This window comes from Kitasatospora sp. NPDC048407, from assembly GCF_043200475.1.
GTDB lineage: Bacteria > Actinomycetota > Actinomycetes > Streptomycetales > Streptomycetaceae > Kitasatospora.
This window is the reverse complement of sequence record NZ_JBICXW010000011.1, coordinates 170299-225911: the sequence shown is the minus strand read 5'-3', so window position 1 is coordinate 225911 and position 55613 is coordinate 170299. Positions and strand designations below refer to the sequence as shown.

The 55613-nt window shown below is 73.2% G+C and carries 55 protein-coding genes and 1 riboswitch (2 of these 56 only partly in view); of the genes, 23 read left to right on the top strand and 32 right to left on the bottom strand.

Annotated features, from left to right (window positions below; translation table 11 throughout):
* From ACGFWJ_RS21760 to ACGFWJ_RS21725, 8 genes are all read left to right on the top strand, one after another.
* Positions 1-524, top strand: partial view of a TetR family transcriptional regulator gene (locus ACGFWJ_RS21760; RefSeq protein ID WP_392951975.1) — the 3' portion only. It extends 388 nt beyond the left edge of the window; 524 of the gene's 912 nt are visible here — the last part of the coding sequence; its start codon lies beyond the left edge, outside the window; it ends in the stop codon at positions 522-524.
* A gap of 371 nt (positions 525-895) precedes the next feature.
* On the top strand, positions 896-2233 hold the full coding sequence (gene ccrA / locus ACGFWJ_RS21755; RefSeq protein ID WP_387862927.1) for a crotonyl-CoA carboxylase/reductase: 1338 nt from the start codon (positions 896-898) through the stop codon (positions 2231-2233).
* Positions 2233-4257 (top strand): protein meaA, encoded by a 2025-nt coding sequence (locus ACGFWJ_RS21750; RefSeq protein WP_392951972.1) that lies wholly within the window; start codon positions 2233-2235, stop codon positions 4255-4257. Before ccrA ends, ACGFWJ_RS21750 begins: the two co-directional genes overlap by 1 nt.
* A gap of 23 nt (positions 4258-4280) precedes the next feature.
* Positions 4281-5240 (top strand): HpcH/HpaI aldolase/citrate lyase family protein, encoded by a 960-nt coding sequence (locus ACGFWJ_RS21745; RefSeq protein WP_387646182.1) that lies wholly within the window; start codon positions 4281-4283, stop codon positions 5238-5240.
* A gap of 2 nt (positions 5241-5242) precedes the next feature.
* On the top strand, positions 5243-5740 hold the full coding sequence (locus ACGFWJ_RS21740; RefSeq protein WP_392952022.1) for a MaoC family dehydratase: 498 nt from the start codon (positions 5243-5245) through the stop codon (positions 5738-5740).
* A gap of 136 nt (positions 5741-5876) precedes the next feature.
* Positions 5877-7079, top strand: coding sequence for an acyl-CoA dehydrogenase family protein (locus ACGFWJ_RS21735; RefSeq protein WP_380486031.1), 1203 nt, complete (start codon positions 5877-5879; stop codon positions 7077-7079).
* A gap of 434 nt (positions 7080-7513) precedes the next feature.
* On the top strand, positions 7514-8191 hold the full coding sequence (locus ACGFWJ_RS21730) for a phosphatidylserine decarboxylase (protein ID WP_387646187.1): 678 nt from the start codon (positions 7514-7516) through the stop codon (positions 8189-8191).
* A complete protein-coding gene (locus tag ACGFWJ_RS21725) occupies positions 8178-9056 on the top strand; it encodes a CDP-alcohol phosphatidyltransferase family protein (RefSeq protein ID WP_387646189.1) in 879 nt (292 codons plus the stop codon). The genes ACGFWJ_RS21730 and ACGFWJ_RS21725 overlap by 14 nt, the downstream gene beginning before the upstream one ends.
* A 60-nt stretch (positions 9057-9116) precedes the next feature.
* On the opposite strand, the gene ACGFWJ_RS21720 is transcribed toward ACGFWJ_RS21725, so the two are convergent.
* The 5 genes from ACGFWJ_RS21720 to ACGFWJ_RS21700 all read right to left on the bottom strand — a co-directional run bounded on the left by ACGFWJ_RS21720 (position 9117) and on the right by ACGFWJ_RS21700 (position 14518).
* Positions 9117-10613 carry a hypothetical protein gene (locus tag ACGFWJ_RS21720; protein ID WP_392951968.1) on the bottom strand — a complete coding sequence of 499 codons (1497 nt, stop codon included), beginning with the start codon at positions 10611-10613 and terminating at the stop codon, positions 9117-9119.
* 206 nt (positions 10614-10819) lie between these two features.
* Positions 10820-11929 (bottom strand): alpha/beta hydrolase, encoded by a 1110-nt coding sequence (locus ACGFWJ_RS21715; protein WP_392951966.1) that lies wholly within the window; start codon positions 11927-11929, stop codon positions 10820-10822.
* 294 nt (positions 11930-12223) lie between these two features.
* Entirely contained in the window at positions 12224-13279 is a 1056-nt protein-coding gene (locus ACGFWJ_RS21710) for a CU044_5270 family protein (RefSeq protein ID WP_392951964.1), read from the bottom strand.
* Positions 13276-13926: an RNA polymerase sigma factor gene (locus tag ACGFWJ_RS21705; protein ID WP_392951963.1), complete on the bottom strand. Its 651-nt coding sequence runs from the start codon at positions 13924-13926 to the stop codon at positions 13276-13278. The genes ACGFWJ_RS21710 and ACGFWJ_RS21705 overlap by 4 nt, the downstream gene beginning before the upstream one ends.
* Positions 13927-14008: 82 nt before the next feature.
* Positions 14009-14518: a hypothetical protein gene (locus ACGFWJ_RS21700; protein WP_392951961.1), complete on the bottom strand. Its 510-nt coding sequence runs from the start codon at positions 14516-14518 to the stop codon at positions 14009-14011.
* Positions 14519-14693: 175 nt separating this feature from the next.
* A riboswitch (cobalamin riboswitch) is annotated at positions 14694-14776 on the top strand.
* Positions 14777-14829: 53 nt separating this feature from the next.
* Between ACGFWJ_RS21700 and ACGFWJ_RS21695 the strand changes: the two genes are divergently transcribed.
* The 5 genes from ACGFWJ_RS21695 to ACGFWJ_RS21675 all read left to right on the top strand — a co-directional run bounded on the left by ACGFWJ_RS21695 (position 14830) and on the right by ACGFWJ_RS21675 (position 21483).
* Positions 14830-15771, top strand: coding sequence for a cobalamin biosynthesis protein (locus ACGFWJ_RS21695; RefSeq protein ID WP_392951958.1), 942 nt, complete (start codon positions 14830-14832; stop codon positions 15769-15771).
* Positions 15772-15868: 97 nt separating this feature from the next.
* Positions 15869-17416 (top strand): cobyric acid synthase, encoded by a 1548-nt coding sequence (locus ACGFWJ_RS21690; RefSeq protein WP_392951956.1) that lies wholly within the window; start codon positions 15869-15871, stop codon positions 17414-17416.
* Between the two features lie 44 nt (positions 17417-17460).
* Entirely contained in the window at positions 17461-19491 is a 2031-nt protein-coding gene (locus ACGFWJ_RS21685; RefSeq protein ID WP_392952020.1) for a putative cobaltochelatase, read from the top strand.
* A gap of 5 nt (positions 19492-19496) precedes the next feature.
* On the top strand, positions 19497-20093 hold the full coding sequence (gene cobO, locus ACGFWJ_RS21680) for a cob(I)yrinic acid a,c-diamide adenosyltransferase (protein ID WP_387646657.1): 597 nt from the start codon (positions 19497-19499) through the stop codon (positions 20091-20093).
* Positions 20094-20097: 4 nt separating this feature from the next.
* Complete coding sequence (locus ACGFWJ_RS21675) at positions 20098-21483, top strand: cobyrinate a,c-diamide synthase (protein WP_387646209.1); 1386 nt, start codon at positions 20098-20100, stop codon at positions 21481-21483.
* Positions 21484-21602: 119 nt separating this feature from the next.
* On the opposite strand, the gene ACGFWJ_RS21670 is transcribed toward ACGFWJ_RS21675, so the two are convergent.
* Entirely contained in the window at positions 21603-23390 is a 1788-nt protein-coding gene (locus ACGFWJ_RS21670) for a DUF4190 domain-containing protein (RefSeq protein WP_392951953.1), read from the bottom strand.
* A gap of 149 nt (positions 23391-23539) precedes the next feature.
* Here ACGFWJ_RS21670 and ACGFWJ_RS21665 point away from each other — a divergent pair, with 149 nt between their 5' ends.
* The 3 genes from ACGFWJ_RS21665 (at position 23540) to ACGFWJ_RS21655 (ending at position 26296) form a co-directional block, all read left to right on the top strand.
* A complete protein-coding gene (locus ACGFWJ_RS21665; protein ID WP_387646213.1) occupies positions 23540-24181 on the top strand; it encodes a GntR family transcriptional regulator in 642 nt (213 codons plus the stop codon).
* A 4-nt stretch (positions 24182-24185) separates the two neighbouring features.
* Entirely contained in the window at positions 24186-24662 is a 477-nt protein-coding gene (locus tag ACGFWJ_RS21660; RefSeq protein WP_392951948.1) for an OsmC family protein, read from the top strand.
* Between the two features lie 131 nt (positions 24663-24793).
* On the top strand, positions 24794-26296 hold the full coding sequence (locus ACGFWJ_RS21655; protein ID WP_392951946.1) for an alpha/beta hydrolase: 1503 nt from the start codon (positions 24794-24796) through the stop codon (positions 26294-26296).
* An 80-nt stretch (positions 26297-26376) separates the two neighbouring features.
* Here ACGFWJ_RS21655 and ACGFWJ_RS21650 read toward each other — a convergent pair whose 3' ends face one another.
* Both ACGFWJ_RS21650 and ACGFWJ_RS21645 read right to left on the bottom strand, forming a co-directional pair.
* Entirely contained in the window at positions 26377-27993 is a 1617-nt protein-coding gene (locus ACGFWJ_RS21650) for an ABC transporter permease (RefSeq protein WP_392951943.1), read from the bottom strand.
* Positions 27990-28904 (bottom strand): ATP-binding cassette domain-containing protein, encoded by a 915-nt coding sequence (locus ACGFWJ_RS21645; protein ID WP_392951940.1) that lies wholly within the window; start codon positions 28902-28904, stop codon positions 27990-27992. The genes ACGFWJ_RS21650 and ACGFWJ_RS21645 overlap by 4 nt, the downstream gene beginning before the upstream one ends.
* Positions 28905-29030: 126 nt before the next feature.
* Between ACGFWJ_RS21645 and ACGFWJ_RS21640 the strand changes: the two genes are divergently transcribed.
* Entirely contained in the window at positions 29031-29534 is a 504-nt protein-coding gene (locus tag ACGFWJ_RS21640) for a GbsR/MarR family transcriptional regulator (protein WP_392951937.1), read from the top strand.
* Positions 29535-29541: 7 nt separating this feature from the next.
* Here ACGFWJ_RS21640 and ACGFWJ_RS21635 read toward each other — a convergent pair whose 3' ends face one another.
* The 8 genes from ACGFWJ_RS21635 to ACGFWJ_RS21600 form a co-directional block, all read right to left on the bottom strand.
* Complete coding sequence (locus ACGFWJ_RS21635; protein ID WP_392951934.1) at positions 29542-30135, bottom strand: hypothetical protein; 594 nt, start codon at positions 30133-30135, stop codon at positions 29542-29544.
* Between the two features lie 67 nt (positions 30136-30202).
* Positions 30203-30802 (bottom strand): hypothetical protein, encoded by a 600-nt coding sequence (locus tag ACGFWJ_RS21630; protein ID WP_392951931.1) that lies wholly within the window; start codon positions 30800-30802, stop codon positions 30203-30205.
* A 49-nt stretch (positions 30803-30851) separates the two neighbouring features.
* Positions 30852-31481, bottom strand: a complete 630-nt coding sequence (locus ACGFWJ_RS21625; RefSeq protein ID WP_392951928.1) for a DUF3592 domain-containing protein — start codon at positions 31479-31481, stop codon at positions 30852-30854.
* 40 nt (positions 31482-31521) lie between these two features.
* Positions 31522-31725, bottom strand: coding sequence for a hypothetical protein (locus ACGFWJ_RS21620; protein ID WP_392951925.1), 204 nt, complete (start codon positions 31723-31725; stop codon positions 31522-31524).
* A 50-nt stretch (positions 31726-31775) separates the two neighbouring features.
* Positions 31776-32408, bottom strand: coding sequence for a hypothetical protein (locus ACGFWJ_RS21615; protein ID WP_392951923.1), 633 nt, complete (start codon positions 32406-32408; stop codon positions 31776-31778).
* Between the two features lie 56 nt (positions 32409-32464).
* Positions 32465-33547 (bottom strand): TolB family protein, encoded by a 1083-nt coding sequence (locus ACGFWJ_RS21610; protein ID WP_392951920.1) that lies wholly within the window; start codon positions 33545-33547, stop codon positions 32465-32467.
* Positions 33544-34836 carry an MFS transporter gene (locus tag ACGFWJ_RS21605; protein ID WP_392951917.1) on the bottom strand — a complete coding sequence of 431 codons (1293 nt, stop codon included), beginning with the start codon at positions 34834-34836 and terminating at the stop codon, positions 33544-33546. Before ACGFWJ_RS21605 ends, ACGFWJ_RS21610 begins: the two co-directional genes overlap by 4 nt.
* A 6-nt stretch (positions 34837-34842) precedes the next feature.
* A complete protein-coding gene (locus ACGFWJ_RS21600) occupies positions 34843-35733 on the bottom strand; it encodes an alkaline phosphatase family protein (RefSeq protein ID WP_392951914.1) in 891 nt (296 codons plus the stop codon).
* 357 nt (positions 35734-36090) lie between these two features.
* Here ACGFWJ_RS21600 and ACGFWJ_RS21595 point away from each other — a divergent pair, with 357 nt between their 5' ends.
* Together ACGFWJ_RS21595 and cobC are read left to right on the top strand one after the other, a co-directional pair.
* On the top strand, positions 36091-36489 hold the full coding sequence (locus ACGFWJ_RS21595; protein WP_392951911.1) for a cobalamin biosynthesis protein: 399 nt from the start codon (positions 36091-36093) through the stop codon (positions 36487-36489).
* Complete coding sequence (cobC, locus tag ACGFWJ_RS21590; protein WP_392951908.1) at positions 36486-37526, top strand: Rv2231c family pyridoxal phosphate-dependent protein CobC; 1041 nt, start codon at positions 36486-36488, stop codon at positions 37524-37526. The genes ACGFWJ_RS21595 and cobC overlap by 4 nt, the downstream gene beginning before the upstream one ends.
* 3 nt (positions 37527-37529) lie before the next feature.
* On the opposite strand, the gene ACGFWJ_RS21585 is transcribed toward cobC, so the two are convergent.
* From ACGFWJ_RS21585 to ACGFWJ_RS21570, 4 genes are all read right to left on the bottom strand, one after another.
* On the bottom strand, positions 37530-38306 hold the full coding sequence (locus ACGFWJ_RS21585) for an MOSC domain-containing protein (RefSeq protein WP_392951905.1): 777 nt from the start codon (positions 38304-38306) through the stop codon (positions 37530-37532).
* On the bottom strand, positions 38303-38842 hold the full coding sequence (locus ACGFWJ_RS21580) for a hypothetical protein (RefSeq protein WP_392951902.1): 540 nt from the start codon (positions 38840-38842) through the stop codon (positions 38303-38305). The genes ACGFWJ_RS21585 and ACGFWJ_RS21580 overlap by 4 nt, the downstream gene beginning before the upstream one ends.
* Before the next feature lie 94 nt (positions 38843-38936).
* Complete coding sequence (locus ACGFWJ_RS21575; protein ID WP_392951899.1) at positions 38937-39470, bottom strand: hypothetical protein; 534 nt, start codon at positions 39468-39470, stop codon at positions 38937-38939.
* A gap of 99 nt (positions 39471-39569) precedes the next feature.
* Positions 39570-40733, bottom strand: coding sequence for a M48 family metallopeptidase (locus ACGFWJ_RS21570; protein ID WP_392951897.1), 1164 nt, complete (start codon positions 40731-40733; stop codon positions 39570-39572).
* 280 nt (positions 40734-41013) lie between these two features.
* Between ACGFWJ_RS21570 and ACGFWJ_RS21565 the strand changes: the two genes are divergently transcribed.
* Complete coding sequence (locus ACGFWJ_RS21565) at positions 41014-41778, top strand: GNAT family N-acetyltransferase (RefSeq protein ID WP_392951894.1); 765 nt, start codon at positions 41014-41016, stop codon at positions 41776-41778.
* 74 nt (positions 41779-41852) lie between these two features.
* Here the strand turns inward: ACGFWJ_RS21565 and glnII are convergent, their stop codons facing one another.
* The gene (gene glnII / locus ACGFWJ_RS21560) at positions 41853-42875 is read right to left on the bottom strand and encodes a glutamine synthetase GlnII (RefSeq protein ID WP_387646263.1); all 1023 of its coding nucleotides are present in this window, start codon (positions 42873-42875) and stop codon (positions 41853-41855) included.
* A gap of 158 nt (positions 42876-43033) precedes the next feature.
* Complete coding sequence (locus ACGFWJ_RS21555; RefSeq protein WP_392951892.1) at positions 43034-43966, bottom strand: SCO1860 family LAETG-anchored protein; 933 nt, start codon at positions 43964-43966, stop codon at positions 43034-43036.
* Between the two features lie 249 nt (positions 43967-44215).
* Here ACGFWJ_RS21555 and ACGFWJ_RS21550 point away from each other — a divergent pair, with 249 nt between their 5' ends.
* Positions 44216-44896 (top strand): hypothetical protein, encoded by a 681-nt coding sequence (locus ACGFWJ_RS21550; RefSeq protein ID WP_392951889.1) that lies wholly within the window; start codon positions 44216-44218, stop codon positions 44894-44896.
* 11 nt (positions 44897-44907) lie between these two features.
* Here ACGFWJ_RS21550 and ACGFWJ_RS21545 read toward each other — a convergent pair whose 3' ends face one another.
* The 6 genes from ACGFWJ_RS21545 to ACGFWJ_RS21520 all read right to left on the bottom strand — a co-directional run bounded on the left by ACGFWJ_RS21545 (position 44908) and on the right by ACGFWJ_RS21520 (position 51694).
* Positions 44908-45102, bottom strand: coding sequence for a histidine kinase (locus tag ACGFWJ_RS21545; RefSeq protein ID WP_392951887.1), 195 nt, complete (start codon positions 45100-45102; stop codon positions 44908-44910).
* A gap of 31 nt (positions 45103-45133) precedes the next feature.
* On the bottom strand, positions 45134-45886 hold the full coding sequence (locus tag ACGFWJ_RS21540) for an ABC transporter permease (protein ID WP_387646272.1): 753 nt from the start codon (positions 45884-45886) through the stop codon (positions 45134-45136).
* Entirely contained in the window at positions 45879-46778 is a 900-nt protein-coding gene (locus tag ACGFWJ_RS21535) for an ABC transporter ATP-binding protein (RefSeq protein WP_392951885.1), read from the bottom strand. Before ACGFWJ_RS21535 ends, ACGFWJ_RS21540 begins: the two co-directional genes overlap by 8 nt.
* 103 nt (positions 46779-46881) lie before the next feature.
* Positions 46882-48045, bottom strand: coding sequence for a sensor histidine kinase (locus tag ACGFWJ_RS21530; protein WP_392951883.1), 1164 nt, complete (start codon positions 48043-48045; stop codon positions 46882-46884).
* Between the two features lie 288 nt (positions 48046-48333).
* Positions 48334-49011, bottom strand: coding sequence for a response regulator (locus tag ACGFWJ_RS21525; protein WP_392951881.1), 678 nt, complete (start codon positions 49009-49011; stop codon positions 48334-48336).
* Positions 49012-49093: 82 nt separating this feature from the next.
* Entirely contained in the window at positions 49094-51694 is a 2601-nt protein-coding gene (locus ACGFWJ_RS21520) for a SpoIIE family protein phosphatase (protein WP_392952017.1), read from the bottom strand.
* Positions 51695-52105: 411 nt separating this feature from the next.
* Between ACGFWJ_RS21520 and ACGFWJ_RS21515 the strand changes: the two genes are divergently transcribed.
* Complete coding sequence (locus ACGFWJ_RS21515; protein ID WP_380485970.1) at positions 52106-52402, top strand: hypothetical protein; 297 nt, start codon at positions 52106-52108, stop codon at positions 52400-52402.
* 50 nt (positions 52403-52452) lie between these two features.
* On the opposite strand, the gene ACGFWJ_RS21510 is transcribed toward ACGFWJ_RS21515, so the two are convergent.
* The 4 genes from ACGFWJ_RS21510 to ACGFWJ_RS21495 form a co-directional block, all read right to left on the bottom strand.
* The gene (locus ACGFWJ_RS21510; RefSeq protein ID WP_387646283.1) at positions 52453-53130 is read right to left on the bottom strand and encodes a uracil-DNA glycosylase; all 678 of its coding nucleotides are present in this window, start codon (positions 53128-53130) and stop codon (positions 52453-52455) included.
* Between the two features lie 35 nt (positions 53131-53165).
* On the bottom strand, positions 53166-53699 hold the full coding sequence (locus tag ACGFWJ_RS21505) for a hypothetical protein (protein WP_392951877.1): 534 nt from the start codon (positions 53697-53699) through the stop codon (positions 53166-53168).
* Complete coding sequence (locus ACGFWJ_RS21500) at positions 53699-54022, bottom strand: hypothetical protein (protein WP_392951875.1); 324 nt, start codon at positions 54020-54022, stop codon at positions 53699-53701. The genes ACGFWJ_RS21505 and ACGFWJ_RS21500 overlap by 1 nt, the downstream gene beginning before the upstream one ends.
* A 230-nt stretch (positions 54023-54252) precedes the next feature.
* Positions 54253-55338, bottom strand: coding sequence for an amidohydrolase family protein (locus tag ACGFWJ_RS21495; RefSeq protein WP_392951872.1), 1086 nt, complete (start codon positions 55336-55338; stop codon positions 54253-54255).
* Positions 55339-55453: 115 nt separating this feature from the next.
* On the opposite strand from ACGFWJ_RS21495, the gene ACGFWJ_RS21490 reads away from it, so the two are divergent.
* Positions 55454-55613: the beginning of a pyridoxal-phosphate-dependent aminotransferase family protein gene (locus ACGFWJ_RS21490; protein ID WP_392951869.1), read on the top strand. Its footprint extends 923 nt past the window's final position; only the first 160 of its 1083 coding nucleotides appear in the window; it begins with the start codon at positions 55454-55456; the stop codon falls past the right edge of the window.

The window sequence follows — 55613 nt, the reverse complement described above, 5'->3', positions numbered from 1 at the left end:
CGGACATGTCGGTGGCCCGCTACCAGCTGATCCGGCAGGTTCCGGCGCTGCGCGAGCGGGAGATCGCGGTGGTCTCCCGGTACGAGCGGCTGTTCACCCGGTACCTGCTGGGCCGGTTCGACGCGGCCGAGCAGACCCCGCCGGGCTGGCAGCGCGGCGGGGACGACGACTCGATGCTGGCCGAGGTGTCGGCGGCGGCGGTGGTCGCGGCGCACAACCACGTGCTGCGGCGCTGGCTGCGGGCCGGCGGGTACGGCGACGTGGAGGCGCAGCTCGACCACTCCTTCGAGGTGATCCGGGGGACGTTCTGGCCGACCCCGCCGAGCGGTGCCCGCCGCCGCGGAACCACCTTGGCACCGGGTGCCAATGGTGACGGAGTGCTGCCGGAGGACCCGGCGGCCGTGAGCGCACTGAGTGCCAGCCCGAGCGGTGAGGTGCTGATCACAGTGGCCCGCACGGATGCCCCGCTGGAGACCGTGGTGGATTCGATCCGGGCCGCGCTGGCCGGGCGAAGTGCCCTGTAATCCAGGCAGTTTCCGCAGGTGACAGACAGAATCGAAGGCCCGTTCCCGGTTTCGGGAACGGGCCTTCGCGTGTTCCCGTCAACCCCCTGAGCCGAGTGTCCTGGCTCACGCCAGAAGTTGGCACCCTGTGTCTTTACGAGTGGCACAGGGTGCCACTACTTTGTTGCCACCGGTCGCGGCGCCGCGGCTCCCCACCTCGGCGCGCCGTCGTCCGGTGTCCCCGTCACCCTGGGGACATGTGCTCGCGACTCCACCCATCCGTCGCACCACCGCAGTACCCCAGACCTCAGACCCTCAGCGAAGCCGGTGTCCGCTCCCGGCTCCCCCAGACGCCCTGTGACCCTCGCACAGGTACGCCTTCGGAGGCAGCCATGCAGGAAATTCTCGACGCGATCCTCAGCGGCAACGCCACGTCCGCCGACTACGCGGGCCTCGCGCTGCCCGAGTCCTACCGGGCCGTGACGCTCCACAAGGACGAGGAGCAGATGTTCGCCGGCCTCGCCAGCCGCGACAAGGACCCGCGCAAGTCGCTCCACCTGGACGACGTCGCGCTGCCCGAGGTCGGCCCGGGCGAGGCCCTGGTCGCCGTGATGGCCAGCGCCGTCAACTACAACACCGTGTGGAGCTCGATCTTCGAGCCGGTCTCCACCTTCTCCTTCCTGGAGCGCTACGGCCGGCTCTCCCCGCTGACGAAGCGCCACGACCTGCCGTACCACGTGGTCGGCTCCGACCTGGCGGGCGTGGTGCTGCGCACCGGCGCCGGCGTCAACGCCTGGCAGCCCGGCGACGAGGTCGTCGCGCACTGCCTGTCCGTCGAGCTGGAGTCCGCCGACGGCCACAACGACACGATGATGGACCCGGAGCAGCGCATCTGGGGCTTCGAGACCAACTTCGGCGGCCTGGCCCACCTCGCGCTGGTGAAGACCAACCAGCTGCTGCCCAAGCCCAAGCACCTCACCTGGGAGGAGGCCGCCTCCCCGGGCCTGGTCAACTCCACCGCCTACCGCCAGCTGGTCTCGCGCAACGGTGCGGGCATGAAGCAGGGCGACAACGTGCTGATCTGGGGCGCCAGCGGCGGCCTCGGCTCGTACGCCACCCAGTACGCGCTGGCCGGCGGCGCCACCCCGATCTGCGTGGTCTCCAACGACGCCAAGGCCGACATCTGCCGGGCCATGGGCGCCGAGGCGATCATCGACCGGTCCGCCGAGGGCTACAAGTTCTGGAAGGACGAGAACAACCAGGACCCGCGCGAGTGGAAGCGCCTCGGCGCGAAGATCCGCGAGTTCACCGGCGGCGAGGACGTCGACATCGTCTTCGAGCACCCGGGCCGGGAGACCTTCGGCGCGTCCGTCTACGTCACCCGCAAGGGCGGCACCATCGTCACCTGTGCCTCCACCTCCGGCTACATGCACCAGTACGACAACCGCTACCTGTGGATGTCGCTGAAGCGCATCGTCGGCTCGCACTTCGCCAACTACCGCGAGGCGTTCGAGGCCAACCGCCTGATCGCCAAGGGCAAGATCCACCCGACCCTGTCCAAGGTGTACACGCTGGAGGAGACCGGCCAGGCCGCCCTCGACGTGCACCACAACAAGCACCAGGGCAAGGTCGGCGTGCTCTGCCTGGCCCCGCAGGAGGGCCTGGGCGTGCGCGACCACGAGTTCCGCGCCAAGCACCTCGACAAGATCAATCTCTTCCGGGACATCTGATGGCTGCTCAGGAACGCGACCGCCCCTGGCTGATGCGCACGTACGCCGGCCACTCCACCGCGAGCGACTCCAACGCGCTGTACCGGCGCAACCTCGCCAAGGGCCAGACCGGCCTGTCGGTGGCCTTCGACCTGCCGACCCAGACCGGCTACGACTCCGACCACGTCCTCGCCCGCGGCGAGGTCGGCCGGGTCGGCGTGCCGGTCGGGCACCTGGGCGACATGCGGACCCTGTTCGACGGGATCCCGCTGGAGCGCACCAACACCTCGATGACCATCAACGCCACCGCCATGTGGCTGCTGGCGCTGTACCAGGTGGTCGCCGAGGAGCAGGGCGCGGACATCGCGGGGCTCACCGGCACCACCCAGAACGACATCGTCAAGGAGTACCTGTCGCGCGGGACGCACGTCTTCCCGCCCGGCCCGTCGGTGCGGCTGATCACCGACATGATCGCCTACACGGTGGCGCACATCCCGAAGTGGAACCCGATCAACATCTGCAGCTACCACCTGCAGGAGGCCGGGGCCACCCCGGTCCAGGAGATCGCCTACTCGATGTGCACGGCGATCGCCGTCCTGGACGCCGTCCGCGACTCCGGGCAGGTCCCGGCCGAGCGGATGGGCGAGGTGGTCGCCCGGATCTCCTTCTTCGTCAACGCGGGCGTCCGCTTCGTCGAGGAGATGTGCAAGATGCGGGCCTTCACCCGGCTCTGGGAGAAGGTCACCCGCGAGCGCTACGGCATCGAGGACGCCAAGCAGCGGCGCTTCCGCTACGGCGTGCAGGTCAACTCGCTGGGCCTGACCGAGGCGCAGCCGGAGAACAACGTCCAGCGCATCGTGCTGGAGATGCTGGCCGTCACGCTGTCCAAGGACGCCCGCGCGCGTGCCGTCCAACTCCCGGCCTGGAACGAGGCGTTGGGCCTGCCGCGGCCGTGGGACCAGCAGTGGTCGCTGCGGATCCAGCAGGTGCTGGCGTACGAGTCGGACCTGCTGGAGTACGGCGACCTGTTCAACGGCTCGCACGTGGTCGAGGAGAAGACCGAGGAGCTGCTGGCCGGTGCCGAGGCGGAGATCGCCAAGGTGCTGGGGATGGGCGGGGTGATCCCGGCCGTCGAGTCCGGCTACCTGAAGTCCAACCTGGTGGCCTCGCACGCCGCCCGGCGGGCCCGGATCGAGGCCGGCGAGGACCGGATCGTCGGCGTCAACTGCTTCGACACCACCGAGGACAGCCCGCTCACCGCCGACCTGGACACCGCCATCATGGTGGTCGACCCGGCGTCCGAGCGGTCCGTGCTGGCCAACCTGGAGGCCTGGCGCGGCAGTCGGGACGAGGCCGCGGTGCAGACCGCGCTGGCCCGCCTCAAGGAGGTGGCCGTCACCGAGGAGAACCTGATGGACGCCACCCTGGCCTGCGCCCGGGCCGGCGCCACCACCGGCGAGTGGTCGTTCGCGCTGCGCGAGGTGTTCGGCGAGTACCGCGCCCCCACCGGGGTCGGCGGCGCGCCGGTCGCGGTCGCCGCCGAGCCGGGCGGCGAACTCGCCGCCGTCCGCGAGGCCGTGGCCGCCACCGCCGCCGAGCTCGGCACCGGCAAGCTCCGCCTGCTGGTCGGCAAGCCCGGCCTGGACGGGCACTCCAACGGCGCCGAGCAGATCGCCGTCCGGGCCCGCGACGCCGGTTTCGAGGTGGTCTACCAGGGCATCCGTCTGACGCCCGAGCAGATCGTCTCCGCCGCTGTCGCAGAGGACGTGCACTGCGTGGGCCTGTCCATCCTCTCCGGCGCGCACCCGGAGCTTGTGCCCGACGTCATACAGCGGTTGAACCGGGCCGGGGTGGAGGATGTGCCGGTGATCGTGGGTGGAATCATCCCCGCAGCGGATGCCGAGGCCCTCAAGGCCGCCGGAGTCGCTGCCGTGTTCACACCCAAGGACTTCGGCATCACCACCATCATCGGCCGGATCGTGGACGAGATCCGGCTGGCCAACAGGCTTCAGCCGTGGGCCGCGACCACCGCCGCGACCAGCTGACCCCGGAAGGAACACCTCTCAAAATGACTGTGAACCGCCTCCGTCCGCGCCGTTCCTGCCTGGCCGTACCGGGCAGCAACCCGCGCTTCCTGGAGAAGGCCCAGGGCCTGCCCGCCGACCAGGTCTTCCTGGACCTGGAGGACGCCTGCGCCCCGCTGGCCAAGGAAGGCGCCCGCCACACCATCGTGGACGCCCTGAACAACGGTGACTGGGGCGGCAAGACCCGGGTCGTCCGGGTCAACGACTGGACCACGCACTGGACCTACCGCGACGTCATCACCGTCGTCGAGGGCGCCGGCCAGAACCTGGACTGCATCATGCTGCCCAAGGTGCAGGACGCCCAGCAGGTGATCGCGCTGGACCTGCTTCTCACCCAGATCGAGAAGACCGTCGGCCTGGAGGTCGGCAAGATCGGCATCGAGGCGCAGATCGAGAACGCCAAGGGCCTGATCAACGTCGACGCGATCGCCGCCGCCTCGCCGCGCCTGGAGACCATCATCTTCGGCCCGGCCGACTTCATGGCCTCCATCAACATGAAGTCCCTGGTGGTCGGCGAGCAGCCGCCCGGCTACGGTGCCGACGCCTACCACTACATCCTGATGCGCATCCTGATGGCCGCCCGCGCCAACGACCTGCAGGCCATCGACGGCCCCTACCTGCAGATCCGCAACCAGGAGGGCTACCGCGAGGTCGCCCGCCGCTCCGCCGCCCTCGGCTTCGACGGCAAGTGGGTGCTGCACCCGGACCAGGTCGCCGCCGCGAACGAGATCTACTCGCCCGGCCAGGACGACTACGACCACGCCGAGCTGATCCTCGACGCCTACGACTGGTGCACCTCCGAGGCGGGCGGCGCCAAGGGCTCGGCGATGCTCGGCGACGAGATGATCGACGAGGCCAGCCGCAAGATGGCCCTGGTCATCGCCGGCAAGGGCCGCGCCGCGGGCATGCAGCGCACCAGCAAGTTCGAGATCCCGGAGGCGTGACGATGCAGTTCGGACGCACCTACGAGGAGTTCGAGGTCGGCGCGGTCTACAAGCACTGGCCCGGGAAGACCGTCACCGAGTACGACGACCATCTCTTCTGCCTGCTGACCATGAACCACCACCCGCTGCACATGGACGCCAACTACGCGACCACCACCGTGCAGGGCAAGAACGTGGTGGTCGGCAACTACATCTACTCGCTGCTGCTGGGCATGTCCGTCCCGGACGTCTCCGGCAAGGCGATCGCCAACCTGGAGATCGAGTCGCTGCGCCACATCGCGCCGACCTTCCACGGCGACACCGTCTACGGCGAGACCACCGTTCTCGACAAGAACCTCACCTCGAAGCCGGACCGCGGCATCGTCTACGTCGAGACCAAGGGCTACAAGCAGGACGGCACGGTCGTCTGCATCTTCCGCCGCAAGGTGATGGTGCCGACCGAGACGTACATCAAGGAGCGCGGCGGCGAGCAGCCCGGTCGCCCCGAGCCGCTGGCCTGACGCCCCTTCCAGACCCCGGACGGGCGGGCCGCCGTCATCGGCCCAGCCCCTACCCGGTTCCCGGGGGCTCCGCGACAGCCACGCGCCGCGGAGCCCCCCAACCCCCAACCCTCTTGAGCAGTCACGGAGCCGCACGATGGGACGCCTCGCACAGACCGACGGCCTCACCGAGATCCAGCGGGACATCCTCGCCACCGTGCGGGAGTTCGTCGACAAGGAGATCATTCCGGTCGCGACCGAGCTGGAGCACAAGGACGAGTACCCGACCGCCATCGTCGAGGGCATGAAGCAGCTCGGCCTGTTCGGGCTGACCATCCCCGAGGAGTTCGGCGGCCTCGGCGAGTCGCTGCTCACCTACGCCCTGGTGGTGGAGGAGATCGCCCGCGGCTGGATGTCGGTCTCCGGCATCGTCAACACCCACTTCATCGTGGCGCACATGATCAACGCGCACGGCACCCAGGAACAGAAGGACTACTTCCTGCCGAAGATGGCCGCCGGCGAGCTGCGCGGCGCCTTCTCGATGTCCGAGCCGGGCCTCGGCTCCGACGTCTCGGCGATCTCCACCAAGGGCGTCAAGGACGGGGACTTCTACGTCCTGAACGGCCAGAAGATGTGGCTGACCAACGGCGGCACGTCCAGCGTCGTCGCCGTGCTGTGCAAGACCGACGAGGGCGGCAACACGCCCTACAAGAACATGACCACCTTCCTGATCGAGAAGACCCCGGGCTTCGGGCCGAACGAGACCGTCCCCGGCCTCACCGTGCCCGGCAAGATCGAGAAGATGGGCTACAAGGGCGTCGACACCACCGAGCTGGTGCTCCAGGACGTCCGCATCCCGGCGGACCGGATCCTCGGCGGCGTCCCCGGCAAGGGCTTCTACCAGATGATGGACGGCGTCGAGGTCGGCCGGGTCAACGTGGCCGCCCGCGGCTGCGGCGTGGCCCGCCGGGCGTTCGAGCTGGGCATCGCGTACGCCCAGCAGCGCACCACCTTCGGCAAGAAGATCGCCGAGCACCAGGCGATCCAGTTCAAGCTCGCCGAGATGGCCACCAAGGTCGAGGCCGCGCACCAGATGATGGTGATGGCCGCCCGTAAGAAGGACAGCGGGCAGCGCAACGACCTCGAGGCCGGCATGGCGAAGTACCTGGCCTCCGAGTACTGCAAGGAGGTCGTCGAGGACTCGTTCCGGATCCACGGCGGCTACGGCTTCTCCAAGGAGTACGAGATCGAGCGGCTGTACCGGGAGGCCCCGATGCTGCTGATCGGTGAAGGTACGGCGGAGATCCAGAAGATGATCGTGGGACGCCGTCTGCTCGAGGAGTACCGGCTCGCCGACTGAGACCGTCCTGATACCGGGCCGGAAAGGCGGGCGTGCGGGCCCGCCGCCGGCCCGTCCGTGCCCGCCCCCGGCCTGGTCAGCCGGACCAGGCGGGCACGGCACTTGATGCGGTCGCCCGGCGCGTTTCCCCAGGTACGCGCCGGGCGGCCGCTTCCCCGCACTGCCTGTGACCGGCGTGTCACTGAGACGTGAATCACCCGTGACCCGGGACCTCTTGGGGAACCGGACCCGGTCCGGTTACGGTCGTACACATAGCAGGTGCACGACTCGGCAGGCAGGCGTAGTTCGACTAGCAGGCGGCTTGCCCAGATACCGGCAGGTCCCGATAGCATCCACCGGGACAGCAGCCGTCCCACACAACTCGATCCCCGCGGTGGCCCTCGTCCAGGGGCCATTCAGTGTTCCCGCGCGGGGCCCGCGACAAAAGGTCCTCGATGCCCATCAGCCCGTCCCCTCACACCTCCGCCCAGGGTTTCGCCCCCGAGGGTCGGCGTCCCCGCGTGACCATTGCGCGCGGTGCCACCCCCTGGTTCGTTCCCACGCTGGCCACCGCCGCCGTGACGACCGCCCTCACCCGGCGCTCCGGCAAGTGGGCCCTGGCGGCCGTGCCGGCCTGCGCGCTCAGCGCAGGCATGCTGTGGTTCTTCCGCGACCCCGAGCGTGAGATCGGCGCCGGCAGAGTGATCTCCCCGGCCGACGGTGTGGTCCAGTCCATCGACGAGTGGCCGGACGGCCGCACCCGCGTCGCGATCTTCATGAGCCCGCTCAACGTCCACGTCAACCGCGCGCCGCTGGCCGGCAGCGTGACGTCCGTCGAGCACATCGCCGGTGGATTCGTCCCGGCGTTCAACAAGGACAGCGACCGCAACGAGCGCGTCGTGTGGCACTTCGACACCGAGCTCGGCGACATCGAGATGGTGCAGATCGCGGGCGCCGTCGCCCGCCGCATCGTCCCGTACATGGACGCCGGCACCAAGGTCGAGCAGGGCGAGCGGGTCGGCCTGATCCGCTTCGGCTCCCGCGTCGACACCTACCTGCCGGCGGGCGTCGAGGTTGGCGTCACGGTCGGCCAGAAGACCACCGCCGGGGTGACTCGCCTTGACCGTGACTGATCCGGAAACCCTAGTGGGCCTCGGTGACGAGGAATCCACCGAACTGCGCCGCCGCCGCTGGGCGCGGGACCGCGAACTCCGCGCGCCCCGCTCCCCCCAGCACCTGTCCACCGCCGACTTCCTGACGCTGGGAAACGCCGTCTGCGGCTTCCTGGCCATCTACTCGACCACCACCGGCATCCTGATGCCGCACCTCACCGGTGAGTCGAACGCGCCCGTCAAGCACAGTGCGGCCACCGTCGTCACGCTGCTGCTGGTCGGCGCCATGTGCGACCTCTTCGACGGCCTGGTGGCGCGCAAGCTGCGCTCCTCCGCGCTCGGCGCCGAGCTCGACAACCTCGCCGACCTGATCAGCTTCGGCATCGCGCCGGCGTACTTCGTCGCGGTCTGGGGACTGGTCTCCACCGGCTCCAACCAGCAACTGTCCGCGTTCATCGCGCTGACCGTGCTGCTGGCGGTGGTGCTGCGGCTTGCCAGGTTCTCCGCCGTGAAGATGCGGCCGGGGATCTTCCAGGGCATGCCCTGCCCGATGGGCGCCATGACCGTCATCGCGATCGTGCTGCTCGACCCGCCGTTCGTCCCCGGCCTGCTGCTGATCTTCGGCGTGGCCTACCTGATGGTCAGCCGGATCGAGTACCCCAAGCCGCAGGGCCTGCTGGCCACCGCGACGGTGGCCTGGATCGTGGTCTCCATCGGCTGCCTGGCGGCCTGGGCCGCGGGCCTGCCCGGCGGCGACACCCTGATGCACATCGGCGCGCTCGCCCAGATCGCGCTGGCCGCGATGGCGCCGCTGCTGGTCATCCGCCGCAAGGTCGGCGAGAAGGTCGGCGTGGTCCGCGCCCGCCGCGCGGAGAACCGCGGCTGACACGCACAGCGGAAAGCCCCCCGTTCGAATCGAGCGGGGGGCTTTCGCGTTGCCTGGAACCTACGCCCCGCCGGTGTGGACCGAGAAGGCGCTGCGGCGGGCGGCGCGGGCGACTGCCGGGTCGGGGTGGACGGAGGCGACGGCCGTCAGGACGCTCGCGGCGCGCGGGTGGCCGGACTGGCGGGCGCGGTTGAACAGGCGGACGGGTTCGCCCGCCGAGGCGCCCTCGACGTGGCCGACCAGCAGGTCGGTCTCGCCGTGGTCGAGCACGGCGGCCGCCGTGTCCACCCACAGCCAGGCGGCGTCCTCCGCGCCCAGCACGTCGGCCGGGGAGGCGCCCCCCTCGTCCAGCTGTTCGGCCAGCCAGAGCAGCGCGTAGGGCCGCAGGACGGCCTCCTCGACGGCGCCCCGGACGCCCTGCTCGGCGGTGGAGCCGGCCACCACCCGCAGTGCCTCGAAGGCCAGGCCGCGGACCAGCGCGTCCTCGCCGCGGGCGGCTTCGAGCAGTTCGGCGACGGCCCGGTCGGCGGGGCGGGCGGCGACCCAGGCCCGGAACTCGGCGCGGGCCGGTCCTGGGCTGTAGTCGGCGCAGGCGCTGAGCAGTTCGAGGGCGCTCTGTTCGATGTGCCCGGCGGCGGTCTGCGCGACGGTGCAGATCTCCTCCAGCTTGGCGCGCACCGCCCAGTGGCCGAGCGGGGAGAGCTCGGCGGCCTCGTCCTGCCGGCCGAGCGCGCCGACGGCGGCCAGGCCGTCGAGCATCCAGTCCAGCACGGCGGCCACGTCGGCCGACGAGTGCGGGGTGTCGATCTGCGGCTCCCGGCAGGTGCCGCGGACCGCGGAGACCGCGGAGGCGGCGTGCGGGACCGGGGAGAGCGGGAAGGTGCCGCTGCTCGGGCCGAGGCGGCGCTCGTCGAGGCCGCGGCGGAGCAGTTCGAGCAGTTCGCTGTCGGCGACCGGCCCGTCCACCAGGTGCAGGAAGGACAGCAGCTGCGGGGCCTGGTCGACGGCCTGGCCGGCCAGCTGGGCGAACACTCCGCGCAGCGCGGCGGGCGGCACCGGGGCGAGCAGCGTCCAGGCGTCGAACAGCGCGGACCAGCCGCGGACCACCGCCTCGTCGTCGCGTTCCCAGGCGTGCAGCCGCCAGCCAGGTCCGGCGCCGCCGTCGCGGAGCTCGACCAGGCCGACCAGCAGCGCCTGACCCCAGGCGTTGGCGGCGGCGCCGACCGTCATGGCGAGGGCGCGGCCGGCGGCGCGGGCGTCCTCGGGGAGGAGTTCGCCGCGCTTGTCGACCTCGGTGAGCTCGCCGGCCCAGCGGGCGACGCGGACCGCGTCGGCGAGCATCCGGCGGGCCAGCGGGGCGAGTTCGGCGGGTGCGGGAAAGCCGTCCGGGACGGGCACTCGGCCTCGTCCGGGCTTGGCGGGTACCCGGCGGCGGTTGGCTGCGGGTACGGTGCCCTCCGCACGCCCGACGGCCGTACCGGGCAGACGGGTCACCGTCGCACCGGTGCGGTGGGGCGGGTGCGGGGCATCACGGTCGCGCGGGTTCCGAGACGTCACGCCGTGCAGTCTTCCCCTTGCACGGGCCTTCTGTCACATCGGCTGCCGGGCTGTCTCGGAGTATTGTCCGAACCCTTCGAACGACGGACGGACAAGCCGGGCCAAAGCGGGACGAACAACTCCGCTTTCCGGCATGGACATGGCGTGAAGCGTGATCACTCCGAGATGAGGACGCGGCGGGCCCGCTTCCGGTTCCCGCCCGGCCCTCACAGCAGCGGGGTGAGGAACCGGCGCAGCGCCTCGGTGTACCCGGCCGGGTCGGCGTTCCAGAGCGCCGCGTGCTGCGCGTGCGGCACCGGGTGCAGGCTCACCAGGTCGTCCCGATCGGACGCGAACCGCCGGGCCGCCGCCCACGGTGTGAGCGGGTCGTCCGGGCTCTGCAGCAGCAGTGCGGGCGAGGCGAGGTCGGCGCCGGACGAGATCCGGGCGAACCCGGCCAGGTCCACGCCGGTGCGGCCCTGCGCGGCGAGGGTGCCGAGCTCGGCGAGCATCGGGGACGCCCCGAACCACCCCGCCGCCCGGCGCACCGACTCCTCCCAGTCCAGCACCGGGGAGTCCAGCACCAGCCCGCCGATCTGCCCCCGGTGGGCGGAGTGCGCGGCGGTGTGCAGCGCGATGGTCGCGCCGATCGACCAGCCGCACAGCACCACCTTGCCCGCGCCGAGGTCGAGCGCGGTGCGGATCGCCGCGTCGATGTCCTGCCACTCGGTCTCGCCGAAGTGCGCCAGCCCGTCCGGCGACGCGGGGGCGCCGGCGTCGCCCCGGTAGGTGACCGTCAGCGTGGGCATCCGCAGCGAGTGCATCAGCCGCAGCACGGGCAGCGCCTGCGAACGGTCGGCGGCCGCGCCGTGGATCAGCACCGCCCAGGTGCCGCGGATCCCGGGGGTGCGCCAGGCCGGGAACGCCCCCAGCTCGCCGACCACGGCGGTCTCCGCGAAGTCCAGGCCGAGCGCGGAGCGCGGGTCGCCGGTCAGCACCCGGGCGGTGATCCGGACCTCGGTGCCGACGGCGAGCGTCCCGTACTCGGCGCGTTCCAGCCGCCGGGTGACCCGCCCGCCGCCCGAGCCGAGCACCTCGCCGACCACGGCGTGGCCGCCCTCGTCCCACTCCAGCGCGTAGTGCCCGCGCCGGACGGTGTCCGGGGTCGCGGTCAGCGTCACCCGGCCCGGCCCGAGCTCCAGCACTTCGACCCGCGGCGGCGCGGCCGTACCCGGCTGCACCACCTGGTCCGACACCTTCCGGCCGAGCAGCAGGAACGCCGCCGCTCCGGTCCCTGCGGCGGCGGCTGCGACAACGGCGGCGGTTCCCCAACGCATGGCGGTCTCCCGGAGGCTGGCGGGTCCTTTGCCTCCAGTGCACCCGCCCACCGGCCGTCCGGCGAGCCGGGGCCCCGCTGGGGGTGACGCACGGTCCCTGCCGGGAGCGTCTCAGCCGTACGGGTTGATCGCCCGGAAACGGACGGTCTCGGTGCGGCGGTCGAACCACAGCTTCGTGGTGTGGCCGCTGCCGGCGTCCGTCACTCCAACGCGATCCCCCCGTGACCGCCCTGGCCGGCACGGGTCTCACCGGCGGCACCGGCCGGGGTGGTGGCCCCGGCCGGTGCGGGGGTGTCAGGCCTTGCCCTGGCCGGCCCCGGGGCGCTGCTTGTTGGCGTCGACGACCGCGCGGGTGACGATGCTGGTGCGCTCCACGACGGTGCCGGGCTTGACGCCGTTGACCTCCCGGATCTGCACGCCGCGGCTGCCGAGGTACTGGTGGCTCTCCCGGTCGAAGATCCACTCCGACCGCTCGCCGGTCCGCGGGTCCAGCCGCGCCAGCGCGATCCCGTCCCGGTCGGAGGCGTCCTGCGCGTGCTCGACCACCACGACGCCCGGGATCTTGCCGGCCGCCTCGTAGAGCGCACCGGCGAGGGCGGACGGCACGAGCTGCTCGCGGATGATGGAGCCGATTTCGTTGAACGCCTCCTGGTCACGGTCGTGGTTGCCGCTCGCCGTCGAGTAGGCGAACTTCAGCAGCGCGTCGGGGTCGGCGGGCTGGGCCGCGAGCCACTTGTAGGTCAGGTCCTTGCGGGGCTCGTCGCTGCCCAGCTCGATGCCGCCCTTGGCCTGGTAGCCCGGCTCGTCCAGCCACCCCTTGGTGCCGTCGAGGGACTTCCACGCCTCGCGGTCGTGCAGCGGCTGGACCCAGGTGGCGGACTCCCCGGTGTCCCCGTTGAAGCTGGAGGCCAGGAAGGAGACCCGGCTCTTGATGTAGATGTACTGGCCCGCTCCGGGCTGGGGCGTGGGGTTCGCCGTCGCGGCGGCGGCGAGCTCGCGCACCGTCGAGGTGACCTTGACCGCGCTCCCCTCGTCGATCTGCACGACGGGCGCCTTGACCAGCTGCGGAGCCGCCACCGTCGTGGTGTCGGGCGAGCCGGCCATCGAGACGACCACGGCGAGGGCAGCGGCCGCGGCGACCGGCACCGCGATCAGTGCGGTGCGGCGCAGCGGGCGCCGGGCCGGGGCGGGCGCGGGGGTGGGGTCGGACTGGTGGATCTCGCTCATCAGGTGCTCCTCGAGCAGGTGCTGGCGGTCGGCCGCCAGGCGGGGGTCGGCCGGTGCGGGCAGGAGGCGGGCCAGTTCCGCGTGGTCGAGCGGTTCGTTGCGCCGCCGCAGGTTGCGGATCATCGGTGCGTCTCCTTGTGCGGCCGGGCCGCGGTGTCGCGGCTGCCCTGTACTTGTCCGGGGATCGGGAGGGGTTCCGGGTTTTTCCTCGCGGCGTTCTTCTTCGCGGCGCGCAGTTCCTCGTCCGCGAGTTTGCGCAGTCGGGTGCGGGCGCGGGACAGGCGCGAGCGCACGGTGCCGACGGGCACGCCGAGGGTGGTCGCCGCTTCGGCGTAGCCGAGCCCGGACCAGACGCACAGCGCGAAGACCTCGCGTTCCGAGCGCCGCAGCCGTGCCAGGGCCTTGCGGGCGGCGGCGAGTTCCTCGGAGTCGGCCATCCGGCCGACGAGTTCGTCCGCGAAGTCGGGGACCACGTCGGCGGCCGGTACCCGGGACATGGCCGCGCTGTGGCGGCGGGCGGCGCGCGTCGTGTTGCGCAGCACGTTCACCGCGATGCCCATCAGCCAGGGGCGCGGGCTGTCGCCCTCGTCGCGGAGCTTCCCGCGCAGGCGCCAGGCCTCGAGGAAGGTCAGCGAGACCACGTCCTCGGCCAGGGCCCAGTTCCCGGTCACGCGCACGGCGTGGCGGTACACCAGCGAGGAGTGGTCCCGGAACAGGTCACGGAACGCTTCGGGATTCCCGGCGCGCAGCCGGGAGTGTGGATGGTTCACGTCATGCCTTGTCCGGGCAGGCGCACCGGTTCCCGTGACGCAGGTCACTGGCCGGGGCCGGTGAGGCTCGGCCCGGGCGCGGTCAGCGCTTCCGGCAGGCCGAGGCCTGGAACTCCGCGACGGGGACGGTGAGCGTGGTGCCGCTGCCGTCGGAGGCGGTGCCGTCGTAGCGGACGGTTCCCGGGGTGAGCTGCTTCAGGTCCTCGGGGGTGAAGGAAGTGGCGGTCGACGACCGGGAGTTGTCCTTGGTCCAGCCGCGGAGGTGGTAGGTGGTGCCGGCGTCGAGCGTGGTGGCGGACTTGCCCGTATCCCAGCCGTCGGCGGGGGCGTCCAGGGTCCAGGTGGTCAGCCCGGGCTCGAGGGCGGTGCGGGCGGTCCAGGTGCCGATCGTCTCCTGGTGGCTGCCCTCGCTGGTGGAGAGCGTCGCTCCGTCGATCCGGTGGCCGCAGACCAGCATGACGCCGAGCGGCCGGCCGTCCTCGTTCACGGAGATCCCGGCGACGGCATCGCTCGCAACCGTGCACCCCGAGAGCGCCACCAGGGCGGCCAGGACCGCGGCCACCGGCACGGTGCGCCGGACCAGTTGTCGCACGATTCCTCCCCCGCCCCGCCCGTCCGGGCGTCGAATGTGGCTGCATCCTAGGGCCCGTCGGATGCGCGCTGACCTCGGCCCCAGCAGTGGGCGGGGTGTGACCAACTCGTCCGGCGCCTCGGTTGACTGGCCCGAAGCGGGCGTGGTGGGATCTTCGGGCCAAACGGAGGCAAGCAGAGGAAGCCGGTTCGAGTCCGGCGCGGTCCCGCCACTGTGACCGTTCACCCCGCGCGGGGGTGACCGGAAGTCAGGAGACTCTGGCCTTCGTTCCGTCGATCCAGGGCGCGGACCCTGAGTGAGGACACAACGCCATGCGGGCTGCCCCGTACCTGGTGGGCGCGGTCGCGGGGTATCTCGCGGACGCCCGGCTCGGAGACCCCCGGCGCGGACACCCCGTCGCCCTGTTCGGCACTGCCGCGGCCCGGCTGGAGCGCCGGCTGTGGCGCGACCACCGCGGGGCGGGCGCCCTGCACACCGCACTCGCCGTCGGCGCCGTCGGGGGCGGGGCGGCGCTCGTCGCGCGGGCCGTCCGTCGCTCGCCGCTCGCCGCGGCGGCGCTGACCGCGGGTGCGACGTTCACTGTCCTGGGCGGGACGTCGCTCACCCGGGAGGCCCGGGCCATCGGACGGTCGCTGGCCGCCGAGGATCTGACGGCGGCTCGGGAGCGGTTGCCGCACCTGTGCGGGCGTGACCCGTCGGGGCTGGACGAGCAGCAGGTGGCCCGGGCGGTGGTCGAGTCCGTCGCGGAGAACACCGCCGACGCGGTCGTCAACGCGCTGGTGTGGGGCGGTCTGGCGGGCGTTCCGGGGCTGCTGGCGTTCCGGGCCGTGAACACGCTGGACGCGATGGTCGGTCACAAGTCGGCGCGCTACCGCCGCTTCGGCTGGGCCTCGGCCCGTCTCGACGACCTCGCGGGCTGGCCGGGCGCCCGGCTCACCGCGCTGCTGACCGTCGCAGCGTCCGACTCCCCCGCCCGGACCTGGCGGGTCTGGCGCCGGGACGGCTCCGCGCACCCGAGCCCGAACGCGGGCCAGGCGGAAGCCGCGTTCGCCGGTGCCCTCGGCGTGCGGTTGGGCGGGACGCTGCGCTACGGCGAGCGGGTCGAGCACCGGCCGGTGCTGGGCGCGGGCCTGCCGCCGGTCGGCCCGGCCGACATCGACCGTGCCTGTAGTCTCTCCCGCCGCGTCGGCGTGCTCGCGCTTGGCGTGACGCTCGCCGCGCGGGCGGCTCTGGCCGGACGGCGGCGCGGGTGAACCCGGCCGCGCTGCCCGCGCGGTGGGTGCAACTGGCCGTGCGGAACGGCGAGTTCGACGATTGTTGGGCTTTCGCCCGATTCGAAGGAGGTCGCCGGTGAACGGCGCGCTGCTGGTGGCCGGGACGACCTCGGACGCCGGAAAGAGTGTGGTGACGGCGGGGATCTGCCGGTGGCTGTGGCGGCAAGGGGTGCGGGTGGCGCCGTTCAAGGCGCAGAACATGTCGCTGAATTCGTTCGTGACGGCCGACGGGGCGGAGATCGGGCGTGCGCAGGCGATGCAGGCGCAGGCGGCGGGGGTGGAGCCGGAGGCGGCGATGAACCCGGTGCTGCTGAAGCCGGGGGCGGACGGCCGGAGTCAGGTGGTGCTGATGGGGCGGGCCGTGGCGGAGGTCGGGGCGCTGGACTACCGGGACCGGAAGCCGGTGCTGCTGGAGCGCTCGCTGGAGTGTCTGGCGGACCTGCGGTCGCGGTTCGACGTGGTGGTCTGCGAGGGTGCGGGCTCGCCGGCGGAGATCAATCTGCGGGACCGGGACATCGCCAACATGGGCCTGGCGTCGGCCGCCCGGCTGCCGGTCGTGGTGGTCGGGGACATCGACCGCGGCGGGGTGTTCGCGTCGATGTTCGGGACGCTGGCGCTACTGTCGGCGGACGACCAGTCGCTCGTCGCGGGCTGGTTGGTGAACAAGTTCCGCGGTGACGCGCGTCTGCTGGCACCGGGGTTGGAGATGCTGCGGCAGTTGACGGGGCGTCCGGTGCTGGGGACGTTCCCGATGCTCCAGGGGCTGTGGCTGGACGCGGAGGATTCGCTGGATCTGGCGTCGGTCGCGCAGCGCCCGGCGGCGGGTGGGCCGGTGGGGGCGGAGGTGCTGCGGGTCGCGGTGGTGCGGTTCCCGCGGTTGTCGAACTTCACGGACGTGGATGCGCTGGCGCAGGAGCCGGGTGTGCTGGTGCGCTGGGCGACCCGTCCGGAGGAGCTCGCGGACGCCGACCTGGTGGTGCTGCCGGGGTCGCGGGCGACGGTCGCGGACCTGGCCTGGCTGCGGGCGCAGGGCCTGGTGGAGCCGCTCGCGCGGCGCGTCGCGGCGGGGCTGCCGGTGCTGGGCGTGTGCGGCGGGTACCAGATGCTGGGCCGGGAGATCGTGGACGCGGTCGAATCCCGGGCCGGCACGGTGGACGGGCTCGGGCTGCTGCCGACCCGGGTGGTGTTCGGCGCGGACAAGGTGCTGGCGCGTCCGACGGGTGTGGCGCTCGGCGAGCGGGTGGCGGGTTACGAGATCCACCACGGGGTGGTGTCGGTGGACGGCGGCGAGTCGTTCGTCACCGACACCGACGGCCGGGCGCTGGACGGCTGCCGGGTCGGGCCGGTGTGGGGGACGACCTGGCACGGGGTGCTGGAGAACGACGCGTTCCGCCGGGCGTTCCTCGCCGAGGTGGCCCGCGCCGCGGGGCGGGCGTTCGTCCCGGCGCCGGACACCTCGTTCGCGGCGGCGCGGGAGCAACGGCTGGACGCGCTGGGCGACTTGGTGGCGGAGCACGCCGACACGGACGCGCTGTGGAAGCTGATCGAGAACGGGGCGCCGGCAGGTCTGCCGTTCGTGCCGCCCGGAGCCCCGGCCCCGGTGGAGATGGAGAGGTCGAAGTGACTGAACTGACCGATGCCCGTTACCCGTTCACGGCTGTCGTGGGGATGGACGACCTGCGGCTGGGCCTGTTGCTGAACGCGGTGTCGCCGGCGGTGGGCGGCGTGCTGGTGCGGGGCGAGAAGGGCACCGCGAAATCGACCATGGTGCGCGCGCTGGCAGGGCTGCTGCCGTCGATCGCCACCGTGGCCGGCTGCCGGTTCGCCTGCGACCCGGCCTCGCCGGACGCACAGTGCCCGGACGGCCCGCACTCCGGTGAAGGCGCGGCAGAACGTCCGGCATTCCTGGTGGAGTTGCCGGTCGGCGTCTCCGAGGACCGGGTGGTCGGCTCGCTGGACCTGGAACGGGCGCTCGCCGAGGGCGTGAAGGCGTACGAGCCGGGGCTGTTGGCTAAGGCGCACCGGGGCGTGCTGTACATCGACGAGGTGAACCTGCTGCAGGACCACCTGGTGGACCTGCTGCTGGACGCGGCGGCGATGGGGCGTTCGTACGTGGAGCGCGAGGGCGTGTCGGTGCGGCATGCGGCGCGGTTCCTGCTGGTCGGGACGATGAACCCGGAGGAGGGCGAGCTGCGGCCGCAGCTGCTGGACCGGTTCGGCCTGACGGTGGAGATCGCGGCCACCCGGGACGCGGACGAGCGCGCCGAGGTGGTGCGCCGCCGGCTCGCGTACGACGCCGATCCGGCCGGTTTCGCGGCGAGTTGGGCCGGGCGCGAGCTCGATCTCGCCGAACGGATCGGCGCGGCACGGGAGTTGCTGCCGTCCGTCGAGCTCTCCGATCTGGCGCTGCGTCAGATCACGGCGGTGTGCGCGGCGTTCGAGGTGGACGGCCTGCGGGCGGACATCGTGATGGCCCGCACCGCGGTGGCGCTGGCGGCCTGGGCGGGTCGCACCGAGGTGCTGGAGGAGGACGTCCGCAAGGCCGCCCAGCTGGCACTGCCGCACCGGCGGCGGCGCAACCCGTTCGACGCGCCGGGCCTGGATCAGGAGCAGCTGGACCGGACGCTGGCCGAGCACCAGGAGCCGGACGGCGAGGGCCCGGACGACGAGGGCCCCGGCGACGGTCCGGGCGACGGCGGCAACGGCCCGGACGGCGGCGGCTCCCCTGCACCGTCCGACCCCACCTCTCCTGCGCAGGAGGCGAGTTCGGAGGCCCCGCCCGCGCCGCCGCAGCAACGGCCGGGCGGCTCCCGGGAGTCGTCCCCGGTGGCGTCCGAACACCCCTACCGGACACGGCTGTTCAAGGTGGACGGCACCGGCCGGGGCGCGCAGGGACGGCGCTCCCCCGCCGAGACGGACGCCGGGCACACCGTGCGGGCGCGCCGGCCGCAGGGCCGGCTGACCCGGCTGCACCTGAGTGCCACGCTGCGCGCGGCGGCGCCGCACCAGGTGGCGCGCGGGCGGGCCGGCCGGGCGCTGGTGCTGCGGCGGGACGATCTGCGCGAACAGGTGCGCCGGGGGCGGGAGTCGAACCTCGTGCTGTTCGTGGTGGACGCGTCCGGGTCGATGGCGGCCCGGCAGCGGATGACGGCGGTCAAGGGCGCGGTGCTGTCGCTGCTGATGGACGCCTACCAGCGGCGCGACAAGATCGGCATGGTGACGTTCCGGGGCTCCGGCGCGGAGCTGGCGCTGCCGCCGACCTCCTCGGTGGAGGTGGGCGCGGCCCGGCTGGAGCAGTTGCCGACCGGCGGGCGGACGCCGCTGGAGGCGGGCCTGCTGCGGGCGCACGAGGTGCTGCGGGTGGAGCGGCTGCGCGACCCGGACCGGCGGGCGCTGCTGGTGGTGGTGACCGACGGCCGGGCGACCGGCACGCGCGACGCGGTGGCGCGGTCGCACCGGGCGGCGGGGCTGCTGGCTGCGCAGGGGGTGGCCGCGGTGGTGCTGGACTGCGAGTCCGGCCCCGTCCGGCTGGGCCTGGCAAGGGAGTTGGCGGCGCACCTGAACGGTGACGCGGTGAGCCTGGACGAGCTGCGGGCCGAGGGCGTGGCCGCGCTGGTGCGCGAGGCCCGGACGGCGATGACCTCCACTGCTACGACCTCTACGACCTCTACGACCTCTACGACACGAAAGGCGGCGTGAGCAGGATGCCCAAGGGAGTTGCGGAGAACGTCCCGGACGACGGACTGACCACCCGGCAGCGGCGGACGCTGCCGATCACGGCGGTGCACACCGGCCCGGGCAAGGGGAAGTCCACGGCAGCGTTCGGGATGGCGCTGCGGGCCTGGAACCAGGGCTGGCCGATCGGGGTGTTCCAGTTCGTCAAGTCGGCGAAGTGGAAGGTCGGCGAGGAGAACGCGCTGCGGGTGCTCGGCGAGTCCGGGCAGGGCGGCACGGTGGCGTGGCACAAGATGGGCTCGGGCTGGTCGTGGGTGCAGCGCGACATCGAGTCGTCCGAGGAGGCGGCCCGGGAGGGCTGGGAGCAGGTCAAGCGGGACTTGGCGGCCGAGACGTACCGGTTCTACGTACTGGACGAGTTCACCTACCCGCTGCACTGGGGGTGGATCGACGTGGCGGAGGTGGTGGAGGTGCTGCGCGACCGACCGGGCAGCCAGCACGTGGTGGTGACCGGCCGCAACGCGCCCGAGCAGTTGCTCGAACTGGCCGATCTGGTCACCGAGATGACCAAGCTGAAGCATCCGATGGACGCGGGCCGCAAGGGCCAGCGCGGTATTGAGTGGTAGACCCTTGAACGACAGCATTCCCCGGCTGGTGGTGGCCGCCCCGTCCTCCGGCGCGGGCAAGACCACGGTGGCGACCGGCCTGATCGCGGCGCTGGCCGCGCGCGGGCTGAAGGTGTCCCCGCACAAGGTCGGCCCGGACTACATCGACCCCGGCTACCACGCGCTGGCCGCCGGGCGTCCGGGCCGCAACCTGGACGCCTGGATGAGCGGCCCGGAGCGCATCGCCCCGCTGTTCGCGCACGGCGCGGCCGGGGCGGACGTGGCGGTGGTCGAGGGCGTGATGGGCCTGTACGACGGGGCGGCGGGGCGCGGCGAGTTGGCGTCCACGGCGCAGGTCGCGAAGCTGCTGCGGGCGCCGGTGGTGCTGGTGGTGGACGCCTCCTCGCAGTCCCGTTCGGTGGCGGCGCTGGTGCACGGCTTCGCGTCCTGGGACCCGCAGGTGCGCCTCGCCGGGGTGATCCTCAACAAGGTCGCCTCGGACCGGCACGAGACGCTGCTGCGGGAGGCCCTGGAGGAGGGCTCCGGGGTGCCGGTGCTCGGCGCGGTACGGCGGGCGAAGGCGGTGGACACCCCGTCCCGGCACCTGGGTCTGGTGCCGGCCGTCGAACGTTCGGCGGAGGCGCTGCGGGCGGTCCGCGAGATGGGCGAACTGGTCGCCGCCTCCGTCGACTTGGACGAAGTGCTGGCGCTGGCCCGGACCGCCCCGCCGCTGGATTGCACGGCGTGGGACCCGGCGGCCGAGGTGGAACCGCTGGTCGGTCCCCGGCCGCGGATCGCGCTGGCCGGCGGCGCGGCGTTCTCCTTCTCGTACGCGGAGAACGCCGAACTGCTGACCGCCGCCGGGGCCGAGGTGGTGCCGTTCGACCCGCTGCACGACGAGCAACTGCCGGAGCGGACCTCGGCGCTGGTGATAGGCGGGGGCTTCCCGGAGGTGTACGTCTCCGAGCTCAGCGCGAACGCCTCCCTGCGGGCGGCGGTCGCCCAACTCGCCGCGAGCGGCGCCCCGGTGGTCGGCGAGTGCGCCGGACTGCTGTACCTCGGGCGGGAGTTGGACGGCCTGCCGATGTGCGGGGTACTGGACACGACGGCCCGGATGACGCCCCGGCTGACCCTCGGCTACCGGGAGGCGGTGGCGCTCGCAGACTCGCCGCTCGCCGCGGCCGGGTCCCGGGTGCGCGGCCACGAGTTCCACCGCACCGTCACCGACCCGGCGGCCGGTCCGTCCCCCGCCTGGGGCTGGCGCACCCCCACCGGCCCGCACACCGAGGGCCACCTGCACGGCTCGGTGCACGCCTCCTACCTGCACCTGCACTGGACGGGCGCCCCCGCCCTGCCGACCCGGCTGGTCCGGCACGCCGCCGCCTGGGCCGCCTCGCACGACGGCAGCTGACGGGAGCCGCCGGGAGCTGACGGGAGCCGACGACGGATCGGCCGCGCGAGCCGGGCTCGCGCGGCCGACCGGGCCGGTCAGGCGGGGGGACACGGCCGGTCAGGCCGGGGGACGGCCGGTCAAACCGGCTGGCTGCCCTTCTTGGACGGCTCTTCCTGCGCGGTCGCCAGACCCAGCGCGCGGCGCAGCGAGATGATCTCCTCGTCGCCCAAGTTGTCCTCGGCGACGCCCAGTTCACGGCGGAGGGTGGCGTTGTCGGTGGACCGGTAGGCCGCCAGGTAGTGGTCGGACGCGGTCATGGACTTCGCGATCAGGCGGTCGACGGTCGCCTTGTCGGCGGTGTTCCAGTGCGCGGCCTTCAGCATGGTGGCCTGCTTGGTGGCGGCCACGCTCATGTCCTTGGCCCAGGTTCGGAACGCCTGCGGGTCGTCCTCGACCTCGCTGTCCTCGTCCGGGCCGTTGATCCAGGCACGGTCGAACTGGTTGGTGGCGTCCAGCAGTTGACGCTGGTCGGTGGTCAGAGTGCTGGGGTACTTCTGCAGCGAGCCGGTGCGCGACGACTTGTCCTCGTTGCCCAGGAAGCAGACGATGCGGCGGCTGCCGGAGGTGTTCCAGCCCAGCCGGTCGGGGAAGTAGTAGAAGGTCGACACCGAGTCCGGAATCGTCCAGGTGTCCGCCACATAGGTGTCGACGTGCGCCGGGCAGACCTCGTCGGCCTCCGCCTTCAGCGCGTCCTCGCCCGGGTACTTGCCGTCCTGCTTGCTGGTGGGCTGCGTCCAGTAGACCTCGCCGTGGTGCGAGGACGTGCAGTCCACGGGCTTGGCGAAGCCCGTCATCGCCCGGTTGAAGCACTGGCCGACCCGCAGCCGGAACGGCGAGTCCGGCGAACCGGCGTTCGACGTCGCCGTGACGTGCGAGGGCGTGGAACTGTCGTCCTCGAAGTTCTCGGTGCTGAAGACGCCGCCGATCGCCGAGAGCCCGAACAGCACCATGCCGAGGCTGCCGGCCACGATGCCGGAGATGGCCAGGCCCTTGCCGCGCTCGCCGGTCCGCTTGATCTGGCGCAGCGCATCGACGCCCAGGCCGATGCCGATGAAGCCGAGGAAGCAGCAGAGGATGCCGGTGATCAGCGAGGCGATGGCCAGGTTGTTGGTGTACAGCGACCGCTGCTGCTGCGGGTACATCACCATCGGCCCGGTCGGCGCGCCGGGCACGCCGGGCGGCGGGTACCCGCCCGTCCCCCACGGCTGCTGAACGCCCGTCGGCGCCCACGGGTTGCCCCCGGCGGTCGCATCGGGCTGGGCCGCGCCCCACGGGTTCGCCCCGGGCGGCACCGGCGCACCGGCCGGCGCGGCGCCGAGTTCGGGCGGCGGCGCGACGGGCGGCGCCCACGGGTTCGCGGGCGCCGGCGGCGCGGCGGGGGCCGGCGGCGCGTCAACTGGCGTGGCGGTGACAGCCGGAGCGTCGACGGGCGCGGGCTCCGGCGCGTCGGACTGCTTGCTGAACGAGATCGCCGCCGGTGCATCCGCGGCAGGCCCGACCGCGACGGCGTCAGCGCTCCCCGCGTCCGCCGCTTCCGCGGCGGGGGCCGGCGGCGCGTCAACTGGCGTGGCGGCGACAGCCGGAGCGTCGACGGGCGCGGGCTCCGGCGCGTCGGACTGCTTGCTGAACGAGATCGCCACCGGCGCATCCGCGGCAGGCCCGACCGCGACGGCGTCAGCGCTCCCCGCGTCCGCCGCTTCCGCGGCGGGGGCCGACTCGGGCGCGGCCGGCTGCTTGCTGAAGGAGACCGCGGCCGCCGGCGCTGCGTCTGCGGCGTCAACCGTGGGCGTGGCGGGCGTGGTCGGGGAGTCGTCCCGGGCGGCGTCGGGGACGGCCTCCCCGGAGCGCTCCTGGTCGAACGACATGGGTTTCCCCCTTGGGGCGTGGAACTGTTCGACGGCTGCGCGAATATAGCGGACCGGTCCGTCGCTCTCCCAACGAGTTCCGCGCCAAAGTTCCAGCACCACGAGCATGACCATTGCATGCAATGCATGCATCGCACTACGCTGCCGCCGTGCAGACCGAGAGCACCCGCCGCAGCCTGCGGGAACTGATCCTGGACGGTCGCTACCCACCGGGGGCGCGGCTGGGCGAGGTGGAGGTCGCGGAGACCCTGGGGGTGAGCCGCACGCCGGTCCGGGAGGCGTTCCGGGCGTTGACCGCGGACGGCCTGCTGGCCGCCGCCGGGCGTGGCGTCCGGGTGGTGGAGCTGTCCGCTGAGGAGCTGTCGCACGTCTACCGGGTGCGGGCCGCGCTGGAGGCGCTGACCGCCGAGCTCGCGGCCGAGCGGCAGCGGGCGGGCCGGCTGGCCCCGGCCGAGCTGACCGACCTGGCGGCGCTCGCCGACCGTACGCACCGGGCCACCGTGGAACGCGAGTTGACGGAGGCGGTGCGGCTGAACCGGCAGTTCCACCGGCGGGTCGCGGAGCTTTCCGCCAACCCGGTCGCCCTGCACTCGTTGGAGCGGCTGTGGGACCAGATCCAGGTCTCCACCCACCGTTCTCTGCACGCGCCCGACCGCACCGCCCTGGTGGACGACCAGCACCGTGAGCTGCTGGCCGCCGTGATCGCCGGGGATCCGGCCGCTGCCGGGGCGGCCGCCCGGCGGCACGTCCTGGACACCTGCGCCGCCGCCCGGCCGCCCGAGAAGGAGTGACCTGATGGCCCTGTCCCACCACTACGCGGTCCGTGTCGACTGGACCGGCAACCTCGGTACCGGTACCGACACCTACCGCTCGTACTCCCGCGCCCACGACATCTCCTCGGACGGGGTGCCGACGCTGCTCGGCAGCGCCGACCCGACGTTCCGCGGCGACCGTTCGCGGTGGAACCCGGAACAGTTCCTGCTGGCCGCGCTCGCCCAGTGCCACATGCTGTCGTACCTGTCGCACTGCGCGCGCCAGGGCGTGGTGGTGCTGTCCTACACGGACGAGGCGGAGGCCACCATGGAGACCGCGGGCGGCGGCGGCCACTTCACCGAGGCGATGCTGCGGCCCCGGGTGGAGATCGCCGACGAGTCGATGCGCGAGCAGGCCGAGGCCCTGCACGGCCCGGCCGGCCGGGACTGCTTCATCGCGTCCTCGGTGAACTTCCCGGTCCACCACGAGCCGGTCATCACGGTGCGCGCCGTCTCCTGACGCACCTCCTTGATGCTCCGTCAACTTCCTTGGTATAGCTGGCTACAGTGCTTCCGCTGAGGCTGACTCCAGGAAAATGACGGAGGCCTGCCGGATCGATCCGGGCGTGATGACGGCGAAGACTCGTGGTCATGCGAATCACTCAACGAGGCGCCGCCCTCGCCGCCGCCACCACCGTCCTGCTCGGCCTGACGGCGCCGCTCGCCGCCGCCGCTCCCGCCCCTGCCCGGCCCGCCTGGGCCGCCTGCACGGGCGGGGCGGCGGACGGGCGGCAGCAGTGCGCCGAGGTGACGGTCCCGGTCGACTACCGACAACCCGACGGGCCGTCACTGACGCTGGCGATCTCCCGGATCACCGCCGCCAAGCCGGATCAGCGGCGCGGCGTGCTGGTGCTGATCCCGGGCGGGCCGGGCGGCTCCGGCCTGAACGGGCCGAGCAGCGCCGTGAAACGACTGCCCCAGTCGGTGCTGGACAGGTACGACCTGATCGGCTTCGACCCACGCGGCGTCGGGCGTTCCAGTCCGGTCTCCTGCGGGCTCGACTACGCCGACCTGGCGCCCGGCAAGCTGCTGCCCTGGCCCGCGCCCGACGGGCACGGCGGCGATGCCAACCTGACCACCGGCCAACGCATCGCCGACCGCTGCGCGGCCAACGGCGGCCCGGTGCTGCGCAGCATCACCACCCGGAACGAGGCGCGGGACATCGACCGGATCCGGCAGTCCCTCGGCGAGCGCAGGATCTCCACCTGGGGCGTCTCCTACGGCACCTACGCGGGCGCCGCGTACGCCACGATGTTCCCCGACCGCACCGACCGGATCCTGCTGGACAGCAACGACAACCCGGATCCGGTCCTGGCCGAGCGCAGTTGGCTGGCCGCCTTCGCCACCGGCGCGGAGGACCGCTTCCCGGATTTCGCGGCCTGGGCGTCCTCCCCCGAGGCCGGCGAGTTCCGGATCGCCGACACCCCCGAGCAGGTCCGCACCGCCTACCTGACGGCCGCCCAGCAGCTGGACGCGGCCCCGCTGCCCTGGCCCGGCCACAACCCGGGCGTACTGGACGGCAACGGCGTGCGCGGCACCCTGCTGAACAGCCTGTACGCGGACGCCAAGTTCCCCGCCGCGGCCGCTCTGATCCAGGCCGCCCAGGGCCACCGCCCGCTGCCCGAGCAGGGGCCCGCGCCGGACGCGGCGGAGCTTGCGCAGATGCAGGCTTCCACGGCGGTCACGGTCGCCACCCTGTGCAACGACGTCAGCTGGCCGCGCGACCTCGGCTCGTACGCCGCGGCGGTGGCCGCCGACCGGGTCGCGCACCCGCTCACGGCCGGCATGCCGGTGAACGCCTCGGCCTGCGCGTTCTGGCACTGGCAGCCCGCCGAACCGCCGGTCCGGGTCACCGACGACGGGCCGTCCAACGTGCTGATGGTGCAGAACCTGCGCGACCCGGCCACGCCCTACGCGGGGGCGCTCAAGCTGCGCGCGGCGTTCGGCGACCGGGCCAGGATGGTCACGGTCGACTCCGGCGGCCACGGCTCCTACCTGTCCCACGGGAACGCCTGCGGCGACGCGCTGGTGTCGGAGTTCCTGGCCACCGGCCGCCGCCCGGCCCGGGACGCGTTCTGTCCGAAGGCCGGGTGAGGCCGGTGCGCGGCCCGATCAGCACCCGTCCGTCCGGGGTTCGTCCGGCCGGTGGCGGTGCGTCGGGCCGCGCCCGGTCGTCAGCCCAGGTCGCGGCGGCGCAGCCCGGCCAGGCCCGCCCCGGCGGCGAGCGCGGCCAGCGCGGTGGTCCACAGCAGCGGCGCGACGGTGAACGTCCCGCCGGGCAGGTGCGGAAGGTGCGTGAACGGCGACAGGTCGAGCACCCACTGCGGCAGTTGCAGGATCGGGCCGAGCCAGGCGACCAGCACGAACACGCCGAAGCCGGCCCAGCCGGCCGCCGTCCAGCGCGGCAGCAGGCCGTACACGGCGAGCGCCACGGCGGCGGTCAGCCACACCGCGGGCAGCTGGACCAGCGTGGCGCCGAGCATCCGGGCGACGGCGTCGCCCGTCCCGTGGCCGGCGGCGCTGCCGAGCGCGGCGCTCTGCGCCAGCCCGGCGGTGAGGCCGGCGGCGGCCAGCAGCACGGCGGTGCCGAGCAGCGGGAACAGCAGGTGTCCGCCCGCCCAGCGCAGCCGGGAGACGGCACCCGCCAGCACGGGTTCGGCCCGGCCGGCGCTCTCCTCGGCGCGCAGCCGCAGCACGGACTGCACGGCGTACACGGCGGCGATCATCCCGAACACCCCGGCGATGGTGGAGAGATAGGCGTTCAGCACGCCCTGCTGTCCGCCGAGCCGGGCCATCACGTCGGCCATCTGCTGGTTGTCGCCGACCAGATCGACCACGCCCTTGGCGACGCTGCCGAACACCGCGCCGCCCGCCGCGAAGGCCAGCGTCCAGCCGATCAGGGCGCCGCGCTGCAGGCGGCGGGCCAGTGCGGCGGCGTCCGCCAGACCGGGCGCGGCGACGGCGGGGCCGGGGCGCTGCGGGAGCAGCCCGGCGCCCAGGTCGCGTCGTTCGACCAGGGTGCGGGCCAGCGCGGTGAGCAGCGCGGCCCCGCCCAGCGGCAGTACCAGCACCCACCAGCGGTCGCCGGCGAACGCGCGGACCTGCTCGCTCCAGCCGATCGGGGAGAGCCAGCTCGCCCAGCCCGTGCCGCTGCCGGAGTCTCCGACGGCGCGCAGCACGAAGGCGAGGCCGATCGCCGCCCCGGCAAGGCCGTTGGCGGCCCGCCCGGTCTCGGCGATCTGCGCGGTGACCGCGGCCAGCGCGGCGAAGAACACCCCGGTGGCGCCGAGCGCGAGGCCGAACGCCAGCGCCCCGGCGGCGGATTGACCTGCGGCCAGCAGGACGATCGTCACCAGGGCGGCCAGCGCGGCGTCGGCGGTGAGGGCGGTGGCGAGTGCGGCGGTCAGCGGGGCGCGGCGGCCGACGGCGCCGGCGCCGATCAGTTCGAGCCGCCCGTCCTCCTCCTCGGCGCGGGTGTGCCGCACCACCAGCAGGGTGGACATCAGCGCGGCCAGCACCGCCCCGAAGACGCCCATCCGCCACGCGGTCAGCCCGCCGATGGTGGAGCCGTCGAAGATCGGGCCGTACAGGGCGCGCAGCGAGCCGTTGCCGTCGATGCTGGCCGCGAAGGTCCGCCGGGAGGCCTCGTCGCCGTACAGCTTGCGGAAGGAGAAGGCGGTGGAGGCGACCATGCCGGTGCCGACGTACACCCACACCGGCAGGGCGATCCGGTCGCGGCGCAGGGCGAGGCGGTAGAGGGTGCCGGTGCCGGTCAGCGCGTAGCCGCTCATCGGGCGGCCGCCGTCGAGGTCGACGGGGTGTCGGCCGGGTCGTTCTCGTAGTGGCGCAGGAAGAGTTCCTCCAGCGTGGGCGGCCGGCTGGTGAGGCTGTGCACGCCGACGGCGGTGAGCTCGGTGAGCAGGGTGCCGAGCTGTTCGGTGTCGACCTGGCAGCGCAGCCGGTTGCCGTCGATCGTCAGGTCGTGGGCGTAGGCGGGGTGCGGCGGCGGCCCGGTGAGGACGGCGTCCACCGAGGTGCGGGTGAGGTGGCGCAGGTCGTCCAGGGTGCCGGTCTCCACGGTGCGCCCGGCCCGGATGATCGACACCCGGTCGCAGAGCGCCTCCACCTCGGACAGGATGTGGCTGGACAGCAGCACCGTGGCGCCCCGGTCGCGGGCCTCGGCGACGCACTCGCGGAACACCTCCTCCATCAGCGGGTCCAGGCCGGAGGTGGGCTCGTCCAGGATCAGCAGGTCGGCGTCGCCGGCGAACGCCGCGACCAGCGCGACCTTCTGCCGGTTGCCCTTGGAGTAGGCGCGGCCCTTCTTGGTGGGGTCGAGCTCGAAGCGCTCCAGCAGCGCGGCCCGGCGGATCGGGTCGAGTCCGCCGCGCAGCCGTCCGAGCAGGTCGATCGCCTCCCCGCCGGAGAGGTTGCGCCACAGCGTCACATCGCCCGGCACGTAGGCGATTCTGCGGTGCAGCGGGACGGCGTCGCGCCACGGGTCGCCGCCGAGCAGGGTGGCGGTGCCGGAGTCGGCGCGCAGCAGGCCGAGCAGGACGCGGATGGTGGTGGACTTGCCCGACCCGTTGGGGCCGAGGAACCCGTGAACCTCGCCCTGCTCGACCGTGAGGTCCAGTCCGTCCAGGGCGCGGGTGCGGCCGAAGGTCTTCACCAGGCCGGACACCGAGATGGCGGTCGTCATGAGCTCGACGCTACTCTTGTTTCACAAATCCGTGAAGCTGCCGAAAGTCCCGGATCTTCGCGTTGCTGCCGAAGGTGTGTGAAGGTGGGCGGACGCCCGGTCGGACGGATGTCGGGGAGGGTTCCGGTGGTGCAGGTGAGTGAGGTGGGCGAAGTGAGCGGCGTGGACGCGCAGCGGGATCCGGCGGCGGTGTCCGAGTTCGTGGAGCGGTTCGCAACGGTGCTGACGGACGCCGGGTTCCCGCGGATGTCGGCCCGGGTGTTCACCGCCCTGCTGACCGCCGACTCCGGGCGGCTGACCTCCGCCGAACTGGGCGAACTGCTCCAGATCTCCCCCGCCGCCGTCTCCGGCGCGGTCCGCTACCTGACCCAGGTCGACCTGGTCAGCCGCGAGCGCGAACCCGGCACCCGCCGGGACCGCTACCGCATCCACGACCACGTCTGGTACGAGGCCACCGCCAACCGCGACCGCACACTGTCCCGCTTCGATTCCAGCCTGGCCGAGGGCGTCGACGCGCTCGGCCCGGACACCCCGGCCGGTCAACGCCTCGCCGAATCCCTGGAGTTCTTCGCCTTCCTGCGGGTCGAGATCCAGCAGATGCTGCAGCGCTGGCGCGACCGCGAGAAGTGAGCGACCGCTATCGCTGCCGTTCCCGCACCCGCGGGCCCCGCGGCCCCCACAGCGGCATCGAGAGGACCAACAGGACCAGCACGGCCACCAGCCCCGCGGTCCACCGCACCGCACCGCCCGGATCGGGCAGGTTCTCGGTCGGATACTGCCGGCCGGCCGGGTCGTACGTGACCTCCAGTCGGTTGCCGACGTCGCGGCCCTCGCAGGGGCTCAGCCGCTTGGCGATGTCCTGACCCTCGGCGGTGCGCAGCAGGCAGTACCCGGCCGCCTTGCCGTTGCGGGGATGGACGGCGGTGATCTGGGCGACCGTGCGCTTCCCGTCCGTGCTCAGCACGGTCCCGCTCACCGCGCCGGTGCCGAAGAACCCGATCCCGGCGAACAGCACGAGGACGAGGAGCGCCGCGATCGACGTGGCCTGGGTGCGGTACGCATTCCCGACCAGCCCTGTCAGAGCCACCCCCAGCACGCAAAGCACCACCCACGCAACGGGGTTGGCCGCGCCGAACTGCCAAACCGCCAGCCACGCCGCCGCAAGGCTCCCGAACAGCGCGGACACCGTGTACCACGCCCAGAAACGGTGCGGGTGTTCCGTCGACTTCAAAGCCATCATTCCTGTCGATCGCTCGAACGCCGGGACGGTGCACCTGTTGGTGCCCGCCATCCATTGGCTACCGCTTCCGCCCCTCCAGGCTCCGCCCGCGCAGCCCCCACAGCGGGAGCAACAGCACCAGCAGGGCCAGCGCCGCACTCAGCCCGGCGACCCAGCGCTCCGCACCGGACGGGTCGGGCACCTCCTCGGTCGGGTCCTGCCGGCCGGCCGGGTCGTAGGTCACGTCGAGGTGGTCGCCCACCTTGCGGCCCTCGCAGGGGCCGAGTCGCCCGGGAATGCCCCGGCCGTCCGCTGCCCGCAGCAGGCAGTACCCGGCCGCCCTGCCCTCGCTCGGGTGGACGGCGGTGACCTCGGCGAGCGTCCGCTCGCCGTCCTCGGCCAGCACGCTCTGGCGGTACGCGACGGTGCCGACGAATCCGATCGCCAGGAGCAGCACGAGGGCAAGGACCGCCCCGACCGCACCCGCCCTGGTGCGGTACGGATACACGATCACCTGCATCAGCAGCGCCGCCAGGACGAAGATCGTCGCCCCCTCGGCGAACCCCGTCCAACCGAGCTGCCGGTCCGTCAGCCAGATCAAGACGAGGCCGCCCGCCAGCGTCGGCAGCGTGACCCGCGCCCAGAAACGGTGCGGATGCTGCACCGGCTTCACACTCATCGCCGCTCCCCCCGTTCGTCGTACTTCGCAGTTGGCGCGGTGCGAACGGTCAGTCCTCCGCAGCGTCCCGGTCGCGCTCCAGACGCAGGCCCAACCGTCCCCACAGCGGGAGCGACAGGACCAGCAGGGCCAGCCCCCCGCCCAGCCCGGCGACCCAGCGCACCTCGCCGTCCGGGTCGGGCGCGCCCTCGACCGGGTCCACCCGGCCGGCCGGGTCGAAGGTGACGCTGACGTGGTCACCGACCCGGTAGTCGTTCGAGTGGATCCGGCCGGAGATGTCCCGCCCGTCGGCAGCCCGCAACTCACAGGTCGGCGTCCCCCTTCCCTTGCCCGGGTCCACGGCAATGACCTCGGCGACCGTCCGCTCGCCGTCCCGGGCCAGCACGTGGTGCTGCGCCGCGTCGACCCCGGCGAACCCGAGCAGGACCACCAGCGCGCCGGACGCGAGCGCCGCGACCAGGCCGACCACGGTGCGGTAGGAGAACGCCATCACCAGGAACATGGCCAGCGCCAGCAGCGCCAGCGCCCCCTTCAGGGTCCCCGTGCGCCAGCCGAGGTGCTGGCTGATCAGCCAGATCAGAGCGGAGTTGGCGACCAGCGTCGCAGGCGCGAACCGCACCCAGAAACGGTGCGGGTGTTCCTCGGACTTCACGTCCATGTCGATCCCCCCATTGATCATTCGGATCAAGAGGGACGCTACTCCTGCCCATGAGCCACCGTCAGTCGGGGTGCCCGGCCCACCACTTGCGGGGCTCCAGCGCCGGCCGTAGGTGACGTAGAGGCGCGGTGACGTAGAGGCGCCAGCCCACGCTGCGGCCGGCGCAGGGGCCGAGGTGGCCGGGGATGTCGCCGCGGCCGGCCTCGTCGCGCAGCAGGCGGTACCCGGCCGCCTTGCCCTGGCGGGGGTGGGTGGCGGTGACCACGGCGAGCGTCCGACGACCGTCCCGAGCAGCTGCCGGCCGTCGGTGGCCGGCTACACCCGCCAGTCCGCGGGCCCGCCTGCGGCCACCGGCTCCGACGGCCCGCCGGGGCGCTGCCGGCGGCGGCCGGCCCAGAACGGGAGGGAGACCAGCAGCGCGACCAGTGCGGTGCCGACGCCCGCCGTCCAGTGGAGGGGGGTGTCCGCGTCGAGGGGTTCCCAGATCGGGGCCTGCCGGTCGGACGGGTCGGCGGTCACCGTCAGCTGGCGGCCGACATGGAGGTTGCAGGCGTCGAGCGGGTGGCGGATGGCGGTGCCGTCGGGTCGGCTCACCTCGCAGGTGGGGAGGTGGGTGCCGTTGCGCGGGTGGACGGCGGTGACGGTGACGGTGATCTGCTGCCCGTGGTCGGCCAGTGACCCGGTCCGGACCGCCGCCATCCCGGCGAAGCTCAGCCAGAGCGCCAGGCCGCCGGCGACGAACGCCGCCACCCCTCCCCGGGGGGTGCGGTAGTTCAGCGCGACCACCAGGATCAGCGCGGTCGGTGTGACGGCGTGCAGCAGCTCGACGGCCTCCGAGCCGCCGAACAGGTAGGTCAGCAGGCCGATCGGCGCCGCGCAGCAGAGCAGGGTGAGCAGCGCGTACAGCGACCCGCGCCAGGGCCGGCCGGTACCGGTCTTCTCGTTCATCGCGTCCTTCGTGTCGATCTTGACGCGGGGACCCTATCGGCGGCGCGGCCGGGCTGTCAGCCGAGATACGCGGGGGCGACGGCGGAGCGCACCAGGACGGCGGGGGCGCCGGTGCCGTCGGCGGGGACGGCCCACAGGTCGGAGCCGTAATCGCCGGGGAGCGAGTACGTCAGGGTGTGGCCGTCGGACCAGAGCGCCTGGTCGTCGATGTTGCGCTGCTCGGCGGTCGCGGTCTCGGTCATGGTGGCGAGGTCGAGCACGTACAGCCGCCACGGCGCGGCCGGGTCGGCGCCGGCCACCCGCTTCTTGTAGGCGACCCGGGTGCCGTCCGGGGAGAGTGACGGGCATTCGACGTTCTGGTGCAGGGTGGTCAGGGTGCGGGCGGCGAGGTCGCCCTGGACCAGGTAGGTCTGGCCACCGGTGGCGACCGTCGCGTAGAAGCGGTTGTCGTCGGTGGCGAAGGTGACGCCCCAGACGTTGAGGTCGGACGCCTGGACGGGGTGGCCGTCCTTCAGTACCTGGAAGGTCTCCAGGTTGTCGTAGAACTGCCAGTTGCGGGTGTCGACGATCGCGGTGCGGGTGGAGAAGTCGGTGCCCGCGTAGGAGTCGCCGCTGACGAACACCGTCCAGCCGGCCAGGTGTCCGGACGGGGAGACCCGGGCGCGGGTGGGGATGCCGGGCGCGGGGAAGCGCTTGATCTCGTGCAGCGAGGCGTCCAGCACGGACGCGTGGTAGGTGTCGTCGAGCGCGCCGTGTTCGGCCTGCAGGCAGATGCCGGTGCCGGCGGCGGCGTGGAAGCGCAGGCATTTCACACCGGACGCGGTGCGGGCGCCGTCCGGGTGGTCGGCGGGCACAGCGGCGACCTCGTCGCGGTGCGGGCCCCAGGCCAGGTTGCGCAGCAGCAGTTGACGGCCCGCCGGCTCCAGCGTCACCGCCCCCTCGCGCACCGGTGGCCCGCCGGCCTGCTCCTGGTTGCGCCGGTCCGCCCGGCCGGCGGCGTACCGGACGGCGAACGTCCCGATGCCGGCGAGCAGCACCACGGCGACCACCAGCACCACCAGCTTCCGCCGCAACTGGGCGTCCCCGACCGGGGGTTCGGGCGCCTCGGAGTCCGGGTCGACGGCAACGGGAGCGGTCATGCGAGGTGCCCTCCGGACGGGGGTTCGGGAACGACGGTCGGACGGAGCAGGCGGGTGGCGACAACGGCCGCGACGGCGAGGGCCAGGGCGGTGCCGGTGAGGGCGGCGCGCGGGCCCCACAGCGTCCAGGCGGCGCCGAAGGCGAGCGAGCAGACGAAGCGGGCGAGCGCCTGGCCGGTGCCGACCAGGGCCTGCCCGGCGCCCTGCTGCCCGTCGGGGACGGTCGCGGCGGTGGCGGCGGCGAGCACCCCGTCGGTGGCGGCGTAGAAGGTGCCGTGCAGCAGCAGGACCAGCACGGCGGCGCTCGCGCCGCGCAGCGGGGAGAGCACCACGCCGTACCCGGCGAGCAGCACGGCGTGGCCGGCCAGGAACAGGGTGCGGCGGCCGATCCGGTCGGCGATCATGCCGAGCGGGACGGCGAGGGTGAGGAAGACGGCGGCGGTGCCGAGCGGCAGCAGCGGGAACAGGTGGGCGGGCAGGCCGAGTCGGCGTTGCAGCAGCAGGTACAGGAAGGAGTCGCTGACGGTGGTGAGGCCGAGCAGTACGGCGGCCAGGGTGAGCCGGCGCAGCGCGGGGCGTCGTAGCAGCGCGAGCGCGTCCCGCAGGGTGGGGCGCGCCCCCGACTCGACAACAGTCGTGGTGGCCCGTCCCGGCACGAACAGCACCAGCAGCAGCACGCCGAGCACCGCGACGCAGCCGGAGACGGTGAACACCGCGCTGTAGCCGGCGCGTTCGGCCCGGTCGTCGGCGATCCGCAGCACCGCGAAGGCGAGCAGCGGGCCGAGCAGCGCGCCGGTGGTGTCCATCGCGCGGTGCACGCCGAACGCCCGGCCGCGGTGCTCGGGCGCGGTGGCCAGCGAGATCATCGCGTCCCGGGGTGCGGTGCGCAGCCCCTTGCCGGTGCGGTCGATGGCGAGGACGCCGCCGATCAGCGGCACGGTGTGGACGAGCAGCAGCAGTGGCTTGCACAGCGCGGACAGGCCGTAGCCGATCCCGGCGACGAGCTTGTGGCCGCGCGGGCTGCGGTCGGCGAGGTGGCCGCCGAGCAGCCGGACCAGCGCGCCGACGCCGTTGTTGATGCCGTCGAGCAGGCCGAAGCCGAGCGGGGACAGGCCGAGCGCGGCGACCACGTACAGCGGCAGGACGGCGCTGACCATCTCGGAGGAGACGTCGGTGACCAGGCTGACCGCGCCGAGCGCGAGCACGGTGCCGGGGACGGCGGCGCGCCGCCCCGGGCGGGTGCCCGGGGCGGCGGCCGTCTTGGTGGAGCGGGCGTCCGCGAGGTACATCCGGCGTCAGTTCCAGATGCCGGTGATGTCGGAGGCGGAGGCGGCGTTGCCCGCGTGGGCGCTCAGGCCGGCCAGGTCCTCCAGGGTGCGCAGCACGTTGTAATGGTTGTAGGTGGTGGCGCTGGTGGAGCCGGGGATGACGTGCTGGCCGTAGACCACGGTGGGGATGCGGTTGCCGGACAGGCTGTTGTCCTCGTCGAAGGTGACCACCAGCAGGCTGTTGTGGGTCTGCGCCCAGGTGGCGTACGAGCTGAGGTTGTTCTTGATCCAGGTGTCGCCGGTGGAGACCGAGCAGTCGTGCATGTCGCTGCACAGGTTCGGCACCACGAAGGAGACCTTCGGCAGCGTGGTGTAGTCGGTGGGGAACTGGGCGAAGGTGTAGGCGGTGTTGGTCGGCACGTTGGAGAAGCCGAACCACGGGTTGTGCTTCTGCGCGTACTTGCCGCTGGAGCAGACCGTGGAGCCCTGGCTGGGCAGGGTCTCGTTGTAGGAGCCCCAGCTCTTTCCGGCGGCGATCAGCTCGGAGGCCAGGTTGGGCGCGGTCATCGAGCCGACCTTGACGCAACTGTCGTCGGTGCGGCCCTGGTTGGAGCCGGAGAACAGCATGTAGTAGTTCGGCTCGGACGGGTGGGTCAGGCCGTAGGACTGGGTGAGGTTGGCGCCGCCGGCCACCAGGGTGCCGTTCAGGTACGGGGCGCTGGAGCTGCCGATCACCTGGCTGTAGGCGTGGTTCTCCATCACCACCACGATGACGTGGTCGGGCGCGGGCAGCGCGGCGGCCTGCGCGGTGGAGCCGGTGGCGGCCCACAGGCCGAGCGAGGCGGCGGCCAGGGCGACGGTGCTTCCGATCGCGGTCAGGCGGCGCTTGGTGCGGCGGCTGAGCGGTGCGGCAGTCATGGCGAGGTCCCTCCGGGGCAAGGAACGTGCGGGACAGGGCTGTTGGAGCACGCTTGGTGGAACACGCGTTGGAGCTCGGAGCTCGGAGCTCGGAGCTCGGAGCTTGGAGCGCCGGAAACGCTAGGGGTGAGCGGTGACCGGCACGCCTTTTGACAGGTTAAGAACAAGCGAACGCTTGGTCGGCCCACAAGCCCGCACGGGCACTTTTCGGCCAGCGGAGAAGCGGCGCGGCTCACACCTGTCCCGATTGACCCGCCTCGGACCGACATGGTGGGATCTTTCCGGCCCGGCGCGCACGACCGGCGCGGTGAACAAGCAGGTGAACAAGCAGGTGAACGAGCAACGGGAGGGCCGGGCGTGACAGCCACTCCCCGTGTCGTGCTCGGGCTCGGGCTGCGCCGCGGCACCCCCGCCGCCGAACTGCTCCGCACCGCCGACGCGGCGCTCACCGCCTGCGGCCTCGACCGCTCCGCCGTCACCCTGGTCGCCACCCTGGAGAGCAAGCTCGCCGAGCCCGGACTGTGCGCCGCCGCAAGGGAGTTGGACGTCCCCGTGGTCGGCCACCCGGCCGCCGCGCTGGCCGCCGTCCCGGTGGCCGGCTCCGCCCGGGTGGCCGCCGCGGTCGGCACCCCGAGCGTCGCGGAGGCCGCCGCGCTGACCTCGGCCGGGCCCGGCGGCCGCCTGCTCGCGCCGCGCACCGCGACCGCGACCGCCACCGCGGCCCTCGCCGTACCCGCCCAGGAGGCCACCAGGTGAACACCGAGCCCGATCTGCGCCATCACGGCGACGCCGAAGTCCGCTCCGCCGGCCTGGTCGACCTCGCGGTGAACGTCCGCACCGGCACCCCGCCGCCCTGGCTGCGCGCGCACCTCGCCGCCACCCTCGACACCCTGGCCGCCTACCCGGACGGCACCGCGGCCCGCGCCGCCGTCGCCGCCCGGCACGGCCGCCCCGTCGCCGAGGTGCTGCTCACCTCCGGCGCGGCGGAGGCGTTCGTGCTGCTCGCCCGGGTGCTGCGGCCGCGCCACGCGGTGGTGGTGCACCCGCAGTTCACCGAACCGGAGGCAGCGCTGCGGGACGCCGGGCGCACCGTCCACCGCGTCCTCCTCACGCCGGAGCAGGGCTTCCGCCTGCTGCCCGGGGCCGTTCCCGAGGACGCCGATCTGGTGGTGGTCGGCAACCCCACCAACCCCACCTCCATCCTGCACCCGGCCGCCGACCTGGCCGAACTCGCCCGGCCCGGGCGGACCCTGGTGGTCGACGAGGCGTTCATGGACACCGACCCGGGCGAGACCCAGACCCTCGCCGGGGCCCGCGACCTGCCCGGCCGGGTGGTGGTGCTGCGCAGCCTCACCAAGACCTGGGGCCTGGCCGGCCTGCGGATCGGCTACCTGCTCGCCCCCGCCGACCTGGTCACGGAACTCGCCGCCGCCCAGCCGCTGTGGCCGGTCTCCACGCCCGCGCTGGCCGCCGCCGAACTCTGCTCCGCCCCCGCCGCCCTCGCCGAGGCCGACGCCGCCGCCCGCGCCACCGCCCTGGACCGCGAGCACCTGTTGAAGGGCCTCGCCGCACTCCCGGACGTCCGGGTGCACGGCGACCCCGCCGCCTCCTTCGTCCTCATCCAGCTCCCGGACGCCGACGCCGTCCGCGACCGCCTGCGCACCGCCGGCTTCGCCGTCCGCCGCGGCGACACCTTCCCCGGCCTCGGCCCCGACTGGCTGCGCCTGGCCGTCCGCGACCGGGACACCACCGACCGCTTCCTCACCGCCCTGGCGGCCGCGATCTCCCGCTGACGGTCAGTGCACCTCCACCCGGTCGCCGACCTCCACGGTGCCCGGGGTGAGCACCTGCGCGTACACCCCCAGGCACGGCAACGGGCCCATGCCGGGCAGCGGTTCGACCCGGTTCAGCCGGGCCGGGCGACGCAGCGCCTCCGGGTCGGCGGGCAGCTCGCCGTGCGCGAGGGTCGGGACGGCGCAGCGCGGGCTGGCGGCGATCAGCCGCAGCCGCAGGTCCGGGCCGACGGTGAGCTCGCGGCCGACCCAGGCGTTCTCGTCGAACGGCTCCCCGTCCGTCTCCAGGACCAGATTGGGCCGGTAACGGACCGCCGGCGTGCCCGCCAGGCTGGCGGTGGTGATCAGGTGCAGCGGCGCGAAGTCGAAGAAGCTGCCGGGGGCGGCGGCCTTGCCGAAGTCCTGGACGGTGTACTCCACTTCGGCCTCGATGCCGTCCGCCAGCACCTGCTCGGGCACCGAGCGCAGCAGCACGGAGCCGGCCGGCCGCTCGGTGATCAGCCGGACGGGGCGGCCCAGCAGCGCGCTGATCCCGTCCTCGTCCAGCTCGCCGCCGTCGGGGCCGGTGATCCGTACCCCGTCGTCCTTGGTCTCGGCACTCATCGTCAGCAACTGCCGCCAGGCGCGCGGCTGTTTGGCGCTGGCGATCCGGCCGGTGGTGACGTCCAGCAGGGCGCGGCGGCGGTCGCCCTCGATGCCGCGTTCGTCGATCCGGGCCCGGACGATCTCCTCGCCGAGCATCGACTTCACGGGGTGGCGGTACAGCGCGGCAACCTTCAACGGGTGATCTCCTCGGCCCAGTCGGTGAGTTGTACGAAGTCCTCGGGCCGCAGCCCGTACCGGTGATCGATCTTCAGGGTGAGGGCCGGCCCGGGATGATGGTCGGCGATCCACGCCGCGTCCTGCGGCTCGATCTCGTCGTCCACCCAGGCGAACGGCCGCCCCGCCGCCCAGGCCACCAACTGCCGGGTCTTCCAGTGCAAGCCGTCCGGATCGCCGTGGTGCATCGACTCCCAGTCGACGTACGGCAGTTGCGGCAGCCCGAGGAGCGGCGCCAGGTGTTCGTTCGCCTCCGCCCGCCACGTGGTCGCCCACACCAGGCGGTACGGCAGCGCCAACAGGGACGGGCCGTGGCCGGGATGCAACCAGACCCGCAGCGGCTTCGGATTGCGCACGCCCATCTCGCGCTGCCGCTGCCGCCATGCCTGCGACTCCACCCGGTGCGTCAGGTACCCCTCGGGCCGCCGGTACGGACTCCCGACGTACGGCGCGATCGGTCCGTCGACGTCCAGCATCAACAAGGGACGGTCCGTCATGCGTTCCTCCTCGGCGGCCGATGCCGGATTCTCCCCCACCCGCACACCCTCCGGCCAGCGCTTTTGCCCTCGGGGCGACACGGCGCGGCGACCTTCAGCGGCCGAGCTCCCCGGCCCAGGCGGTGAGTCGGGCGAAGTGCTCGGGCCGCAGCCCGGATCGGTGGTCGATCTTCATCGTCAGTGCCTCGCCGGGGTGATTGGCGGCGATCCACTCTGCGTCCTGGGGTCCGATCTCGTCATCGACCCAGACGAAAGGCCGCTGGTCGGCCCAGCAGACCAGTTGCCGGGTCTTCCAGTGCAGGCCGTCGGGGTCCTTGTGGTGCATCGACTCCCAGCTCACGTAGGGCAGTTGCGGCAGGCCGAGGAGCGGCGCCAGGTGCTCGTCCGCCTCCGCCTGCCAGGCGGTGGCCCACACCAGGTCGTACGGCAGGGCGAGCAGGGACGGACCGTGGGCGGGGTTCAGCCAGACCCGCAAGGGCTTCGGGTCGGTCACGCCCTTGTCGAGCTGCCGCTGCCGCCAGGTCTGCGACGGCACCCGGTGCGTCCGGTAGCCCCAGGGGCGGAAGAAGCGGTCGAACGGGGCGATCGGCCCGTCGACATCCAGCATCAGCAGCGGACGGTCTGTCATGTGCTCCCCCTCGGTCGGCCCGTGCCGGATTCTCTCCCGCACCCGGGCCGTCCGACCACCGCTTTGGACCAAGAGGTCCGGGTCCCAGGGCACCCGCAGTCAGGAATGCTGCTCCGCCTGCCAGTTGCGGGCGGCGGCGATGCGGCGGGTGGCGCTGGGGTGGGTGGCGAGGAGAAGTTCCAGGGCGCGTGGTGGGTTGGGGTCGGAGACGTTGGCGACCGCGAGGCGGCGTTGCATGGCGATGAACTGCTCGGTGTCGCCGGTGAGTTCGAGGGCGTGCCGGTCGGCGCGGGTCTCGATCCGGCGGCTGACCGCGCACTGGGCGGGGAGGCTGAGCGCGCCGAGCAGGGCGGCGAGGGCCGCGAGCAGGGGCAGCGAACGCGGGTCCTGCGGGGTGGCGGCGCCCGCCGCGTCCAGCAGGGGCTGCCAGGCCAGCAGCGCGGCCAGCACCGGCACCACGACGGCCGCGCCGAGTGCGCCGAGCACGGTGCCGGTGGCGACGTCGCGGTGCTTGACGTGGCCGAGTTCGTGCGCGGCGACGAGTTCGACCTCGCGTGCCTCGGCGGTCTCCAGCAGGGTGTCGTAGACCACGATCCGCCGGGTCGGGCCGAAGCCGGACACGTACGCGTTCAGCGCGGTGGTGCGGCGGGACGCGTCGGCGACCAGCACGTCGCGCACCGCGATGGCGTCGCGGTGGGCCAACTCCAGCAGGGCGGTGCGCAGTTCGCCGTCCGGCATCGGGGAGAAACGGTTGAACAGCGGCTCGAACACCAGCGGGTGCAGGAACGACATCGCCACCGTCAGCAGCGCCGCGGCCAGCGCGCCCGGCACCCACCAGCCCGTCGGCGAGTGCCCGATCAGCGCGTACAGGCCGAGCGCAAGCGGCAGGAACAGCGCCAGCGTCACCGCCGTCCCGCGCGCCGCGTCCACCGCCCAGCCCTTCCAGCCCTGGGTGACCAGGCCGAAACCGGCGCGGGCGGTCCGAACCTTGGCCGAGAACGGCAGCGTCACGGCCCGTCCGAGCAGCACCAGCGCGGCGCTCCCGCCGAGCACCTCGGCCGCCCAGCTGCCGCCGAACCAGCCGCCGACCGCCGTCACCAGCCCCGCCCCGGCCGCCGTGAACCCGAGCACGGCCGACAGCGCCAGCGAGGCGAGCTGCCCGCCGAGCGCCCACGGCAGCTGCGCCCGCCGCAACGCCCGGCCGCGAGCCACCTCCTGCGGGGTGAAGTCACCGGACGGAACGGGGGTCGGTGTGTCGGCCATGCCCCCAGCGTAGTGACCGGGCGCGCCGTCGGACCCCTGCGCCCGGCGCCTGCCACCCGCCGAGCGGCCCGGCCGACCGTCAGGCCGCCGGCGCCGCCGCGAGCCACCCGAACACGGGCGTCAGCGGCGGCGGCACCGGCCAGCCGCACCGCCGCGCCAGAGCCCCGATCGTCACGAGCTCCTCGCCGTCCATGACCCCGACTCTGCGGTCTCCCCCCACGGGAGACTCAAGCCGAATATCCCTTCGGCCGGAGCGGGCGGTCCGGCCTACGATGGCCCGATGGTGGGCGAAGAGAGTCTGCGGACTGCACTGGACTTCCGTCGCGGGTTCGCCCGCCGGCAGGCCGACGAAGTAACCGAACTGCCGGGCGGGTTCGCGGTGTTGAGCGAGCGATACCGGTACTCGCACGAGCACAACCAGCTGATCCTGGACGCCCCGCCGAGCGGGGTTGACGCGGCGGGCCTGGCCGAGGAGGTGCTCGGGCACCTGGAGCACCGGCGGATCGCGGTGTTCGACGACGCGTCCGCGCAGGCGCTGGCCCCGGGCCTGGTCGCGGCGGGGTACCGGCACGAGGTCGAGCTGGTGATGGTCCACCAGGGCCCGGTGCCCGCTCGCGGCGGCGCCGAACAGGTCGAACTGGCGGAGCTGGCGCCGATGCTGGAGCGCCAGTGGCGCTGCTGGCTGCCGTCGGCCCCGGACGATTCGATCGCGCAGCTGGTGTCGCGGCGCACGGCCCGCGAGGCCGGCGCGGAGCGGGTGCTGATCCTGGCCGCGCGGGACGAGGACGGCGAGTTCGGCTCCTGGGCGGACCTGTACCAGGACGCGGCGGGCACCGCGCAGGTCGAGGATCTGGCGACGGCGGAGCACCATCAGCGCCGCGGCCTCGCGGACCGGGTGCTGACCACCGCCCTGCACCTGGCCGCCGAGCAGGCCCCGGACGGCCTGCGCTTCCTGGTCGCGGACGCCGAGGACTGGCCGCAGGCGTGGTACGCCCGGCGCGGTTTCGTGACGGTGGGCCGCACCCACGGTTTCGTCAAGATGTAACCGAGAAACACGACGGCGCCCGCCGAACCCCCGAGCAAGGGTTCAGCGGGCGCCGTTGCGTGACGCGTGGCGGATCAGACCTGGCCGGCCTTCTCCAGGGCCTCGCAGCAGGTGTTGATCATCAGGCGGGTGACCACGTACGGGTCGACGTTCGCGTTCGGGCGGCGGTCCTCGATGTAGCCCTTCTGCTCCACCTCGACCTGCCACGGGATGCGGACCGACGCGCCGCGGTCGGAGACGCCGTACGAGTAGACGTTCCACGGGGCGGTCTCGTGCTTGCCGGTCAGGCGGGACTGGATGTCGTCACCGTACTGGTTGACGTGCTCCAGCACCTTCTCCTGAGAGGCACCGAGCGACTCGCAGGCGGTGATGATGGCGTCGTAGCCCTCGCGCATCGCCTTGGTGGAGAAGTTGGTGTGCGCACCCGCGCCGTTCCAGTCGCCACGGGCCGGCTTGGCGTCCAGGGTGGCGTCGATGCCGAACTCCTCGGCGGTGCGGTAGAGCAGGTAGCGGGCGATCCACATGTCGTCGGAGACGGTCAGCGCGTCGACCGGGCCGATCTGGAACTCCCACTGGCCGGGCATGACCTCGGCGTTGATGCCGCAGATCGCCAGGCCGGCGTCGATGCAGCGGTCGAGGTGCAGCTCGACGATCTCGCGGCCGAAGACCTCCTCGGCACCCACGCCGCAGTAGTAGCCGCCCTGCGGGGCCGGGTAACCACCCTCGGGGAAGCCGAGCGGGCGGGAGCCCTTGAAGAAGGTGTACTCCTGCTCGATGCCGAAGATCGACTCCTGGGCGGCGTACTTCTCGGCGACCTCGCGCAGCAGGGCGCGGTTGTTGGAGGCGTGGGCGGTGCCGTTGGTCTCCAGCACCTCGCACAGCACCAGGATGTTGTCGCCGCCGCGGATCGGGTCCGGGACGACGCGCACCGGGTCGAGCACGCGGTCCGAGGCGTGGCCCTCGGCCTGGTTGGTGGAGGAGCCGTCGAAGCCCCAGGTGGGGATCTTGTCCGCGTTGGGCAGGACCCGAGTCTTGGAGCGCAGCTTCGCGGTCGGCTTGGTGCCGTCGATCCAGATGTACTCGGCCTTGATTGCCATCGCGGTGAACCTCACTGCTCGGGTGGTGGGTGCCTGCGTAGCCTCGCAAGCCGCCGTTTCCCGGTTGTTCCTCCTATGTAACGCCCATGTGAACCAACGGACCGCAGCGGTGTGCTCACCCTCCGGGAGGCGCCGGAGCGTGAGCACACCGCCGGGGTTCAGCGCTGGCGGGCGTGCGCGGCGCGCTTGCGGCGGGTCATCCAGACCGCGGCCCCGCCGGCGACCAGCAGGGTGACGCCGGCGGCGGCCATCGCGGTGGTGCCGGTCGAGCCGGTGTACGCCAGCTCCTCACCGGCCTCCTTCGGCGCCGTACGGTTCTGCGCGGTCCCGGCCGCGGAGCCGGACGGGCTCGGCGCGCCGGAGGTGGCGGCGGCGGGCGTGACGGCCGCCACCGGCTTCTCGCAGGACACCCCGGCGACCGTGACCTTGCCGTCCACCTTGGCGACGTTCAGGTTCAGCGGGTTGATCGACACCTGCACCTCCAGCGCGGAGGCGGCGGCGGTGCTGCTGGTGACGGTCTTCTTGGAGAACTCGACGTCCACCGAGCCGATCGCCGGAACGTCCACGTGGGTGGGCGAGTTGAGGCCCACCGTCACCGACTTCCCGAGCACCGTCAGCTTCACCGGGGCGGTCACCTTGGCGGTCGGCTGGCCGTCCACCGGGCAGGTCACCTCGGTGCTCATCGCGTCCAGCCCGAGCAGCGTGGTCAGCGGCAGACCGGGGACGTGCACGTCCGCGCCGACCAGCTGCACCGAGGCGGTGGCCAGCTTGTCGTCAACCTTGGTCACGGACTTGCCGACCTGGGCCTTCACCAGGTTCACCGGCTTCCCGTTGTCCACGCCGTCGACCGTGGCGGTGAGCATCGCCCCGTCCCGCTGGGCCGGCGACTCCACCTTGTTCAGGGCCACCTCGACCGGCACCTTCACGGCATTCAACAGCGTGACGTTCAGGGCGAGTTCGGCCGTCACGGCACTCGCTTTCCCGGGCTTGGCCGGCGTACTGCCGTCGGCCGCGTAGGCCGGCAGCGGCAGTGCGAGCGCGAGCGCGGACACGGCCAGGGTGGACACGGCAACCGTGCGCAGAACAGACATGACAGGAACCCCCACACATGGTGAACGACAGAGCGCACCCGCGACCTCACCCGGCACACCGGCACGGGGAGGGGGCTCGCGCTCTCGACTGCCGCCAGTCTTCTCGAACCGTGCGTCACCCCAGCAACACGGAGCGTCAGTTCACTCCTTCGAGTGAGGTTGACGATCCGGACTGACCGTTTCCGGAGAGATTCCGGCACACATCGGAGCCTTCCCGGCGGGGCGGGTCACAGGGCAGAGTGACCAACCATGACGGTAGGAATCATCATCTTGGCGGTACCGCTGGGCTGTTGGCTGCTCGCGGCACCGAAGGGGTGGGCCAGGCCGGTGATCGCGGCAGTGCTCGCGGCGGCGACGCTGACAGCGGCGGCCGGAATGCTGAACTGGCTTCCCCAGCAGGTGCGTTGGACGGGCCTGGTGGGCGCCGGCTGTGTCCTGGCCGTGCTGCCGCTGGTGGGTCTGGCCCTGGTATGGCCCGTGCACAAGGGCGAGAGCGGCGACCGCCGGGGGTTCGCGGCCGCGCTGATGGTGGGCTGCGCGCTGCTGATGGGCGCGGCGAGCTGGCTGTTCGGCTCGTTCCTGCACGACAACGGGCGACCCGCCGAGATCCCGGCCGCCTCGGAGCTGGCCCCGCTGCCCGCCGGGCTCCTGATCACCTCCGAGCGCTCCGGCTGCGGCAGCGGATCCGCGGACTTCTGCGAGCACGACCTGGACGTGGGCGGCACCTCCGGCCAGAACTCCGGCCAGGTCCTCGACCAGGTCCGCGGCCACCTGACGGCCTCCGGCTGGCCGCTCGCCACCGACAGCCGCGGCGGCTGGTCGGCCTGCCGGACCCACGGCTCGCTGCTCGACGCCTACCAGGTGTGCGTCTCCGTGGCCGGCACCGACACCGGCGCCGCCGTCACCCTCGGCACCACCTCCAAGTGGTGACCCGCCACCCCTCAACCGTCCCAGCGCCGCAGCCGCAGCAGGCCGAGCGCCGGCGCGGGACGGGTGGCGGAGACGTGGTTGGCGATGCCCGCCTTGACGGCGATCAGGCCCAGGCTGTGGATGACCACGTCGTGGATCTCCCGGGCGATCCGCAGCCGCTCCTCGCGCCTGGCCCGCTCCCCGGCCTGCTCGATGGTCCGGCGCACGCCCTCGGCACCACCGACAACTGGTGACCCGTCAGCCGTCCCAACGCCGCAGCCGCAGCAGGCCGAGGGCCAGCGCCGCGACCGTCCAGGCCAGCAGCACCAGCAGGCCCCGGAGCTGGTCGTGGGAGCCGACCGTGAGCAGTTCCGCCCCGGCCCGGTCCGGCAGGTAGCGGGCGAGCTCCCTGGTCGCGCCGAGCAGCGACAGCAGGTGCGAGCCGGCCAGCACCATGGGCAGCAGGACGACCAGCGGCACGACGGCATTGCGCGCCGCCGCGGCGAGGCCGGCCGCGAACAGGCTCATCAGCACCAGGTAGCCGACCGCGCCGACCAGCGCGGCGGGGACGCCGTCGGCGCCCGGGCCCGCACCGTGCGGGCCGAGCGCGTACTGGGTGACCAGGTACCCGGCCACCGTCACGGGGGCGCCGACCGCGAGGGCCGCCAGGGCCGTCGCGACGGTCTTCGCCAGGTAGAGCCGGCCCCGGTCGGGCACCGCCAGCAGCGAGGTCCGCAGCATGCCCGAGCCGTACTCGCCGGCCACCGCCAGCACCGCGAAGACGATCAGGGCGAGCTGCCCGTACCCGATGCCGTCCAGGCCGGTCTGCTCCGGGGTGAAGTCGGCGCGCAGCAGCGGGCTGTGCGACTCCAGCGCGGAGCGGGCGGAGGCGCCGTCGAGGGCGCCGATCGCCAGGCTGACGGGGGCGAACAGAAGCAGGGAGAGGAAGGTGCCGCGCACCCTGCGCAGCTTGACGAGTTCGCCCCGCAGGGCGGCCAGCGTCTCAGGCACGGGCGGTGTTCCTCTCGGCGAGCAGGGCGAGGAAGGTTTCCTCCAACGAGTCGGTCCGGGTGGCCAGTTCGTCGAGCGGCAGGCCGCAGGCGGCGGCCAGTCGGCCGATCTCGGCCGCGGGCAACCCGGTGACCTGAAGGCTGCCGTCCGCGGCGCATTGCACGGTGGCGCCGGCCCGCTGCAACTCGGCTGCCAGAAGCGCCGGTTCGGGGGTTCGGACCTGAACGTGGGCGCGGGCGTGCCGGGCCAGGAACTCCTCCAGCGGGGCGTCCGCGACCAGTCGGCCGCGATCGACCACGACCAGCCGGTCCGCGACCATCGACATCTCCGCCATCAGGTGGCTGGACACGAACACGGTGCGCCCCTCGGCGGCCATCGTCCGCAGCAACTCCCGCAGCCAGCGGATGCCTTCCGCGTCGAGTCCGTTGACCGGCTCGTCCAGCACCAGCACCGGCGGGTCGCCGAGCAGCGCCGCGGCCAGCCCCAGGCGCTGGGACATGCCGAGGGACAGTGCTCCGACCCGCTTGCCGGCCGCCGCGCCGAGGCCCGTCAGGTCGAGCATCCGGCCGACCCGTTCGGGCGCGATGCCGTTGCTCCGGGCCAGCCAGCGCAGGTGGTCGCGGGCGGTGAGGCCGCGGTGCGCGCCGCCGCCCTCCAGCAGGGCGCCCACCTGCCGTGCGGGGAAGCGCAGTTGACGGTACGGCAGGCCGTTGATCAGGGCGCTGCCGCCGTCCGGGCGGGTCAGGCCGAGGATCATTCGCATGGTGGTGGTCTTCCCGGCGCCGTTCGGGCCGAGGAACCCGGTCACGGCACCGGGCCGGGCGGCGAAGGTCAGCCCCTCCACGGCGGTGTGCGGGCCGTACCGCTTGGTCAGGTCGTTGACGTCGATCACGCCGTCCAGTCTCGGCGGGCCACGCCGGCGCCACATCGGGCCCCGGTCCGGTCCCGCCCGCGCCGGGCCGCCGCCCGAACCCCTACCTGGGGATGAGTTCTCGTCAGTACGGCAGCACCGCGCGGACGGTCCAGCCGCCGCCGTCGCCGGGCCCGGCCGTGAGGGTGCCGCCGTGGGCGCGGGCCCGCTCGCGCATGCCGGGCAGGCCGAGGCCGCCGCCAGGCACCGACCCGGCCGGCCGGCTGCCGGACGGCCCGTCGTCGGACGGCCCGTCGTCGGCCACCTCGACGGTCAGCTCGCCGTCGGCCGCGACCACCCGGACCCGGCAGCGGGTGGGGGCGGCGTGCTTGGCGGCGTTGGTCAGCGCCTCCTGCACGATGCGGTACCCGGCGAGCGCGACCCCGCCCGACGGCTCCACCGCGCACTGCGTCGTCAACTCGGCTTGCACCCCGGCCAGTTCGGCGGCGCGGACCAGCTCGGGCAGGTCGGCCAGACCCCGGGCCGGACGCAGGTCGCCCCCGTCGTGGCCGTCCTCGCCGCGCAGCACGACGAGCGTCGCGCGCAGGTCGCTCAGCGCCTTGCGGCTGATCTCCTCGATGGCCGTGAGCGCGAGCCCGGCCTCCTCCGGGCGGGTGGCGGCGAGGTGGTTGGCGATGCCCGCCTTGACGGCGATCAGGCCCACGCTGTGGGTGACCACGTCGTGGATCTCCCGGGCGATCCGCAGCCGCTCCTCGCGCCTGGCCCGCTCCCCGGCCTGCTCGATCGTCCGGCGCACGCCCTCCCGGCGTTCCCGCACGGCGAGGCCCGCCGCCCAGGTGGCGCCGAGCACCAGCACGCCGAAGAGCACCTGCACGGCCTGCGTCCCGCCCGGGTAGTGCGGGCTGCCACCGACGGCCAGCAGGGCCACGCCCGCCACGCTCGTCCCGCCGATCACCGCCGCGCTCCGCCCGAACGGCGGCGGACCGGTCAGCAGCGCGACCGGGTACGCGGCGAAGGCGGCGGCCAGGAACGCGGTCGGCGCCAGGCCCAGCGGCACCGAGGCCACGGCCACCGCGAGCACCGTGAGGAACACCGGCCACGGCCAGATCCGTCGGACCACCAACGGAACCGCCGCGGCAGCCGCCCACAGCATCCACCCGGGCACACCGTCCCCGACCTGCCCCCACAACGGGGACAACGCCGGCAGCAACGCCAACCCCAGCGCGACGGCGGCGTCGATCGCGATCAACTGCCGTACCACGTAAGCCTTTCGGAATGCGGACACCATGCCGCCGACACTAGGGCCTGCCCGGTCGATCTTGTCGGATCAGCGCGCGGCTCCCCCAGCCCTTGCGGGCTGGGAGGTGCCCCCATTTCGCGCCCGGCTGGGCGTGCCGGCGAAACGTCCTCGTACTGGGTGTACTCGGATGTTTTGCCGGTGCGTCCGTGGGGGCACCTCCCAGCCCCCCTTGGGGCTGGGGGTGGGGGCACCTCCCAGCCGCCAGGCTGGGGGCGGATGATCCGGCGTCGCGCGCCCGGCAAGATCGGCCGGACAGGCCCCAACTCGCTGCCGGCGTCAGAGCTGCGGCATGCCGGGCTCGGCGACCCCCGCCTCGTAGGCGATGATCACCAGCTGGGCGCGGTCCCGGGCGCTCAACTTGGCCAGCAGGCTGCCGACATGGGATTTCACCGTGGGCAGGCTGACCACCAGCCGCCCGGCGATCTCCTGGTTGGAGAGCCCGTTGGCGATCTGCACCAGCACCTCGTGCTCGCGGCGGGTCAGCCCGACCAGCCGCGGCTCGGGCCTGGCCGGTCCGGCGCTCCAGGACAGGTCGGCGATCAGGCGCCTGGTCACGGTCGGCGACAGGACGCCCTCCCCCGCCGCGACGGTCCGGATCCCGGCCACCAGGTCGGCCGGCGTGGCGTCCTTCAGCAGGAAGCCGCTCGCCCCCGCCCGGAGCGCCGGATACACGTACTCGTCCAGGTCGAACATGGTCAGCGCCAGCACGCGGACACCCGCCAGTTCGGGGTCGGAGCAGATCTCCCGGGTGGCGGCGATGCCGTCGAGCGCGGGCATCCGGAGGTCCATCAGCACGATGTCCGGCCGCAGTTCGCGCGCGCGCCGGACGGCGTCCGCCCCGTCGGCGGCCTCCGCCACCGTCGTCATGCCGGGCGTGGAGTCCACCAGCAGCCGGAAACTGCCGCGCAGCAGCGCCTGGTCGTCCGCGATCAGCACCCGAATCGTGTCGGCCATGGCCCCACTCTATGCGCCACCCGCCGCCACCCGGCCGGGAGTTCGGACTGCGGGCGGCAACGCCGAACACTTCGCCGCCGCGCTACGTAGTCACGGGTGGGGAGACGTGATCAAGTGCTTGTTCACTCCAGATGATCTTGCCGGTTTCGGTGTAACGGGTGCCCCACCGGTCGGCGAGTTGGGCGACGAGGAAGAGTCCGCGTCCGCCCTCGTCGGTGGTGGCGGCGTAGCGCAGGTGGGGTGCGGTGCTGGTGCCGTCGGAGACCTCGCAGACCAGGGCGGCGTCGCGGATCAGGCGCACGTGGATGGGTGGAGCGCCGTAGCGGACGGCGTTGGTGACCAGTTCGCTGAGGATGAGTTCGGTGGCGAAGGCTTCTTCCTCGATGCCCCAGGCGTCGAGTTGGTCGTTGACCGCCGCGCGCACGTGGGCGACTGCGGCGGGGTCCTGGGGGACGTCCCATTCGGCAATGTTGCCGGGGCTGAGGGTGCGGGTGCGGGCGACCAGGAGGGTGACGTCGTCGTTCTGACGGGCGGGCGGCAGGCGGCGCAGGATGGCGGTGCAGGTCTCCTCCGGGGTGCGGTGCGGGTGGGCGACGGTCTCGCGCAGCAGCTGGAGGCCGCTGTCGATGTCCTGCTCGCGGCTCTCGATGAGTCCGTCGGTGTAGAGGACCAGGAGGCTGCCCGGCGGCAGGTCGATCCGGGCGGTCTCGTAAGGCAGAGCGGTCAGGCCGAGAGGGTGCCCCTGGGGGATGTCCGGGTAGTAGGCGCTGCCGTCGGGGTGGACTACAACGGGCGGCGGATGGCCGGCGGTGGCCAGCGTGCAGTGACCGGCGGTGGGGTCGTAAATGGCGTACAGGCAGGTGGCGCCGGTGATGGTGTCCTCTGCGTCGGCGGTTTCCCGGTCGATGCGTTGGACGAGTTCGTCGAGGTGGCCGAGGAGTTCGTCCGGGGGGATGTCGAGAGCGGAGAAGTTGTGCACGGCGGTGCGCAGGCGGCCCATCGTCGCGGCGGCGTGGATCCCGTGTCCGACGACGTCACCGACGACGAGGGCGGCCCGGGTGCCGGGCAAGGGAATCACGTCGTACCAGTCGCCGCCGGCCCCTTCCTGGGCGGGCTGGTAGCGGTGGGCGACCTCCAGGGCGGCTTGCGGCAGCAATTCGCCGGGCAGCAGGCGGCGTTGGAGGGTGGCGGCGAGCGTGTGCTCGCGGGTGTACCGGCGGGCGTTGTCGATGCACAGGGCGGCGTGCGCGGTGAGATCCTCGGCGACGGAGCGGTCGTCCTCCTCGAAGGGTGCCGTGGTGTCGGCGCGCCAGAACTCGGCCACCCCGAGCATGATGCCGCGGGCCAGCAGCGGGGCCGCGATCATCGAGTGCACGCCGTAGTCCAGCAGGGCGCGGGCGGCGGGCGGGTCCACTTCCTGCCACGCGGCGTCGTCGGCGAGACGGGGTGCGAGCCTGGCGCGTCCGGTGCCCAGGCTCCGGCCCTGGGGAGTGGCCCAGCCGAAGGCGATGGTGCGGCCGATCGGGAAGAAGGGGGCGTCGTCACGGATGCCGCCGATCGCCACGCGGACCACCTCACGGCAGTCCCGCTCGGTGGGCTCTTCGCCCGAAACGACTCCGGGGGCCAGGTCGACGGTGACGAAGTCGGCGAACCGGGGCACGACTGCCTCGGTGAGCTCCTCGGCGGTGCGGGTCACGTCCAGGGTCGTCCCGATGGCGGTGCTGGCGTCGTGCACCAGGCGCAGGCGACCGCGTGCCTGCTCCGCCCGTCCCGACAGGCTGCGCAGTTCGGTGGTGTCACGCAGGGTGGCCACGCTGCCGGGCGGGCCGTCAACCTGGCCGGTCGGCCGAATGTTCACCGCCAGCAGCCGCTCTCCGGCTGCCACCACCTCGTCGCTGACCGTGGTGCCACCGGCCAGCAGGTCCGCCGTCGGCGACTCCAGACCCAGCTCCGGCACCAAGCGGCCCTCGCAGTCGGGCGGCAGATCCAGCAGGCGCCGCGCTTCGTCGTTGGCGAGCACCACCCGGCCCTCACCGTCGACGATCACGACGCCCTCGCGTACCGCGTGCAGCACCGCGTCGTGGTGCTCGTACATCCGGGTCATCTCGGCCGGCCCCAGGCCCCGGGTCTGCCGGTTGAGCCTCCGGCTGATCAAGGCCGTCCCCAGCACCGACACCGCCAGCGCACCGACAGCCCCGATGGTGAGGACGCGCACGCGCATGCCGACGACACCGTTGATGTCGCTGATGTGAGTGCTCGCGGCCACCCACCCGACGAACCGGCCGTTGTCGTAGACCGGGACCCGGGCGACCATCTGCTTCCCACCGGCGCTGGTGTGCACGATTGCGAAGTTCGGATGGTCGCGGGACAGGGTGGGCACGATGTTGGGCTCCACCATCGTGCCGACCCGGTACGGGTAGCGGTCGGTCACGCGGACGTACTGCGCGTTGATGACCTGGATGCCCGTGTCGCCCAAGGCTTGCGACGCTGCCAGGGCCTTGGGCTCGAGGATCGCCGACGGGTTGCTGGTGGCCAGTGCGGGCACCACCCCGGCCGAGTTGGCGAAGGTCTGCGCGACGGCCATCGCCCGGCTCCGGGCCCTTTCGTTGATGTCGTCGTGTGCCTGGACCAGCAGCTCCGCCAGGGCGGTCACGACCAGCAGCAGCACCACCACCAGCTGCATCACGAACACCCGGCCCGCGAGGCTGCGCGGGACGAGGAACGCCGCGCGCCGTCGCCGGCCGGAACCGCCCCGATCAGCCGCAGAGCCTGACGACCGCGGTTCTGCAGCCGCCTCTCTGCCACGCGACAGGGCGGCTCGCCAGGTACCGAACCGCGCCATACCCCACACCTACACCCGTGGTGAGGACCGAGCCAGCCGGAAGCTGCCGCGCAGCAGCGCCTGGTCGTCCGCGATCAGCACCCGAATCGTGTCGGCCATGGCCCCACCCTGTGCGCCACCCGCCGCCACCCGGCCGGGAGTTCGGACTGCGGACGACAACGCTGAACACTTCGCCGCCACGGTACGTACTCACGGGTGGGGAGACGTGAAGCCGTCCGGCTTCACGTGAGCGTTTCCACCGAAGGAGGAGAAATGCTGCGCATCGTGGCGACAGGGCTCCTCACCGGTCTGCTCTGCCTCGGCGGCGCGGCCACCGCGATGGCCGCCGCCAACCCGAGCGGGACCGGACCCCCGAACCAGTCCTGCCAGAGCTTCGAGACCCCCGGCACCGGCGCCGGGGCCCCCGGACACTCCGGCACCTCCCCCGGCTCGGTCTTCAACGAGCCCGGCTTCGGCAGCACCAACGGCGGCACCGGCGGAGCGGCCTACAACAACGCGGGCGCCCCGTCCCAGTACGACGTCGCCTGCTTCCAGGTCGCCCAGCACTGACCCCACCGGCCCGGGCCCCGAACCCGGGCCACCCATGTGCCCCCGGACAGTTACGGCAGGCGCCAGTCCACGGGCTGCCCGCCCTGGCGGACCAGCAGGTCGTTGGCGCGACTGAACGGCCGCGAGCCGAAGAAACCGCTGGACGCGGAGTACGGGCTGGGGTGCGACGACTCGATGCTCGGCACCTGCCCGAGCCACGGGCGCAGTTCGCGGGCGTCGCGGCCCCAGAGGATGGCCACCAGCGGGCCACCGCGGTTGGCGAGCGCCTTGATGGCCTGCTCGGTGACGGCCTCCCAGCCCTTGCCGCGGTGGCCGTTGGTCTTGCGGGTCTGGGTGGTCAGCGCCCGGTTGAGCAGCAGGACGCCCTGGTTCGCCCACGGCGTCAGGTCACCGTTGGACGGCGGCGGGAATCCGAGGTCGTTGCCGTACTCCTGGTAGATGTTGACCAGGCTCGCCGGTATCGGACGCACCTCCGGCGCGACCGAGAAGCTCAGCCCGACGGCGTGACCCGGCGTCGGGTACGGATCCTGACCGACGATCAGCACCCGGACGTCCGCGAACGGCTGCTGAAAGGCCCGCAGCACCTGCGGCCCCGGCGGCAAGTAGGTACGCCCGGCGGCGAGTTCGCCGCGCAGGAAGTCCCCCATCGCGGCGACCTGCGGGGCGACCGGCGCGAGGGCCTGGGCCCAGCCGGGTTCAACGATTTCGTGCAAGGGTCGAGCAGCCATGACGAAAGCCTATCGGCCGCACTGACAACGCCAGTTCACGAGGTGGGGCGCACCCAGCGCGGGGCACGCCCGTCGGGCGTCCGCGGACTCGCAAAGTGGAACGGCACCCGCAGCGCCCGCGCCACCGCGACTCCGATCATCTCCGCCGCCACCGCGATGTGCGGCCGCCCGTCGTCGCTCTCCTCCGAGCCGAGGTGCCGAGTCGCCGTGCTCGCGTACACAGGCTCCAGCGGGTGGTCCCGCGTCGCACCGATCGCGAACAGCCAAACGAACCAGCCGTGCGCCAAGTCACCGGCCCAGACCGCCTCGACCGCCAGCACCCGCTCCTCGACCTCCCCGGCCTTCCGGATCAGCACCCGGGGATCCACCGGCCCGTCCGGGACCGGCGGCCGCAGCAGCGCGTGGCGGGCGACAGCGATCCCCAACCCCTGCGGAATGCTCAAGCCGTGGGCCGTCTGCAGCAGCACCACGATCCCGTACGTCTTATCCTTCCGCGCCAGGTCGTCCACCTGCTCACGCGCCTCGGCGGGCAGCGCCTCCCACAGCGCGAGAACCTCCTCGTCCGTCATCACGGCGTCGCCCGCGGCCGCACCCAGCGCGGGGCCTCGTCGTCGGGCCGGTCGGGGCTGGCGAAGTGGAACGGGACGCCGAGCTCCGCCGCGACGCCGCGGCCGATCCGTTCGGCGGCGGCCGCGATGTGCGGGCGGCCGTCGATCCGGTCGTCGGAGCCGAGGTAGCGGGCGGCGTTGCTCCAGTACACGGTCACCAGCCGGTGGTCGCGGCTCCCGCCGACCGCGACCAGGTCGACGAACCAGTTCTGGATGGTGTCCCCGTCCCAGACCGCCTCGACCGCCAGCACCCGCTCGCCGACCTCCCCGGCCCGCCGCACCACCGCCGCCGGATCGAGGGGAACGTTCGCGGGGTTCGCGACCCGGTCACCGTAGTGCTCGCAGCGCGCCCCGACGATCGCCTGGGCCTGGTGCAGCCCGATCCCATGGCTGACCCGCCCCGCGTCCAGCAGTACAACCGGAACTGCAGCACCAACCCGTCCACCTGCTCACGGACGTCGGCAGGCAGCGTCTCCCACCAGGCGAGGGCTTCCTCGTCCGTCATCCGCATCACTCACACCACCCGGCCGCCCAGCACGATGTGCCGCGGCGCCCCCAGCACCCGCAGGTCCGCGCGCGGGTCCGCTTCGTAGATCACCAGGTCGGCGGGGGCGCCCTCGGTGAGGCCGGGGCGGCCGAGCCACTCGCGGGCGGACCAGGTGGCGGCGGCGAGGGCCTCGGTGGGGGTGAGGCCGGCCTTGGTCAGCTCCAGTGCTTCCTCGCCGACCAGGCCGTGGGCGAGCGAGCCGCCCGCGTCGGTGCCGACGTAGATCGGGATGCCGGCGTCGTGCGCGGCCGCGACGGTCGCGTAGCGGTTCTCGTGCAGGCGCCGCATGTGCGCGGACCACTGCGGGAACTTGGTCTCACCGCCGTCCGCGAGGCCCGGGAAGGTGGCGATGTTGACCAGGGTGGGGACGATCGCCACGCCGCGTTCGACGAAGGCGGGGATCAACTCCTCGGTGAGGCCGGTGGCGTGCTCGATGCAGTCGATGCCTGCGGCCAGCAGGTCGGGCAGCGATTCGGTGGCGAAGCAGTGCGCGGTGACCCGGGCGCCCTCGGCGTGCGCGGCGGCGATCGCCTCGGTGAGCGCGTCGCCGGGCCAGCAGGCGGCGAGGTCGCCGACGCCGCGGTCGATCCAGTCGCCGACCAGCTTGACCCAGCCGTCGCCGCGCCGGGCCTCGGCGGTGACGTACGCGGCGAGGTCGCCGGGTTCGATCTCGTGCGCGTAGTTGCGGATGTAGCGGCGGGTGCGGGCGATGTGCCGCCCGGCCCGGATGATCTTCGGCAGGTCGGCGCGGTCGTCTATCCACCGGGTGTCGGCGGCGGAGCCGGCGTCGCGGATCAGCAGGGTGCCGGCGTCCCGGTCGGTGAGGGCCTGCTTCTCGCTGGTGGCCCGGTCGACGGCGCCGTGCGCGTCCAGTCCGACGTGGCAGTGGGCGTCGACCAGGCCGGGCAGCGCCCAGCCGGTGAGGGTGGCGGCGGGTTCGGCGGCCGGCCGCGCGAAGGTCACCCGGCCGTCCACCGCCCAGAGTTCGTCCCGGACGTCCTCCGGCCCGACCAGCACCCGGCCCTTGATGTGCAGCACCCCACCGTCTGTCATGCCTGGCACTGTACTCGGCAGCCGTGCGGGCGCACGGGGCGATCTGCGGCACACTGTTCGACGGCGACCCCCTCGTCGCCCCGGCGAAACCCCGTTGCCCGAAAGGCCTCCCCGCATGCTGCTCGACCTTCCCCCGATGACCGCCGACCGGTTCGCCGCGATCGAGGACAAGGTGGCGGCGCTGCTGCACACCGAGGCCGACGTGATCGTCACCCAGGGCGAGGCGCTGCTGCCGCTGGAGGCGGCGATCAAGGGCGCGGCGCACCCGGGTTCGA

Bases quoted from the DNA above. Each gene is read 5' to 3' on its own strand.
- ACGFWJ_RS21750 (WP_392951972.1), top strand. From the start codon at position 2,233: ATGGCTGCTCAGGAACGCGACCGCCCCTGGCTGATGCGCACGTACGCC.
- ACGFWJ_RS21650 (WP_392951943.1), bottom strand. From the start codon at position 27,993: ATGAGCGGCTACGCGCTGACCGGCACCGGCACCCTCTACCGCCTCGCC.
- ACGFWJ_RS21715 (WP_392951966.1), bottom strand. From the start codon at position 11,929: ATGCGTTGGGGAACCGCCGCCGTTGTCGCAGCCGCCGCCGCAGGGACC.
- ACGFWJ_RS21515 (WP_380485970.1), top strand. From the start codon at position 52,106: ATGCTGCGCATCGTGGCGACAGGGCTCCTCACCGGTCTGCTCTGCCTC.
- ACGFWJ_RS21670 (WP_392951953.1), bottom strand. From the start codon at position 23,390: ATGTCGTTCGACCAGGAGCGCTCCGGGGAGGCCGTCCCCGACGCCGCC.
- ccrA (WP_387862927.1), top strand. From the start codon at position 896: ATGCAGGAAATTCTCGACGCGATCCTCAGCGGCAACGCCACGTCCGCC.
- ACGFWJ_RS21745 (WP_387646182.1), top strand. From the start codon at position 4,281: ATGACTGTGAACCGCCTCCGTCCGCGCCGTTCCTGCCTGGCCGTACCG.
- ACGFWJ_RS21660 (WP_392951948.1), top strand. From the start codon at position 24,186: ATGGCCCTGTCCCACCACTACGCGGTCCGTGTCGACTGGACCGGCAAC.
- ACGFWJ_RS21555 (WP_392951892.1), bottom strand. From the start codon at position 43,966: ATGTCTGTTCTGCGCACGGTTGCCGTGTCCACCCTGGCCGTGTCCGCG.
- ACGFWJ_RS21505 (WP_392951877.1), bottom strand. From the start codon at position 53,699: ATGACGGACGAGGAGGTTCTCGCGCTGTGGGAGGCGCTGCCCGCCGAG.
- ACGFWJ_RS21580 (WP_392951902.1), bottom strand. From the start codon at position 38,842: ATGACGGACCGTCCCTTGTTGATGCTGGACGTCGACGGACCGATCGCG.
- ACGFWJ_RS21520 (WP_392952017.1), bottom strand. From the start codon at position 51,694: ATGCAGCTGGTGGTGGTGCTGCTGCTGGTCGTGACCGCCCTGGCGGAG.
- ACGFWJ_RS21565 (WP_392951894.1), top strand. From the start codon at position 41,014: ATGGTGGGCGAAGAGAGTCTGCGGACTGCACTGGACTTCCGTCGCGGG.
- ACGFWJ_RS21605 (WP_392951917.1), bottom strand. From the start codon at position 34,836: ATGTACCTCGCGGACGCCCGCTCCACCAAGACGGCCGCCGCCCCGGGC.
- ACGFWJ_RS21575 (WP_392951899.1), bottom strand. From the start codon at position 39,470: ATGACAGACCGTCCGCTGCTGATGCTGGATGTCGACGGGCCGATCGCC.
- ACGFWJ_RS21495 (WP_392951872.1), bottom strand. From the start codon at position 55,338: ATGACAGACGGTGGGGTGCTGCACATCAAGGGCCGGGTGCTGGTCGGG.
- ACGFWJ_RS21570 (WP_392951897.1), bottom strand. From the start codon at position 40,733: ATGGCCGACACACCGACCCCCGTTCCGTCCGGTGACTTCACCCCGCAG.
- ACGFWJ_RS21625 (WP_392951928.1), bottom strand. From the start codon at position 31,481: ATGATCAATGGGGGGATCGACATGGACGTGAAGTCCGAGGAACACCCG.
- ACGFWJ_RS21600 (WP_392951914.1), bottom strand. From the start codon at position 35,733: ATGACTGCCGCACCGCTCAGCCGCCGCACCAAGCGCCGCCTGACCGCG.
- ACGFWJ_RS21610 (WP_392951920.1), bottom strand. From the start codon at position 33,547: ATGACCGCTCCCGTTGCCGTCGACCCGGACTCCGAGGCGCCCGAACCC.
- cobO (WP_387646657.1), top strand. From the start codon at position 19,497: ATGCCCAAGGGAGTTGCGGAGAACGTCCCGGACGACGGACTGACCACC.
- ACGFWJ_RS21525 (WP_392951881.1), bottom strand. From the start codon at position 49,011: ATGGCCGACACGATTCGGGTGCTGATCGCGGACGACCAGGCGCTGCTG.
- ACGFWJ_RS21695 (WP_392951958.1), top strand. From the start codon at position 14,830: ATGCGGGCTGCCCCGTACCTGGTGGGCGCGGTCGCGGGGTATCTCGCG.
- ACGFWJ_RS21550 (WP_392951889.1), top strand. From the start codon at position 44,216: ATGACGGTAGGAATCATCATCTTGGCGGTACCGCTGGGCTGTTGGCTG.
- ACGFWJ_RS21710 (WP_392951964.1), bottom strand. From the start codon at position 13,279: ATGATCCGCAACCTGCGGCGGCGCAACGAACCGCTCGACCACGCGGAA.
- ACGFWJ_RS21685 (WP_392952020.1), top strand. From the start codon at position 17,461: ATGGACGACCTGCGGCTGGGCCTGTTGCTGAACGCGGTGTCGCCGGCG.
- ACGFWJ_RS21655 (WP_392951946.1), top strand. From the start codon at position 24,794: ATGCGAATCACTCAACGAGGCGCCGCCCTCGCCGCCGCCACCACCGTC.
- ACGFWJ_RS21645 (WP_392951940.1), bottom strand. From the start codon at position 28,904: ATGACGACCGCCATCTCGGTGTCCGGCCTGGTGAAGACCTTCGGCCGC.
- ACGFWJ_RS21630 (WP_392951931.1), bottom strand. From the start codon at position 30,802: ATGAGTGTGAAGCCGGTGCAGCATCCGCACCGTTTCTGGGCGCGGGTC.
- ACGFWJ_RS21510 (WP_387646283.1), bottom strand. From the start codon at position 53,130: ATGGCTGCTCGACCCTTGCACGAAATCGTTGAACCCGGCTGGGCCCAG.
- ACGFWJ_RS21730 (WP_387646187.1), top strand. From the start codon at position 7,514: ATGCCCATCAGCCCGTCCCCTCACACCTCCGCCCAGGGTTTCGCCCCC.
- ACGFWJ_RS21530 (WP_392951883.1), bottom strand. From the start codon at position 48,045: ATGGTGTCCGCATTCCGAAAGGCTTACGTGGTACGGCAGTTGATCGCG.
- ACGFWJ_RS21740 (WP_392952022.1), top strand. From the start codon at position 5,243: ATGCAGTTCGGACGCACCTACGAGGAGTTCGAGGTCGGCGCGGTCTAC.
- ACGFWJ_RS21735 (WP_380486031.1), top strand. From the start codon at position 5,877: ATGGGACGCCTCGCACAGACCGACGGCCTCACCGAGATCCAGCGGGAC.
- ACGFWJ_RS21615 (WP_392951923.1), bottom strand. From the start codon at position 32,408: ATGAACGAGAAGACCGGTACCGGCCGGCCCTGGCGCGGGTCGCTGTAC.
- glnII (WP_387646263.1), bottom strand. From the start codon at position 42,875: ATGGCAATCAAGGCCGAGTACATCTGGATCGACGGCACCAAGCCGACC.